The sequence below is a fragment of the Flavobacterium sp. TS_SC_5 genome (assembly GCF_056156265.1).
In genome coordinates this window covers 3,263,384-3,321,054 of record NZ_CM149588.1, presented here as the reverse complement: position 1 = coordinate 3,321,054, position 57,671 = coordinate 3,263,384, and the positions used below count along the sequence as shown (strand labels likewise).

The 57,671-nt window shown below is 33.7% G+C and carries 59 protein-coding genes (1 of these 59 cut by a window edge); 23 read left to right on the top strand and 36 right to left on the bottom strand.

Features of this window, described 5'->3' with window-relative positions; all coding sequences use genetic code 11:
* Positions 1-59: 59 nt before the first annotated feature.
* From AC0J6S_RS14290 to AC0J6S_RS14275, 4 genes are all read right to left on the bottom strand, one after another.
* The gene (locus AC0J6S_RS14290; RefSeq protein WP_474954422.1) at positions 60-722 is read right to left on the bottom strand and encodes a YggS family pyridoxal phosphate-dependent enzyme; all 663 of its coding nucleotides are present in this window, start codon (positions 720-722) and stop codon (positions 60-62) included.
* Between the two features lie 23 nt (positions 723-745).
* Positions 746-1,966 carry a DUF1015 domain-containing protein gene (locus tag AC0J6S_RS14285; RefSeq protein ID WP_474954421.1) on the bottom strand — a complete coding sequence of 407 codons (1,221 nt, stop codon included), beginning with the start codon at positions 1,964-1,966 and terminating at the stop codon, positions 746-748.
* 79 nt (positions 1,967-2,045) lie between these two features.
* Positions 2,046-2,933: a 3-hydroxyacyl-CoA dehydrogenase family protein gene (locus AC0J6S_RS14280; protein WP_165151058.1), complete on the bottom strand. Its 888-nt coding sequence runs from the start codon at positions 2,931-2,933 to the stop codon at positions 2,046-2,048.
* An 82-nt stretch (positions 2,934-3,015) separates the two neighbouring features.
* On the bottom strand, positions 3,016-3,981 hold the full coding sequence (locus AC0J6S_RS14275; protein WP_474954420.1) for a Gfo/Idh/MocA family protein: 966 nt from the start codon (positions 3,979-3,981) through the stop codon (positions 3,016-3,018).
* A 144-nt stretch (positions 3,982-4,125) separates the two neighbouring features.
* Between AC0J6S_RS14275 and AC0J6S_RS14270 the strand changes: the two genes are divergently transcribed.
* Positions 4,126-4,767 carry a protein-L-isoaspartate(D-aspartate) O-methyltransferase gene (locus AC0J6S_RS14270; RefSeq protein ID WP_474954419.1) on the top strand — a complete coding sequence of 214 codons (642 nt, stop codon included), beginning with the start codon at positions 4,126-4,128 and terminating at the stop codon, positions 4,765-4,767.
* Between the two features lie 39 nt (positions 4,768-4,806).
* Here the strand turns inward: AC0J6S_RS14270 and AC0J6S_RS14265 are convergent, their stop codons facing one another.
* Positions 4,807-5,856: a Fic family protein gene (locus AC0J6S_RS14265; RefSeq protein WP_474954418.1), complete on the bottom strand. Its 1,050-nt coding sequence runs from the start codon at positions 5,854-5,856 to the stop codon at positions 4,807-4,809.
* Between the two features lie 80 nt (positions 5,857-5,936).
* A complete protein-coding gene (smpB, locus tag AC0J6S_RS14260) occupies positions 5,937-6,389 on the bottom strand; it encodes an SsrA-binding protein SmpB (protein WP_474954417.1) in 453 nt (150 codons plus the stop codon).
* 145 nt (positions 6,390-6,534) lie between these two features.
* Between smpB and AC0J6S_RS14255 the strand changes: the two genes are divergently transcribed.
* Entirely contained in the window at positions 6,535-7,218 is a 684-nt protein-coding gene (locus AC0J6S_RS14255; RefSeq protein WP_474954416.1) for an OmpW/AlkL family protein, read from the top strand.
* 83 nt (positions 7,219-7,301) lie between these two features.
* Here the strand turns inward: AC0J6S_RS14255 and AC0J6S_RS14250 are convergent, their stop codons facing one another.
* Positions 7,302-7,787, bottom strand: a complete 486-nt coding sequence (locus AC0J6S_RS14250) for a SixA phosphatase family protein (protein WP_474954415.1) — start codon at positions 7,785-7,787, stop codon at positions 7,302-7,304.
* Positions 7,788-7,836: 49 nt separating this feature from the next.
* Between AC0J6S_RS14250 and AC0J6S_RS14245 the strand changes: the two genes are divergently transcribed.
* Entirely contained in the window at positions 7,837-8,067 is a 231-nt protein-coding gene (locus tag AC0J6S_RS14245; protein WP_474954414.1) for a VF530 family protein, read from the top strand.
* Positions 8,068-8,069: 2 nt separating this feature from the next.
* Here the strand turns inward: AC0J6S_RS14245 and AC0J6S_RS14240 are convergent, their stop codons facing one another.
* From AC0J6S_RS14240 to AC0J6S_RS14230, 3 genes are all read right to left on the bottom strand, one after another.
* Positions 8,070-8,621, bottom strand: a complete 552-nt coding sequence (locus AC0J6S_RS14240; RefSeq protein WP_474954413.1) for a DUF3575 domain-containing protein — start codon at positions 8,619-8,621, stop codon at positions 8,070-8,072.
* A 146-nt stretch (positions 8,622-8,767) separates the two neighbouring features.
* Positions 8,768-9,316: a GNAT family N-acetyltransferase gene (locus AC0J6S_RS14235; protein ID WP_474954412.1), complete on the bottom strand. Its 549-nt coding sequence runs from the start codon at positions 9,314-9,316 to the stop codon at positions 8,768-8,770.
* Between the two features lie 10 nt (positions 9,317-9,326).
* Positions 9,327-10,178: an aldose 1-epimerase family protein gene (locus AC0J6S_RS14230; protein WP_474954411.1), complete on the bottom strand. Its 852-nt coding sequence runs from the start codon at positions 10,176-10,178 to the stop codon at positions 9,327-9,329.
* A gap of 171 nt (positions 10,179-10,349) precedes the next feature.
* On the opposite strand from AC0J6S_RS14230, the gene AC0J6S_RS14225 reads away from it, so the two are divergent.
* A complete protein-coding gene (locus AC0J6S_RS14225) occupies positions 10,350-12,617 on the top strand; it encodes a M1 family metallopeptidase (RefSeq protein ID WP_474954410.1) in 2,268 nt (755 codons plus the stop codon).
* Between the two features lie 84 nt (positions 12,618-12,701).
* On the opposite strand, the gene AC0J6S_RS14220 is transcribed toward AC0J6S_RS14225, so the two are convergent.
* From AC0J6S_RS14220 to AC0J6S_RS14210, 3 genes are all read right to left on the bottom strand, one after another.
* Complete coding sequence (locus AC0J6S_RS14220; RefSeq protein ID WP_474954409.1) at positions 12,702-13,742, bottom strand: agmatine deiminase family protein; 1,041 nt, start codon at positions 13,740-13,742, stop codon at positions 12,702-12,704.
* A gap of 2 nt (positions 13,743-13,744) precedes the next feature.
* Complete coding sequence (locus AC0J6S_RS14215) at positions 13,745-14,632, bottom strand: carbon-nitrogen hydrolase (protein WP_474954408.1); 888 nt, start codon at positions 14,630-14,632, stop codon at positions 13,745-13,747.
* Between the two features lie 211 nt (positions 14,633-14,843).
* Complete coding sequence (locus AC0J6S_RS14210; RefSeq protein WP_474954407.1) at positions 14,844-15,584, bottom strand: helix-turn-helix domain-containing protein; 741 nt, start codon at positions 15,582-15,584, stop codon at positions 14,844-14,846.
* 725 nt (positions 15,585-16,309) lie between these two features.
* On the opposite strand from AC0J6S_RS14210, the gene AC0J6S_RS14205 reads away from it, so the two are divergent.
* Genes AC0J6S_RS14205 through AC0J6S_RS14190 form a run of 4 tightly spaced genes read left to right on the top strand, consistent with a single transcriptional unit; the run spans position 16,310 to position 22,126 of the window.
* Entirely contained in the window at positions 16,310-16,780 is a 471-nt protein-coding gene (locus tag AC0J6S_RS14205) for a T9SS type A sorting domain-containing protein (protein WP_474954406.1), read from the top strand.
* Positions 16,777-17,400 carry a hypothetical protein gene (locus AC0J6S_RS14200; protein ID WP_474954405.1) on the top strand — a complete coding sequence of 208 codons (624 nt, stop codon included), beginning with the start codon at positions 16,777-16,779 and terminating at the stop codon, positions 17,398-17,400. Before AC0J6S_RS14205 ends, AC0J6S_RS14200 begins: the two co-directional genes overlap by 4 nt.
* A gap of 9 nt (positions 17,401-17,409) precedes the next feature.
* Complete coding sequence (locus AC0J6S_RS14195) at positions 17,410-19,893, top strand: hypothetical protein (RefSeq protein ID WP_474954404.1); 2,484 nt, start codon at positions 17,410-17,412, stop codon at positions 19,891-19,893.
* A 25-nt stretch (positions 19,894-19,918) separates the two neighbouring features.
* On the top strand, positions 19,919-22,126 hold the full coding sequence (locus AC0J6S_RS14190; RefSeq protein WP_474954403.1) for a glycine-rich protein: 2,208 nt from the start codon (positions 19,919-19,921) through the stop codon (positions 22,124-22,126).
* A 75-nt stretch (positions 22,127-22,201) separates the two neighbouring features.
* Here the strand turns inward: AC0J6S_RS14190 and AC0J6S_RS14185 are convergent, their stop codons facing one another.
* Both AC0J6S_RS14185 and AC0J6S_RS14180 read right to left on the bottom strand, forming a co-directional pair.
* Positions 22,202-22,987, bottom strand: a complete 786-nt coding sequence (locus AC0J6S_RS14185; RefSeq protein ID WP_474954402.1) for an anti-sigma factor — start codon at positions 22,985-22,987, stop codon at positions 22,202-22,204.
* Positions 22,987-23,517, bottom strand: coding sequence for an RNA polymerase sigma factor (locus AC0J6S_RS14180; protein WP_474954401.1), 531 nt, complete (start codon positions 23,515-23,517; stop codon positions 22,987-22,989). Before AC0J6S_RS14180 ends, AC0J6S_RS14185 begins: the two co-directional genes overlap by 1 nt.
* Positions 23,518-23,736: 219 nt before the next feature.
* Here AC0J6S_RS14180 and AC0J6S_RS14175 point away from each other — a divergent pair, with 219 nt between their 5' ends.
* The 5 genes from AC0J6S_RS14175 to AC0J6S_RS14155 all read left to right on the top strand — a co-directional run bounded on the left by AC0J6S_RS14175 (position 23,737) and on the right by AC0J6S_RS14155 (position 29,470).
* The gene (locus AC0J6S_RS14175) at positions 23,737-24,390 is read left to right on the top strand and encodes a DUF4331 family protein (RefSeq protein ID WP_474954400.1); all 654 of its coding nucleotides are present in this window, start codon (positions 23,737-23,739) and stop codon (positions 24,388-24,390) included.
* Positions 24,391-24,464: 74 nt separating this feature from the next.
* A complete protein-coding gene (locus AC0J6S_RS14170; protein WP_474954399.1) occupies positions 24,465-25,019 on the top strand; it encodes a DUF4331 family protein in 555 nt (184 codons plus the stop codon).
* Positions 25,020-25,136: 117 nt separating this feature from the next.
* Positions 25,137-26,432 (top strand): tetratricopeptide repeat protein, encoded by a 1,296-nt coding sequence (locus AC0J6S_RS14165; protein ID WP_474954398.1) that lies wholly within the window; start codon positions 25,137-25,139, stop codon positions 26,430-26,432.
* Between the two features lie 92 nt (positions 26,433-26,524).
* Positions 26,525-28,738 (top strand): TonB-dependent receptor, encoded by a 2,214-nt coding sequence (locus tag AC0J6S_RS14160; protein WP_474954397.1) that lies wholly within the window; start codon positions 26,525-26,527, stop codon positions 28,736-28,738.
* Positions 28,739-28,882: 144 nt separating this feature from the next.
* The gene (locus AC0J6S_RS14155; RefSeq protein WP_474954396.1) at positions 28,883-29,470 is read left to right on the top strand and encodes a glutathione peroxidase; all 588 of its coding nucleotides are present in this window, start codon (positions 28,883-28,885) and stop codon (positions 29,468-29,470) included.
* 187 nt (positions 29,471-29,657) lie between these two features.
* On the opposite strand, the gene AC0J6S_RS14150 is transcribed toward AC0J6S_RS14155, so the two are convergent.
* Together AC0J6S_RS14150 and AC0J6S_RS14145 are read right to left on the bottom strand one after the other, a co-directional pair.
* Positions 29,658-30,608, bottom strand: coding sequence for a tRNA dihydrouridine synthase (locus AC0J6S_RS14150; RefSeq protein WP_474954395.1), 951 nt, complete (start codon positions 30,606-30,608; stop codon positions 29,658-29,660).
* A 108-nt stretch (positions 30,609-30,716) separates the two neighbouring features.
* Entirely contained in the window at positions 30,717-31,214 is a 498-nt protein-coding gene (locus tag AC0J6S_RS14145) for an N-acetyltransferase family protein (protein ID WP_474954394.1), read from the bottom strand.
* A gap of 95 nt (positions 31,215-31,309) precedes the next feature.
* Here AC0J6S_RS14145 and menD point away from each other — a divergent pair, with 95 nt between their 5' ends.
* On the top strand, positions 31,310-32,983 hold the full coding sequence (gene menD / locus AC0J6S_RS14140) for a 2-succinyl-5-enolpyruvyl-6-hydroxy-3-cyclohexene-1-carboxylic-acid synthase (protein WP_474954393.1): 1,674 nt from the start codon (positions 31,310-31,312) through the stop codon (positions 32,981-32,983).
* 87 nt (positions 32,984-33,070) lie between these two features.
* Positions 33,071-33,412, top strand: a complete 342-nt coding sequence (locus AC0J6S_RS14135) for a DUF2853 family protein (protein ID WP_474954392.1) — start codon at positions 33,071-33,073, stop codon at positions 33,410-33,412.
* An 80-nt stretch (positions 33,413-33,492) separates the two neighbouring features.
* On the opposite strand, the gene AC0J6S_RS14130 is transcribed toward AC0J6S_RS14135, so the two are convergent.
* Positions 33,493-34,845, bottom strand: coding sequence for a M28 family metallopeptidase (locus tag AC0J6S_RS14130; protein WP_474954391.1), 1,353 nt, complete (start codon positions 34,843-34,845; stop codon positions 33,493-33,495).
* A gap of 324 nt (positions 34,846-35,169) precedes the next feature.
* Between AC0J6S_RS14130 and AC0J6S_RS14125 the strand changes: the two genes are divergently transcribed.
* From AC0J6S_RS14125 to AC0J6S_RS14090, 8 genes are all read left to right on the top strand, one after another.
* Positions 35,170-36,024: a CvfB family protein gene (locus AC0J6S_RS14125; protein ID WP_474954390.1), complete on the top strand. Its 855-nt coding sequence runs from the start codon at positions 35,170-35,172 to the stop codon at positions 36,022-36,024.
* 737 nt (positions 36,025-36,761) lie between these two features.
* The gene (locus AC0J6S_RS14120) at positions 36,762-37,592 is read left to right on the top strand and encodes a 1,4-dihydroxy-2-naphthoyl-CoA synthase (RefSeq protein WP_121365212.1); all 831 of its coding nucleotides are present in this window, start codon (positions 36,762-36,764) and stop codon (positions 37,590-37,592) included.
* A gap of 123 nt (positions 37,593-37,715) precedes the next feature.
* Complete coding sequence (locus AC0J6S_RS14115) at positions 37,716-38,237, top strand: PH domain-containing protein (protein ID WP_474954389.1); 522 nt, start codon at positions 37,716-37,718, stop codon at positions 38,235-38,237.
* Positions 38,237-39,751: a PH domain-containing protein gene (locus tag AC0J6S_RS14110; RefSeq protein ID WP_474954388.1), complete on the top strand. Its 1,515-nt coding sequence runs from the start codon at positions 38,237-38,239 to the stop codon at positions 39,749-39,751. Before AC0J6S_RS14115 ends, AC0J6S_RS14110 begins: the two co-directional genes overlap by 1 nt.
* A gap of 85 nt (positions 39,752-39,836) precedes the next feature.
* Positions 39,837-40,799 (top strand): 1,4-dihydroxy-2-naphthoate octaprenyltransferase, encoded by a 963-nt coding sequence (gene menA, locus AC0J6S_RS14105; RefSeq protein ID WP_474954387.1) that lies wholly within the window; start codon positions 39,837-39,839, stop codon positions 40,797-40,799.
* 44 nt (positions 40,800-40,843) lie between these two features.
* Positions 40,844-41,521 carry a metal-dependent hydrolase gene (locus AC0J6S_RS14100; protein WP_474954386.1) on the top strand — a complete coding sequence of 226 codons (678 nt, stop codon included), beginning with the start codon at positions 40,844-40,846 and terminating at the stop codon, positions 41,519-41,521.
* 184 nt (positions 41,522-41,705) lie between these two features.
* Positions 41,706-42,914 carry a tetratricopeptide repeat protein gene (locus AC0J6S_RS14095; RefSeq protein ID WP_474954385.1) on the top strand — a complete coding sequence of 403 codons (1,209 nt, stop codon included), beginning with the start codon at positions 41,706-41,708 and terminating at the stop codon, positions 42,912-42,914.
* Positions 42,915-43,046: 132 nt separating this feature from the next.
* Positions 43,047-44,093, top strand: coding sequence for an o-succinylbenzoate synthase (locus tag AC0J6S_RS14090; protein ID WP_474954384.1), 1,047 nt, complete (start codon positions 43,047-43,049; stop codon positions 44,091-44,093).
* A gap of 1 nt (position 44,094) precedes the next feature.
* Here AC0J6S_RS14090 and AC0J6S_RS14085 read toward each other — a convergent pair whose 3' ends face one another.
* The 18 genes from AC0J6S_RS14085 to AC0J6S_RS14000 form a co-directional block, all read right to left on the bottom strand.
* Positions 44,095-45,183 carry an AI-2E family transporter gene (locus AC0J6S_RS14085; RefSeq protein WP_474954383.1) on the bottom strand — a complete coding sequence of 363 codons (1,089 nt, stop codon included), beginning with the start codon at positions 45,181-45,183 and terminating at the stop codon, positions 44,095-44,097.
* 108 nt (positions 45,184-45,291) lie between these two features.
* A complete protein-coding gene (locus AC0J6S_RS14080) occupies positions 45,292-45,744 on the bottom strand; it encodes a DinB family protein (protein WP_474954382.1) in 453 nt (150 codons plus the stop codon).
* A complete protein-coding gene (locus tag AC0J6S_RS14075; protein ID WP_474954381.1) occupies positions 45,734-46,213 on the bottom strand; it encodes a nuclear transport factor 2 family protein in 480 nt (159 codons plus the stop codon). Before AC0J6S_RS14075 ends, AC0J6S_RS14080 begins: the two co-directional genes overlap by 11 nt.
* Before the next feature lie 243 nt (positions 46,214-46,456).
* Entirely contained in the window at positions 46,457-48,490 is a 2,034-nt protein-coding gene (locus AC0J6S_RS14070) for an OmpA family protein (protein WP_474954380.1), read from the bottom strand.
* A gap of 77 nt (positions 48,491-48,567) precedes the next feature.
* Complete coding sequence (locus AC0J6S_RS14065; protein WP_474954379.1) at positions 48,568-50,355, bottom strand: Ig-like domain-containing protein; 1,788 nt, start codon at positions 50,353-50,355, stop codon at positions 48,568-48,570.
* Positions 50,356-51,159: 804 nt separating this feature from the next.
* Complete coding sequence (locus tag AC0J6S_RS14060) at positions 51,160-51,516, bottom strand: hypothetical protein (RefSeq protein WP_474954378.1); 357 nt, start codon at positions 51,514-51,516, stop codon at positions 51,160-51,162.
* 1 nt (position 51,517) lies between these two features.
* Complete coding sequence (locus AC0J6S_RS14055; protein ID WP_474954377.1) at positions 51,518-51,865, bottom strand: hypothetical protein; 348 nt, start codon at positions 51,863-51,865, stop codon at positions 51,518-51,520.
* A gap of 52 nt (positions 51,866-51,917) precedes the next feature.
* Positions 51,918-52,196, bottom strand: a complete 279-nt coding sequence (locus AC0J6S_RS14050) for a YtxH domain-containing protein (protein WP_474954376.1) — start codon at positions 52,194-52,196, stop codon at positions 51,918-51,920.
* 33 nt (positions 52,197-52,229) lie between these two features.
* Positions 52,230-52,382 (bottom strand): lmo0937 family membrane protein, encoded by a 153-nt coding sequence (locus AC0J6S_RS14045; protein ID WP_113633709.1) that lies wholly within the window; start codon positions 52,380-52,382, stop codon positions 52,230-52,232.
* Positions 52,383-52,433: 51 nt separating this feature from the next.
* Positions 52,434-52,586, bottom strand: a complete 153-nt coding sequence (locus AC0J6S_RS14040) for a lmo0937 family membrane protein (protein WP_474954375.1) — start codon at positions 52,584-52,586, stop codon at positions 52,434-52,436.
* A 34-nt stretch (positions 52,587-52,620) separates the two neighbouring features.
* A complete protein-coding gene (locus AC0J6S_RS14035; RefSeq protein WP_474954374.1) occupies positions 52,621-53,238 on the bottom strand; it encodes a porin family protein in 618 nt (205 codons plus the stop codon).
* 193 nt (positions 53,239-53,431) lie between these two features.
* Positions 53,432-53,893: a sll1863 family stress response protein gene (locus AC0J6S_RS14030; RefSeq protein WP_474954373.1), complete on the bottom strand. Its 462-nt coding sequence runs from the start codon at positions 53,891-53,893 to the stop codon at positions 53,432-53,434.
* A gap of 144 nt (positions 53,894-54,037) precedes the next feature.
* Positions 54,038-54,223, bottom strand: a complete 186-nt coding sequence (locus AC0J6S_RS14025) for a CsbD family protein (RefSeq protein WP_474954372.1) — start codon at positions 54,221-54,223, stop codon at positions 54,038-54,040.
* Between the two features lie 210 nt (positions 54,224-54,433).
* Positions 54,434-54,640: a hypothetical protein gene (locus tag AC0J6S_RS14020; RefSeq protein WP_165151098.1), complete on the bottom strand. Its 207-nt coding sequence runs from the start codon at positions 54,638-54,640 to the stop codon at positions 54,434-54,436.
* Positions 54,641-54,750: 110 nt separating this feature from the next.
* Positions 54,751-55,635: an MlaD family protein gene (locus AC0J6S_RS14015; RefSeq protein ID WP_474954371.1), complete on the bottom strand. Its 885-nt coding sequence runs from the start codon at positions 55,633-55,635 to the stop codon at positions 54,751-54,753.
* A gap of 18 nt (positions 55,636-55,653) precedes the next feature.
* Positions 55,654-56,430: an ABC transporter ATP-binding protein gene (locus tag AC0J6S_RS14010; RefSeq protein WP_474954370.1), complete on the bottom strand. Its 777-nt coding sequence runs from the start codon at positions 56,428-56,430 to the stop codon at positions 55,654-55,656.
* A 1-nt stretch (position 56,431) separates the two neighbouring features.
* Positions 56,432-57,190, bottom strand: a complete 759-nt coding sequence (locus AC0J6S_RS14005; protein ID WP_474956372.1) for an MlaE family ABC transporter permease — start codon at positions 57,188-57,190, stop codon at positions 56,432-56,434.
* Between the two features lie 266 nt (positions 57,191-57,456).
* A protein-coding gene (locus tag AC0J6S_RS14000; protein WP_474954369.1) for a PA2169 family four-helix-bundle protein crosses the window boundary here: on the bottom strand, positions 57,457-57,671 show its 3' end. Its footprint extends 244 nt past the window's final position; the window shows 215 of its 459 coding nt (coding positions 245-459); its start codon lies off the right edge, out of view; the stop codon is at positions 57,457-57,459.

Genomic DNA, 57,671 nt, shown 5'->3' with positions numbered 1-57,671 from the left:
AAACATCTAAAATGCTTCGCCAGTCCGCTATCGGTAGGTTAAAAAGCGTTAATCGAAAATCAATTTCTTCCCCCAAAGATACTACTTCCTATTCGAACCATAGTGCTTCCGCATTCAATTGCGAGTTGATAATCGCCGGACATTCCGATTGAGATAGTTTCCAGCTGGCAGTTTTCAGTTTTCAGTTCTTTTGTTTTGTCGAAAATTGTTTTCAAATGAGTGAATTCTTTTTTGACTTGTTCTTTGTCATCTGTGAAAGTGGCCATTCCCATTAATCCAACGATTCTAATGTTTTTCAGTTCCTGAAATTCGTTTGAGGATAGGAGTAAAGCGAGTTCTTCCTCGTCAAGACCAAATTTAGTTTCCTCTTCCGCAATATAAATTTGTAGTAAGCAATCGATAATTCTATTATTTTTTAATGCTTGTTTATTGATTTCGTGTAGTAATTTTAAACTGTCTACTCCGTGGATTAAGCTCACAAACGGCGCCATAAATTTGACTTTATTAGTCTGAACATGACCTATCATGTGCCATTGAATGTCTTTGGGCATTTGTTCCCATTTCTCAGCCATTTCTTGGATTTTGTTCTCTCCAAAAATGCGTTGACCAGCTTCATAGGCTTCCATTAAATCCGAAACAGGTTTGGTTTTTGAAACCGCAACTAAGGTTACATGTTCCGGTAAAGTAGATTTTATTTGGAGTAAATTATTTGCTACTCCCATTTTGATGTTTTGATTTTAAGGTGTTAAAGTTCATAAACGACTAATCCGCTTCTAAACTTTGGTTCAATGTACGTACTTTTTGGAGGCATTATTAGATTAGCATCTGCTAAGGCTTTTATTTCTCGAATGTTTGATGGGAATAGTATAAAACCGATTTCAAATTCTCCTTGATCAATTTTATTTTTTACTTCTAAAACGGATTGTTTTCCTGATAGATATTCTATTCGTTCGTCATTTCGTAAATCTTCAATGGCAAGAATAGGTAACAATACTTTTTTGTATAAAATTTGTGTATCTAAGCATTCCAAAACGGTATCGAAAACTTCACTTTCTTTGCTTAAAATTAAGCTATAAAAGGAATTGTCAAGATACATTCCGAATTCATGTTTTTTGGAAGGCTGAAAAGGTTGCTGATATTTATTTGTAATAATAAAATTCTTTTCTAATTCCTTTAAAAAATCTTCTTTGGTAAAACCATTTAAATCTTTTACCAAGCGATTAAATTCATATATTTTTACGTTGTTTTCAGAAATTAAATAGCTCAAAATATGGTTTTTAGCTGTATTTTCTGAATCATTATTTTCCTCAGATAACAATTTTAATGCTTCAGTACGATGATGACCATCCGCAATATAAAGACTATCCGTTTTTTCGAAAATGTTTTGAAGCCAATTTATTTCTAAAGGATCTTCAATTTTCCACAAATAATGAATCTCTTTTTTTGTTGTTGAAAATTCAAAATCAGCTAGTTTTTGGGTACAATTAAAAATCCAGTTTTCAATTGTTTTATTGTCTGGATAAGTCATCAAAACTGGTTCGGTATTAAACTCAGAATATTTCATGTAGTCTTTGAGTAATCGAACACGGAATGCGATAATATCTTCGTGTTTTTTGATGATATTATTGCAATAATCAGCTACACTTGTTCCTGCAATAATCCCTGTAAAAGATTGTGTTTTGGTAACAATTTTGTGAATATAAATAGCCGGTTTTTTGTCTTTTACCAAAATGATTTCATTTTTGAAATCCTCATATTTTTGATGAACCTGGCGGTATCTTTTTTCAAAAGAAACAGTTTCCTGATTGGTGTAAGCAGGTTTTAGAATATGTAGAAAAGACAACGGATTGAAATCTAATTGTGCCGCTAATTCAGCATTTACATATTCTTCATAGGAACGGCAGGTGACAAGACATACCTTATCACGAGTAGGACGAACTGCTTTGAAAGGAACTATTTTAGCCATAATTAAGTCAAAAGTCAAAAGCCCAAAGCCGAGCATTTAAAGTAATTAACTTCAAACTCCCGAATTTTAAACATAGAGACTATATAAATTGTTTGGAAATTTTCTCTGCTTTTTTACTTTCAGAATAATCGTAGAAACCTTCACCGGATTTTACCCCCATTTTTCCTGCACGAACCATATTTACCAATAACGGGCAAGGAGCATATTTTGGGTTTTTGAAACCGTCGTACATAACATTTAAGATGGCTAAACATACATCTAGACCGATAAAATCAGCCAATTGCAAAGGCCCCATTGGGTGTCCCATTCCAAGCTTCATAACCGTGTCAATTTCATAAACACCGGCCACTTTGTTATATAAGGTTTCGATTGCTTCATTGATCATTGGCATCAAAATTCTATTGGCAACAAAACCAGGATAATCATTTACTTCAACAGGTGTTTTTCCTAATTTCTCCGAAAGATTCATGATGATTTTAGTCACTTCGTCACTTGTGTTATACCCACGAATGATTTCTACCAATTTCATAATTGGCACCGGATTCATAAAATGCATTCCAATAACGCGTTCTGGATGCGCCACAACAGCTCCAATTTGAGTAATTGAAATCGAAGAAGTGTTGGTTGCTAAAATCGTATCGTGAGAACAAGCTTCATTCAATTGCTTGAAAATATTTAGTTTTAGTTCTACATTTTCGGTGGCAGCTTCTACTACTAAATCAACACCTACAACACCATCTTTAATATCTGTATAGGTTATAATATTGGTGATTGTTTTGGCTTTATCTTCTTGGGTAATGCTCCCTTTTGCAATCATTCGGTCTAAATTTGCGGCGATTGTTGCCATTCCTTTATCCAAAGATTTCTCTGAGACATCTATTAATTTTACGGTGAAACCACTTTGTGCAAAGGTATGGGCGATTCCATTCCCCATTGTTCCTGCTCCGATTACGGCTATTGTTTTCATATTTTTATTTTAAAGTTTATAAGTTTAAAGTTTAAAGTTCTCGAGAGCTACTTTAAACCTTAAACTTTATGCAAATTTTTATTTATTTTTTAAAACAATCGATAATTTGGTAGGCGACACGAAGTGCTTCAGTGGCTTGTTCCAATGTCACAATAGGTTCTGTATCATTGATTATGGCATCTGCAAACGATTCAAGTTCATCAAGAATTGCATTGTTTTGTTCCACATCTGGATTCGAGAAATAGATTTGTTTTTTTACGCCTTCCGCATTTTGTAAAATCATATCAAAATCGCCGGGAACTTCCGGAGCATCTTTCATTTTGACTACTTCACATTTCTTTTCCAAGAAATCTACTGAAATGTAAGCGTCTTTCTGGAAAAAACGAGATTTACGCATATTTTTCATCGAAATTCGGCTTGCCGTTAAATTAGCTACGCAACCATTTTCAAATTCGATTCTCGCATTAGCAATATCTGGTGTATCGCTGATAACTGAAACACCACTTGCACTAATATTTTTTACTTTTGATTTTACCACGCTCAAAATAGCGTCAATATCGTGAATCATCAAATCTAAAACTACAGGAACATCAGTTCCACGAGGGTTGAATTCAGCTAGACGATGCGCTTCGATAAACATAGGATTTTCAATCATGTTTTTTGTAGCTATGAATGCAGGATTGAAACGCTCTACATGACCAACTTGGCCTTTAACATTATATTCTTTTGCTAAAGCAATAATTTCTTCGGCTTCTTCTACCGTATTTGAAATAGGTTTTTCGATAAAAACATGCTTACCGGATTTGATGGCTACTTTGGCACATTTGTAGTGAGAAAGGGTAGGTGTTACAATATCAATTACATCAACGGCATGAATTAGCGTGGCAATTGTAGTGAAATGCTTGTATCCAAATTCTTTAGAAACCTTTTCGGCATTCTCTTGATTTGGATCATAAAAACCGACTAATTCATATTTATCAGATTGTTGTAATAAACGCAAATGTATTTTTCCCAGATGACCAGCACCTAATACTCCAATTTTCAGCATAACGATGTAATTTTTACAAAAATAGCAATAAAATGATTAATCTATTATTGATATGGGACAATTATTACGTTAATTTAAAATTTAAAATCCAACATTTGAATTGAGAAATTCTTTGTTATTTTTACCAAAATAAAATAGTAAATTTTGAAAGACACAGCCAAACATCAAGGACTTCGGAATCAATTAGTAAGCGTTTTAGAGCAAAAAGGAATTACTGATAAAAATGTTTTGGAGGCGATAAAAAAGATTCCAAGGCACTTATTTTTGGATTCCAGTTTTGAAGATTATGCGTATCAAGACAAAGCATTTCCTATCGGTGCAGGACAAACCATTTCTCAACCATATACTGTGGCTTTTCAGTCTCAATTGTTAGAAGTAAAAAAAGAGGACAAAATTTTAGAAATAGGAACAGGTTCTGGATATCAAACGGCAGTTTTGTGTACGATGGGTGCCAAAGTATTTAGTGTAGAAAGACAAAATGAATTGTTCAAAAAAACTTCGGGTTTATTTCCAAAGTTGGGAATTCGTCCCAAACATATTTCTTTTGGAGACGGATACAAAGGATTACCAGGTTATGCTCCTTTTGATAGTATTATTGTAACTGCTGGTGCTCCATTTATTCCTCAGCCTCTGATGGCGCAGCTTAAAATAGGTGGAAGGCTGGTTATTCCTTTAGGAGAAGAGGTGCAGATTATGACTTTATTAATCAGAAAAAATGAAACACAATTCGAAAAACATGAATTCGGCGAGTTTCGATTCGTTCCTTTATTAGAAGATAAAAATTAAATTAGAAACCCCTCTCGCTTAAATAACGAGACGGGTTTTTTATTGACCAATAATATTTAGATACCGTTCTAAACTTTCTTTTTCTATCTGTGCAATGAACAACAAAAAATCGTCTTTATTATTTTTAGTTTGTGCTGTTTCCAGAGATTGATAATAGCGCATTCTATTTTCGTAATCTCCTTTGATATTTGCAATAATGTATCCGTGTTGTAGCAAAACTAGGTTCATTACCAAACGTGAAGTTCTGCCGTTACCATCAATAAATGGATGGATAGTTACCAAACGTTCGTGCATTTCAGCAGCTAAAACTATCGGGTGAAGACTTGATTTATTGGTTTCGTACCAAATAAAAAAATCTTCCATTTCTTTAGCGACCAAAAAGGGTTGCGGAGGCATTTGACTGCTCCCTTGAATCATTACTTGAACTTTTCTATAGCGGCCGGCATCTTCAGGTTGAATTCCTCTCAAAATAAGATTGTGTATAGACAGTACTTCGCTTTCATTTAGGGAACTATTTCTTTGCATTAAATCTTTGATGTAAGCAATTGCCTCTTGATGATTAATGACTTCCAGATGTTCCCGCATACTTTTTCCGGAAATCGTTAAACCTTCATTGATAACCAAATCAGTTTCACGTAAAGTCATTGTATTGCCTTCAATACGGTTACTTTCAAAAGTATATTCCAGTTCTAGAGCCTGAGCAATGCGGTAACTATCAAACTGACGAAAACTATCCAGTTTTGTTTTTAAAATATCTATTTCATCTAAAATTTTTTGAAGTGTAGTAGATAGTTTTTTCTTGGAAGGTTTGCTATGATATCTTAATTCTTGCTCCGCAACTAATAATGCTTTTAAAGCAAATTCATCCTGACCAATTTCATAAAGAATTTTTTCTTTAAGCCATGCGACCATAATCGTTTCTAAATCTATTTCTAGGAGAGATGCTAATTTTATAACTTGGTCTCTAGTGGGTTTTCTGGTTCCGCTTTCAAATTTGCTTATTAAGGCTTGATCAATTCCTAAAAGTTGAGCCACTTCTCTGGTTTTGAGTCCTTTTTGTTCTCTTGCGTTTTTGAGTAGTGTTTTCATTTTTAAAAGTGTTTTTATTTGTCTTGACAAATTTAGTCATTTTTTTAAAATAAAAATATTTTTTCCTAATTTCTTTTAATTTAAAATGATTTTTTGATTCGGTCTAAATCGCGTTTTGTATCTTGTTCTTTAAGAGATTCGCGCTTATCATAGGTTTTTTTACCTTTACAAAGGCCTATTTGGAGTTTAGCCAATCCTTTTTCATTGGTAAACAATTTCAAAGGAACTATTGTCAATCCTTTCGCTTGAACGCTTCTTGCTAAGCTTTTTAGCTCTCTTTTATTTAAAAGTAATTTACGTTCGCTTCTGGCTTTGTGGTTGAATTGATTGCCAAAAGTATATTCTTCGATATACGTATTTATAGCAAAAAGTTCATTATTACTGAATTCGCAAAAGCTCTCAGTGATATTTGCTTTTCCTAATCGAATGGATTTGATTTCGGTTCCAGCTAAAACAATTCCAGCATTAAATGTTTCGATTATTTCATAATCAAATTTGGCTCTCTTATTGAAGATATTTATTGTTTTTAGCATAGTTTGCAAAGGTATAATAAAATTGAAAATTTATGCAATAATAGGTCCTAAAATAAGTATAAATAATTTTCAAACTATGATTTATATCAGTTAATAATGAAAGCCTCAAGCTTAAATTTGTTCAACAATTTAAACCAAAGTTAAAATGAAAAAAATTATCTTAGCCTTTATGGCAGTGTCCTTTTTGACATTAAATGCGCAAACCAAAGAGCAAAGTAACACACAAGATTTCAAAAAATGGCAGGCTCGTATCAGAGGTATTGCTGTTGTTCCTTATGAAAGTGCAAAAATTGGCATTATTGGTGGTGATATATCTCTTTCAAATACATTTGTTCCAGAATTAGATTTTACATATTTTTTTACAAAGCATTTCGCAGCCGAATTAATTTTGGCTACTACCAAGCACGACGTTAATACCGTAGGCTCTGATATATCAGCAATCGGAGGACCAACTAATGTCAATATAGATTTGGGAAATGTTTGGTTGTTGCCTCCAACCTTGACTATGCAATATCATTTTACACCTTTCGAAGAAAAAGTGTTCAAACCTTATGTTGGTGCTGGTGTCAATTATACTATTTTTTACAATGTAGAGGATGGAAATACAGTAAAAAATGTTAGCTATAAAAATAATGTCGGTTATGCTTTCCAAGTTGGTTTTGATTTAATGTTAAACGACACGTTTTTTATCAATGTTGATGCTAAAAAATTATTTCTGAAAACCGATGTAACTGTAGATGCTTCAAACTTAGCAGCAGGACTAAGTATGCCTGCGGATGTTACAATAAATCCATTAATTTTAGGAATGGGATTCGGAATGAAATTTTAAAATAGTTATCAAATCTGCATTAAAGCAAAAAGTCACTACCATTGGATAGTGACTTTTTTATGGTTTTTTAGTACCATAAGCTTTCATTCTAATTTCAACAATTGGTATGAAATCGTATTGTTAACGATAGTAACTATGCAAAGATTCCCAAAATTTTCATCCTCAATATCAGAAAATAAGTTCTGATTGATAATATCATTGACAAATTTTGGTGTGGTATTACTATGTCCCACAATTAAAACTTTTTTTCCTAATGTTTCTTTCTTAAAAGAGTCAATGTTTATTGTTTTGGGATTATACAATTTAATCTCAATTTTCTTTGTTGTCGCGGTTGGACTTGCAGTTTGAATGGTTCTTTTATAATCTGTTGAATAGATTTCATCAAAATCAACTTTTGAAAATATAGTGTTCCAAAGTTCCGCTCTTTTCAAACCCTTTTCTGATAAATCTGGATTTTGGGAACTATCCACTTTTTCAGCATGACGAATGAAATAATAAGTAGTTATATTTTGTTGTCCAAAGCTGATGTTTAAAAATAAAAGCGCAAGTATTAATAGAATTTTTTTCATTTGAATGAATTTAAAAAATTAGTATTTATCGATTTTATATATTTGCCAAATGGAAAATTTAAAATCGAAAGATCCGCTTCACGGAATCACACTTCAAAAAATCGTTGAACAATTAGTGGCTCATTACGGATTTGATACTTTAGGAGAACTGATTAAAGTAAAGTGTTTTACAGATAATCCCAGTGTAAAATCCAGTTTGACTTTCTTACGAAAAACGGATTGGGCAAGAAAGCAAGTGGAAGATTTATATTTAAAATCAGCGTCTAAATTAGTTAAGTAAGTCTAATTTAACTTGTAAGAAACCATAACTCCGCCTCTGTAAGGTAACCATTCACCACTTTTGTTATAGTCTTTAGCTCCTTCATAACGTTCTCCAGTACTAATTAAAAAGCCTTTGTAAAAACCTTGATGCCAGCCTCCACCTAAAAAACAATCTAGCATAAATTTTTCATTGATTTTTATTTGATACCCAATGGTTGAACCTATAAAATAACCGACTCCTTTTTCATATTTATCACTGTTTAAGTAGTTCCATTTTTGAAAATTATATGCACTAGCACCTAAATGTGCACCCGCATAAAATCCATTGTGTTTTTCTTTAAAATGATATCTGTATTCAGAGGTAAAAGTATAAAATTCTCTAGGTTTGCCATTTATTGATTTCCAAAAAGAACTCAAAACATCAAATTGTAAGGTAGATTTTTCTCCAATACTGGTTTCAATACCAACATTTGGAATGGTAAATAATGTAGTAAAAACATTCGCTTTTATATAAGTTTGGCTATGTAATAAAAAGGAGAGTAATAGGAAAAAAACAATAAATAATTTTTTCATAAAAGGAGGTGTGTACTTTATTTTTGGTAAAAACGGATTAAAACAGTCACAAATATAGCTGTTATTGTTTGATTCCCTTTTAAATTTATAGTCAATATTGTCAGTTTAAACGTATTTAACAAGATAAAGGAAGATAGAAATAAAGACTAGTTGTTTAAAATAGAATATATCACGCTATCTAAAAATCGCCCTTCAAAAAATTCATAATCTTTAAAATGCGCTTCTTTGACAAATCCATTTTTTTCTAAAACTTTTGCAGAAGCATAGTTTTCAGGGTCAATTACTGCTTCTAACGAATGTAAGTTCATCACCTGAAATCCATATTTTACAACTTCTCTCACCGCTTCGGAAACAATTCCTTTTCCATGATATTCAGGTAATAACATATAACCTAGTTCGGCGCGATAATGTTCTGCTTTTATTCTGTAATGGCCAATTATTCCAATAAGTTTTGGGTTATCTTTCAACGTAATTGCCCAATTAATGCCTTCATTACTTTCTATTTTAGAGTCAATCATTGCAATATGTTCCAGAGCATCTTCTTCCGTTTTCAATAAAGGTCTGGGAATATATTTCATGGTTTCCGGATTGGATCGCAAAGCCAAAATCTCCTTTATATCATTAGAATTAACTCTTCTTAAAAGTAAACGTTCAGTTTCTAAATTCGGAAATGGACTAAAGTTTAAAGTTACCATCGTTTAGGAATTAAAGGATTTCAATTCTAAATTTGGACTGGAAAGTTGCATCTGGTTCTAAAATTTGAATGCCTTCTTTTTCGAATAGATTTCCGGAAATTTCATTGGTATCCGAATAACCAAACCAAGGCTCAATGCAAATAAAAGGCGCATTCATTTTAGTCCAAATTCCTAAACTAGGAAAATCTTCAAAATGGACTCTTAGGATTGGATTTTCATTTTCTAAAATAGTCAACGAATTGGATTGTAGTGTTTTAAAAATCAATGCGTCGTTCTCAAACAATTCATAAGTCAGAGGAATTTGTTTATTTGTAACCTCTAATTTATTTGTTTTATTAGAAATTAAATCATTCTCCAAAAGATAGTATTCTAAAGGTTCCTCTTTTTCGAAAGTAATAGCGTAATTTTCAAATAGATTGGGCAAAGCAAAAGCGGGATGTGCTCCAATAGAAAATGGCATCGTAGATTTTCCTTTGTTAAATACCTTGTATTCAATCGATAAATTGTTTTCCATTAACTTATAAATCAGATGCAATTCAAATTCAAAAGGATAGAATTTTAAAGTTTCTTCAGAAGATTTTATGGAGAAAGTAGCACTGTTTTCTGTCGAATCAATTAAATTAAATTCCATGTCTCTGGCAAAACCATGTCGAGATAAATGATATTCATTTCCGTTATAATGAAAGGAGTTATTTTTTAAAGTACCTACAATTGGAAACAAAATAGGAGAGTGCTTTCCCCAAAATTCTGGATTTCCATTCCAAATGTATTCTTTATTCTGTTTCGATTTTAACGAAATTAATTCAGCACCAAAATGTTTTATTTCAGCCGTTAGAATTGAATTTTTTATTACAGTTGTCAAAATGATTCGTCTTTTAATTTAAAACTTGGTTTTCTATTGTAAATGTATTTTTTAATTTCAAATCTATTTCAATTTTAGCTGCATATTATTTATTTGTAATGGAATCAATTCTGCTACCATAGCTCAAAATTCTCTTTTTTTTCATTAATTTGTGATATAAATCATAACAAAATGAAAAATATTCGTTTCGGAGTCATATTACATCTGACTTTATTATTGGGATTTACGTCCGTTTGGGCGCAACAAAACCCAGCAAATGCACCTGCTAATGCAGTTTCAAAGTACGATTACCATGATGCTTTTGCTCCGTTTTTTTACTCAAAAAATGGAACAAGTACCCGTTCTGCAAGTGGACAACCAGGAGCGGAGTATTGGCAAAACAGTGCTGATTATAAATTGACGGCCAAACTGGATGAAAAAAACAACGAGATTTCAGGGACAGGAATCATCACTTATACGAATAACAGTCCGGATAAAATGGCATTTGTTTGGATGAACTTAGACCAGAATTTATTCAAAGCGGATTCTCGTGGAAATGCAATTGTTCCCTTGACAGGAAGCCGAAATGGGGCTCAAGGCCAAGTTTTTGATGGCGGTCATAAAATTAAATCGGTGAAAGTGATTACTACTGTAAAAGGAGTCGCTACTGAAACTATTGCTAAGTATGTAATCACGGATACGAGAATGCAGGTTTTTCTTCCGCAAGGATTGAATGCTAAAGGCGGTTCTGTTAAAATCAAAATCGACTTTTCTTTTATAGCTCCTTTTGAAGGTTCGGACAGAATGGGAGTTTTAGAAACTAAAAATGGTAAAATTTTCACGATAGCGCAATGGTATCCGCGTATGTGTGTGTATGACGATGTACGTGGTTGGAATACAAATCCGTATTTGGGAGCTTCTGAATTTTACTTGGAATATGGTGAATTTGATGTGAGTATTACAGCCCCATCAAATCATATTGTGGTTGCTTCTGGTGAGTTATTGAATCCTACAGCGGTGTATACTTCTGTAGAGCAAAGTAGATTAGCACAAGCAAAGCAAAGTGATAAAACTGTTTTTATTCGTACTGCTGCAGAAGTTGAAAGTTCATCAAAAATTGTTGCGACAACTACAAAAACTTGGAACTATAAAATCAAAAATTCCCGTGATTTTTCTTGGTCATCTTCAGCAGCATTTATTTTAGACGCAGCAAAAATCAATTTGCCAAGCGGAAAGAAATCATTGGCTGTTTCAGTTTATCCTATGGAAAGTGCAGGAGATGCAGCTTGGGGACGTTCAACAGAATATACAAAAGCTTCTATTGAGCATTATTCAAAAAAATGGTTAGAATATCCGTATCCAGCGGCTACAAATGTTGCAGGAAATGAAGGTGGAATGGAATATCCTGGAATTGTTTTTTGTAGCTGGGAGTCAAAAGGTGCTGATTTATGGGGCGTTACAGACCACGAATTTGGACATATCTGGTTTCCGATGATTGTTGGGTCAAACGAAAGAATGTTTGCTTGGATGGATGAAGGTTTTAATACTTTTATCAATTCATTGAGCTCATTTGAATTTAATAATGGCGAATACAAAGATATGCCGGTTGATATGCATCAAAGAGCTGAAGTGTATACAAGTCCAACTCTTGAAACTATAATGAGTTCTCCCGATAACATGAAAGAAACCAATATTGGTCTTTTGGCGTATTCAAAACCAAGTTCTGGATTAATTATTTTACGTGAACAAGTTCTCGGACCGGAACGTTTTGATTTGGCTTTGAAAACGTATATCGAGCGTTGGGCATACAAACATCCACAACCGGACGATTTCTTTAGAACAATAGAAAATGTTGCTGGTGAAGATTTGAGTTGGTTTTGGAGAGGTTGGTTCCAATACAATTGGCGTTTAGACCAAGGAATCAATTCGATAAAATACGTGAAAAACGACCCGAAACAAGGAGTTGTAATTGCGATTGAAAATTTTGAAAAAATGGCAATGCCAGTAAGTGTAGACATAAAAACGAAAAGTGGAAAAATAACGCGTGTTAAATTACCGGTTGAAGTTTGGCAAAGAAACAAAGCGTGGTCTTTCAAACACAATTCAACAGAGGAAATTGAAAGCATTACATTAGATCCTGATCATGTTTTACCAGACAGTAATACAGCAAATAACAGTTGGACCGCAGATAAAGGTTTGATTGAAAAAGATGTAATTCTGGATGGTTATTTAGGTGTTTTTTCAACAAAAATGGCGCCATTAAAAATTACTTTTTCAGAGAAAAATGGTGCGCTAAATGTTTTGATAACAAATTATCCAAGTTTTACAGTGGAACCAACAGGAAAAAACAGTTTCGAGTCGAAACAAGCGGGCCTTAAATTCCAATTTAACGACAATCTAAACGGATTTGACATGACAGTTCCTGAAGGACAACAAATACCGTTTACGAGAGATAAATAGTATTTAGTCATATATTTAAAAGAAAAAGACTTGTAGATTTAAATCTGCAAGTCTTTTTTTATGGAATCAATTTTTTTTCTAAATCTATTCTGGAATTTGCTGACTTAAGCAATGTAATGTTCCAAAACCCCAAATAAAATCAGTAGCGCTAATCCCGATGATTTCTCTATCCGGAAAACATTCTGCAAGGATGTTTAACGCTTTTCTGTCATTACTGTCATTAAAAGTTGGAACTAAAACACAATTGTTCAGAATCAAAAAATTCGCATAACTCGCTGGCAATCGCAAGCCATCAAATTCCAAACGTTTTGGCATTGGTAAAACCACAATTACAGGTGATTTTCCATTTTCAAGTTTGGCGTTTTGCAAACGTTTTAAGTTGTCTTGCAACGGTTTGTAGTTATTATCCGTTGGGTCTGTTTCTACAATAGTTACAATTGTATCTTCATTTACAAAGCGGCATAAATCGTCAATATGACCGTGTGTATCGTCTCCTTCAATTCCGTCGCCTAGCCAAATCACATTCGTAATTCCTAGGTACTCCTTGAAAACGGCTTCATAATCAGCTTTAGTAAAATTTGGATTCCGAACCTGAATATCCGGATGCATCAAACATTCTTCCGATGTTAGTAAAGTCCCGCGTCCGTTAGTATCAATTGCTCCACCTTCTACAATTACCGGTTTTCCTTTGTATTGGACTTGCGTAACAGGAATATTCAGAAATTCACCCACTTTTGCAGGAACAAATTTGTCTAATTGAATGTTTTTATATTTAGCCCAACCATTAAAATTAAAGTTCAAAGCCTCTCTTTCGGTTCTGTTTTTAACTATAATCGGACCCGAATCACGCATCCAACTTCTATTGGTTTTATGAATGATATAGGAAATATTCGTTAACTTTACATGAGCTGTTTCCAGCATTGTATTGACTTTTTCTTTTTGGTTTTCATCGGCAACCACTAAAAAAACAGTTTCGAAAGTGGCAACTTTTTTAATGAACTCTACAAAAGCCCATTGAACCGCTTCATATTTTCCTGGCCAGTCTTTTCCATTGTGCGGAAAGCACAGTAAAATCCCTTGTTGTTTTTCCCATTCGGCAGGAAATATTCTATTATTTGTAGTCATAATTAGTCGATTGCTCTTTTTGTAATATCACCAAAAGCGTCTATTCTTCGGTCTCTGAAAAATGGCCAGTTCTGACGCACATTTTCCTGTAAGTCTAAATCTACTTCTGCAATTAGGATTTCCTCTTTGTCGTGTGAGGCTTGCGCCAAAATTTCGCCTTGTGGTCCCGCAATAAATGAAGATCCCCAAAACTGAATTCCAGCCGTATCAGGTAAGTATTGCTCTAAACCGATTCTGTTTGCTGCAGCAACATAAACGCCATTTGCAACCGCATGTCCCTTCATAACACTCATCCAAGCGCCATGTTGGTTTACACCATATTCGTCTTTTTCTGCTGGGTGCCATCCAATTGCTGTTGGGTAAAATAACACTTCAGCACCTTGTAAAGCTGTCAAACGAGCCGCTTCAGGATACCATTGATCCCAACAAATTAAGGTTCCTACTTTTCCTTTTTTGGTTGGAATTGTTTTGAAACCCAAATCACCAGGCGTGAAATAGAATTTTTCATAAAAATGTGGATCGTCCGGAATGTGCATTTTACGATACAATCCTGCCTCTGAACCGTCTGTGTCAATGATGTAGGCGCTATTGTGGTAAATTCCAGCCATTCTTTTTTCGAAGAAAGGAACAATAATCACCACGCCTAACTCTTTTGCCAAAGCGCTAAAAGCAATAAACGAAGTACTGTATAATGGTTCAGCCAAAGCAAAATTATCGACATCTTCGCTTTGACAAAAATAATGACTGCTGTATAGTTCAGGCAACGAAATCACTTCGGCACCAAGGTTGGCGGCATCACGAACCCAACTGATACATTTCTTCAAGTTGTTTTCGGCAATATCATTAAGATTCAATTGAATGACCGCTATTTTATATTTCTTGTTTGGCATGACTTAAATTTTAGACTGCAAAAATAGTAATTTCCAAAGAGATTTATAAATCGTGATGAATAAATAATATTTAAAATGTGATAGATTTATGATACATAATAAAAAATCTTCGTTTTATAAGAAAATTTGTTCGTTGTAATTTTATTATTCTTTTTTAGAGATATAAAATTCACATAAAACTAACATCTTATTGATTTATGAAAGTGCTTTTTTATTGCTCAAAATCAACCTTATTCATTTTAAAATATTCTAATGGAGATACGCCTGCAATTTCTTTAAAGCTTGTGAAAAAAGGGTTGTAGGAGGTAAATCCAACCTTTTTTGATAATGAATCTAGAGTGTTATTTTTTAGGTAGTTTTGTTCAATTTGATTAATGGCGTCATGGATTCGAATCACTTTTTTATATTCAGAAAATGAGATTCTTGAGTGGTATTTAAATAAATACGAAAGATGACTTTTTGGAATTTTTAGACTATTTGCTAAGTCTGAGATTGTAAGTTTTGAATTTCTAAATAATTCATATTTCAGTGAAATGGACTCAATTTCCTTGATATAATCAATAATATTTGAATCTATTTTTTCTTTAAGAACCAAATGCTGTTCGTTATTCAATTCAATATTAGTACTCTTCTTCCAAATATCATTCAAGACTAAAGTATTATTCTTATTCTCATTAATCTTCTGGTGCAGCACATTATAACCATAAAGAATTTCTGGAGAACGTAGTATTTTAAATAAAATGGTTAACCAAATCAGCGCCGATATCCATTGATAACTGTGTCCTTTAATGCTTTCACCAAAATAAATTTCCGTTGAAATTGATATGAAGAGCCTGAATATGGTAAGTATTAGTCCAATAAATAAAAAAAGTGTCCAGTTATTTATTAATTTATTTTGTTGCTGAATCACTTTTATGTCTCCTTTTCTAATCCAAATGGTAGTCCTTAACATTTGAAAACATAAAATAATATACGTTATAGCAAAAATAAAAAAGAGTCCATATAATATTATTTCTATTTGTTTTGAATCAAAATCTAAATGCTCTCGATAAATCATAGCTAAAAATAGTGCTACAGGAAATATAAAATGTAAGAGGTCCTTTGAATTTAGTTTCCCGTAATTTTCAGATAAGTTCTTAAAGTACAGATAGCAAATAGGGATTACTACCAGTGAGAAGTTTGAATATTTGAAATAAGTTATTCTGAAATTGGAATCAAAAATGAAATTTGTCAAACCGGATAAGAAAAAACGCAAAGAAATAATAAGTATAAATAGAATGATGTATAAGTTCATTATTCTATTGGATTTATAATTAGTAAAAATTAAAAATGTAGTTATTAATCCAATTAATCCAGTGATAATGAAAAGTAAATTTGAAAGCATTTTTGTTAATTTTTTCTGGATTTAAAATTACATTTTTTTTTTAGTGTTGAATTACTAAGTTACTATAAATTGAAAAATAACTCACAGATAATTTTGAATGCTTTTTTTTAAGTTTAGAACTCGTATTTAATACTTCGAATAACAATTATTTCGCCATTTCTGCTCTTGATATCATAGTTTTAGAGTTACTAAAAACTGAAAAGTTCTTACTAATCAACTGTATTATCGTTTAAATGCATTTTTTATCGATGAAATACATTTATTTTAGATTAATATTGTTAAAAATAAATTTTATGAGGTACTTACTTATACTTTTTACTGTGACTTTTCAAGGTCAAGTTATGCACCATCAAATGCTTTCTTCCCAGGGGCAGTCAACAAGAATGCCAGATGGTTTGATGATTAAACAAACTATTGGGCAGCAAAGCGTCACTGGCAATTCAATTGGTAATGCTATCGTCATACAGGGGTTTCAGCAAAGTCTTTGGAGTAATTACATTGTTTCCAATGATAAAATTGAAATTACGACATTAACCTATCCCAATCCTTTTACTGAAACGGTCAATTTTCAATTCTCGGAGCCGGTTATTGATCTTATTACTATTACTGTTTTTGATATTTTGGGACGTTTGATATTTGAACAAAAAAAAGCATCAGTCAACAATATTGTAACTATTAATTTGGCACAGTTGTCAAGATCAGAATATCTCGTACGATTAAATGCCCCTAAATTCACTTCTTACACTAAAATTATTAAAAAATGATGAAAAACTACCTACTGTTTGTAATGTTAATTGCGTCCTGTCAATTATTTTCCCAAGAAATTTATTTAAATATGGGAAAGAATTTTACAAAGTATAATTATAAAAATGGCTTTGGGCAAGCAGATCCTGACCTTCAAAGCGGAACTGGTAATTTTTATGAAATTGGGTTTAATAAACCGTTACCAAATAAGCATATGCTTTATTCTTATGGACTTTCTTTGAATGAATATAATGCCTTAGGCGGCAATGTTGCGAATTCCTATAGTTGGGAAACTAAATATCTGGGTCTTAAAGCAGGATTGGGATTTTCTTTTTTTCCTATGAATGATCTTCATAAACTAAATTTTTTAGTGCAAGCTGGTATTTTGGGCGAAACCATAATTTACGGAAAACAAAAAATGGATGGCGCGTTTTATGATTTAGTACACCAAAAAGAATTTTCGGGAGTAGTAGTGGAACCATCGATGGGTTTTCAAGTCAAGTATCGCGTTCCTTCCTTCGGGTCTTTAAGTGTTGGTTATAATTTAGGTCAAACTTATAATGTTTCCAATTCGACCACTGAAAAAACATCATTTATGACCCATCAGTTACAATTGGGTGTTCATTTTCCAATCAATTAAAATTTAATTATGAAAAAAATAATTCTACTTATTTTCCTTTTTATTGGTGCCAAAAATTTTGCGCAAAGTAATGGGATAACTTATCAGGCCGTAATTTTGAATCCAAAAGGAGAACAAATACCTGGAGTAAATAATCCAAATGCTTTTTTAGTCAGTAAAGACATTTGTATGTTGTTTAAATTTGTTGACGAATTTTCTAATGTAGAATATCAGGAAGTGATTCAAACAAAAACAGATGAATTTGGAATGGTCAATTTGATCATTGGATCGGGATTGCAAACAGCTGGGTATGCATCTTCTTTTGATGAAATCGTATGGAATGCTGTCAGCAAAAAATTGATAGTGGCTGTTAATACTAATGGAAGTTGCAGCTCATTTACTGAAATAAGTAATCAGCCCTTTAACTCAGTTCCTACCGCCTTTTTTGCTAAAAATGCCGAAAGTGTTACCGGAGTGGTCCCTATAGAAAATGGAGGTACAAATGCCGTTACAGTTCTTGGTGCTAAAACTAATTTGGGACTTGAAAATGTAGATAACACTACTGATTTGAATAAACCAATGAGCACTGCTTCAAAATTGGCATTGAATTTAAAAGAAGATACGATAAATAAAAGTACTAATATGACTACAGATGGAAATTCAGATATTAAATATCCAACTGTAAAATCTGTTAAAAACTTTGTTGATTCAAGTGTTTCTTTCAATTTATCAGGTTTGAACAATGAGATTTCAAGAGCAACTTTAGCGGAAAATGCTATTGCAAACAATTTGGTTTCTGAAACGGAAAGAGCAACTTTAGCGGAAACGACCATTGCAACAGCTATCACTTCCGAAACAAACCGTGCTACTTTAACAGAAGCTACTTTATTAACCAACTTGACTACTGAAGTAAATCGTGCAACTTTAGCAGAAAGTACTTTAACAGCGAATTTAACTGCTGAAGTAAACCGCGCCACAACAGCCGAAGCAACTAAAGAAGATGCTGAAAATAAAAGTACCGATGGAACATTTACTTCGAATTCAGATGTGAAATTCCCAACAGAAAAAGCGACTAAAATGTATGTTGACGCGAGCGCTTTATCCAATTCTTTGGCTTTGAACAATGAGATTTCAAGAGCAACTTTAGCGGAAGCCACAAACGTAAGTGCTATCACTGCTGAAACAAACCGTGCAACTTTAACAGGAGCTACTTTAGCAACGAACTTATCTGATGAAACAAATCGTGCAACTTTGGCAGAAACTACTTTATCAACGAACTTGACTACAGAAGTTTTACGCGCCACAACCGCCGAAGCAACTAAAGAAGATGCTGAAAATAAAAGTACCGATGGAAGTTTTATTTCAAATTCAGATGTGAAATTCCCTACCGAGAAAGCAATTAAGACTTATGTGGACGCGAGTGCTTTATCCAATTCTTTGGCCTTGAACAATGAGATTTCGAGAGCAACTACTGCCGAAAATACAGTCGTAGCGAATTTGGCTACAGAAACAAACCGTGCAACTTTAACAGAAGCTACTTTAGCAACGAACTTAACTGATGAAACAAACCGTGCAACTTTGGCGGAAGCTACTTTATCAACGAACTTGACTACAGAAGTATTACGCGCCACAACCGTTGAAGCAACTAAAGAAGATGCTGGAAATAAAAGTACCGATGGAAGTTTTATTTCAAATTCAGATTTGAAATTCCCCACCGAGAAAGCTACTAAAACGTATGTAGATGTAAATATTGCAACTTCAAATTCCATAACGCAAACATTATTAGATTCAAAAGCACCTTTGGAATCGCCAATATTCACGGGAACACCTTTCGCTCCAACTCCTGCAGCTGGAACTGCTACAACACAAATCGCTACAACGAATTTTGTTACAAGTGCTATTGCTGATTTTAGTACAAATACAAGTGCAAATTTTGTTGATTTAACAACGAATCAAACCATTGCAGGAACTAAAATTTTTACTTCAGATGCAACTATTAATGGAGTTACGGTAGGAAGAGGAAAATTTAACGAAAATTCAAATGCTGTTATTGGTAATCGTGCAGATATGAGTTTTGACGGTATTACAAATTCGGTTGCCATTGGAGCAAATGCCATAGTAACGGCTTCTAATACTATTCAATTAGGTTCTGACGGAAGTGGTTCTCACACTGCTGTAACCAATGTAAATACAAGTGCGGTAATTACGGCTTCTGGATACAAAATAGCAAGTGGTACCGCTTTACAGTATTTGATGGCGAATGGAAGTGTTTCAACAGGAGCAGCTGTAGTAATTGAAATTGCAGATGAATTTAATTTAACTGAATCTGTAGTGACTTTTTCTTTATCTCAAACTCCATCACCTAATAGTAAAGTGAAAATGTATGTGAACGGGGTTAGAATTAGTAATTCATCCTATTCTTCAGCTGGAACAATATTAACATATGATCCAGCAAATAATGGTAACTATGCATTATCTGTAGGAGATAGAATTCAATTTGATTACTCATTTTAATAAATTTTTTACATAAACTAAAAGCATGATGATAAAAAAAATATTAATTTTTTTAGGGTTATTTCTTAATGGTTATCTAACTTGTGCACAGGGTCCCTGCGTTGTAGGAAATATTTATGCAAATAGCACTTCAATTTGTAAAGGAAATAGCTCCTCATTTTCACTGTCAATTCCTAATGGTACAATTCAATGGCAACAATCTAATGATGGAGTAAATTGGACAAATGTTACCAGCGGCAATAGTTCCACAAGTGCTACATCAGGTAGTACGGCTACTGTAAGTTTTTCTTATACAAGAACCCAGCAAAATTACACAATACCAAGTGGTGTAACAACTATAGTAGCTGCTGGTATAGGCGCAGCTGGAGGTCATGGATCTTCTGACTTTAATGGAAGAGGGGGTTTAGGTGGACGATTAGTTTCAAGCCTTACAGTTACACCAGGTGAAATATTAAGTATTTTTGTTGGCCAAATTGGAGGCAATACAGTAGTTGCCCCTGGAACTGGGAAACAAGCAGATAACCTATGGGTAACGGGTGATGCCAAAGGCGGATTTAATGGCGGTGGAAATTCAAATACTGGCGGTGCTGGCGGTGGTGGTGGTGCTACTGATATTAGGCGTGGCGGTAATACTTTAGCTGATAGAGTTTTTGTAGTTGGCAGCGGCGGTGGCGGTGGCAATCAAAGAAGGATAGGTGAATCAGGCGGAAATGGCGGAAATGGAGGAGGAGCGACAGGAGCAAATGGTGTCGCAGGCAGCGGCGGCGGCGGCGGCGGAAATGGAGGGACTAACTCAACTGGAGGGAACGGAGGCGCTGGAGCGACCAATGGAACCTTAGGACAAGGTGGAGACGGTGCAACTGTTAGCAGGAATGGCGGCGGTGGTGGCGCTGGATATTATGGCGGCGGCGGCGGCGGTTTTGTAAATGATAAAGCTGGCGGCGGCGGCGGCGGCGGTTCTTCTTTTAGTTCAGGTTCTATAACAACTAATACACAGGGGTATAGCACTGCAACTGGAAATGGTTCATTAACTATAAGTTATAGTGCACCAGCACAAACAACTTCTATTTATAGTACTCCAAATTTGTTTTCTAATATATACTATAGAGCAGAAGTTTCAGATATTTCTTGTAGCACAGCTTATACTACGCCAGTATACATTTCAGTAATTGATGCTCCTTCTTTAACCTCTTCGGCAGGAACAGATTCACAAACAGCTGCTATCAACAATCCAATTTCAAATATTACCTATTCAGCTACTAATGGTATTAGTATTAGTAATGATGGTGTGGCAGGTGCAAATGGATTACCTCTTGGGGTTTCAGCTTCATTTGTCTCAAATGCGATTACAATATTAGGAACTCCAACAAGCAGTGGTGTATACAATTACTCAATACCATTAACTAGTAATTGTGGAATAACTAATGTTTCAGGTACAATTACTGTTGCTAATTTATCTGCTACACTTAATAATTTCAATGATGTTACAAAAATTTATTTTGATGGTTCATTTACAATTACCCCTCCTAATACCGATAGTACCGGAGCTTTTTCTTACGTAAGTAGTGATACCAATGTTGCCACAATTAGTGGTACAACAGTTACGATAGTTGCTGCGGGTGTATCAAAAATAACAGCCACTCAGGATGCAGATGCTACTCATTTATCCACTACGATAAGCGCTGATTTAAATGTAAAAGCCGTTACAGTAGTAACCAAAAATGGTGAAATAACAAATATAAAACCTAATTATGTTAATAAAAATGGGGCTATTGGTACCAGTAGTGGAGTAGGTGTAAATGGAGAAATAAAATTAACAAAAACATCCAGTATCACTCTTTTTACACAAGTAACTATACCATTTGAGGAATATTTTGACTTGGAAGCAGGTTCTCTTTGTGGTGGATCTTGTTTTGATATTGTAACTTCAAATTACGATCTTGTATTTGCGGCAGGAGGGGGAACAATACGTGCAAGAATGTGGTGGAATAATCAATATACAGATATGGCAATGGTCTATGATAAGTCTTTTGATAATCTTTCATCAGCAGATATAGCTAATTATTATTATTGTGATTATATTGGTGATCCAAATTTGAGTTGTATTAATGTTGACACACCTCCAACAGATTTTGTTGGAATATACCATACAAATAGTGGAAATTATTATGCCGTTCAATATCTAAGCGAAGATACTAGTGGAGTGACTTTTAAATATAAAAGACTTAATTAATATAAGAGACTTTTAAACTAAAAAAGGTTCAACTTTGCAGTTGAACCTTTTTGGTATTACAGAAGAAGAGTTTTATTACACTTTTCCTAATGTATATAATTGCTCCATTGTAGGAGTTAAACTTCCACCTGCAGGTTCTAATGTAATTCCAAAAGCTTCTGCTTCATTAGCATTATTTACTGCAAATAATTTTTGTTCATTTACATCAAAGTTTTCCAGTAAACCAATACTGGTAGGAGTAAGCGGGCTTAATTTTAATGCCCAAACCTGATACACCATTCCTTCAGGTGGTTCTGGTAAACCGGCAGCATCAATATAAACAACCTTGGTGTCTTGATTCCAATATACTTTTGCAAAAGATTCTGGAGCAACCGCTTGTCCTCCTAATGCTACAACAGTATTTTTAGTGTCTCTTACAACTGCCAAACTGGTTTCATTAGCCGTATTTTTCAATTTTAAGACATTAAACTCTTTTTCTAATTTGGCTTTTTCAATTTCAGTATTCGCAACCTGAGTTGACGTCTGATTCAGCTCATTATATTGGTAACCAATACCAACCAATAATAGGATAGCTGCTGCCCATCCAATGTATTGAGATCTATTTTTAGTAGGCTCTAATTGAATGACTTCGGCATGTTTCAGTTCTAGTTTCTCTTTGATTTTTTCGAAATTTGCTACAGAATGAAATGGTGAAAAGCTAGATGATAGTGCAACAATCGCTTTTTCAATAGCTATAATTTCAGCATTTATTTCCGGGCTACTTTTTGCCATGGCTGCAACTTCTTCGTTTTCAGTTTCACTTAATAAACCGTAAACATATAGCTCCAGAATTCCTGATTCAATATATTCTTTTGTTTCCATTATACTTTCAAATAATTTCTAAGATCATTAATACAGTTTCGATTGTGAGTTTTAACGGTTCCTAAAGGAATCTCCAGTTCGTCCGAAGCTTCCTGCTGGGTGTAGCCTTTAAAAAACAGTAAATCTATTATTTGAATACACTTTGGTTTCAGTCTTTTTACAAATTCCTGTAAACCTATCGTATCCACTTTGTCTGATAGTTTAGAACTGTCTTCAAAGTGATTTACGAAATTATCAGTAGAAAGGTTTTTTTGACTGTTATTAAAATTTTTAGAACGCAACTTATCAATAGAAGTGTTTCTGGCAATATTCAGGATCCAAGTGTAGAATCTTCCTTTGCTCTCATGGTAAGAATCAATATTCCTCCAAATTTTTACAAATACTTCCTGAAGCACATCTTCTGCTTCTTCTCTGTTTTTTACCAGAACATTAATGACTGAAAATAAACTTTTGGAATACATATCATATAGATGTGTAAATGCCTTTTCGTCCTTCTTATAAATTAATAATAATAATTCTTCTTGACTCATATTTTACTATTTAACGAATACAAACTTATACAATCTTAATTAAAAATAACATAATATATAGTTACCAACATCAAAATAAAAACAGTTTCACTTTTTTTAAGTATTTAAAAAGTTTAAAATCAAATAGTTAAATATTATTTTAATTTTTTTTTAGGATTTTTAAAACCAAATCGGAAACAATCCCGTAAATGCATTTATAACCTTTTAATTAAAAATAAAATGAAAAAAACAAAAATGATTTTAGGTCTATCGCTGGTGGCGGTCTCAGGCTTAATTTTAGTAGCTGCGGATCACATTGATGCACCGGCTACAATGTCAGGAGACGCAGGAGATATTACGGATGTTTATGCTTTTCAAGGGCAAAACACAAGTAATTTAGTATTTGCAGTAAACACTCAAGGATTGTTAAGTCCTAATGCTACTGGTGCTGCCACATTCAAAGATAATGTGATGGTAGAAATCAACATTGATAACAATGGTGACAATGTTGAAGATTTAGTGATTCAGGCAATTAAGAAAGATGATAAGATGTATTTCTTTGGACCTGTAGCTCCAGGAACAACTGGAACTTCAAGTACCGTTAAAACTGCATCAGCTTCAGGAAGTGTTACTATCTCTAAATATGGAACAGCAGCTTTAACTGCTGAACAAAATGGAATGAAATTTTTTGCAGGACCAAGAGATGATCCTTTCTTTTTTGACTTAGGTCAGTTTAAGGCAATTCTTGGCGGAACTGCTACAGGATTTAACAATCCGGGTACAGACACATTTGCAGGTACCAATGTAATGTCTATAGTTGTTGAGGTTCCAAAATCAATGTTGGGTTCATCAAGTACTGTTGGTGTTTGGGCTGAAACTAAGAAAAAACAATAATTAATTTTATTTAAAAAAAGCAAAAACATGGAATCGAAGATTTTCGATTTCGAAAAACTTAAAATTTAAACATCATGAGTAAAACAAATAAATTCAAAATTATAACAATCGCACTAGTAGCTGCAGTTGTTTCAGTAAATTGTGACAATGACGATTCAAATAATGATCCAGTGGCTAGCTTGGATTTTTCTGGAACTTTCGTTCAGCAAGACCAAATGGCAAGACCGGCAATTAATACGGTATTCGTTGCTTCAGGACAACCTAAAGATGACTTCAATGCTGCAATTCCATCGGCAATGGGAGCAAAATACCAACCTATTTTTCAATCCAGATTATTGGCTTTGAATCCTGCATATACAACAAACGCTTTAGGACAAACGGCAGCGCAGCTTACAGGTCTTTTAGCTACAGATGTATTAGGAGTTTCTAAAACAGCACCCACAACTTTCTTTGACGGAACAAATGTTTTGACAGGAAGAACTTTGGCAGATGACGTTATAGATGTTGAATTATTATTGATTTTTGGTGGACCAACTGGTGCTACTAATCCACAATTGACTAAAGATAATGTGAATGCAAATGACAAAGCATTTGGAACAACTTTCCCTTACCTAGCTTCTGCTTGGTAGTATTTCTATAAAAAACAGAGCGTTTACAGCAATACTATTCGCTCTGTTTTTTTTTAATAAAACAAACAAACAAACAAACAAACAAACAAACAAACAAACAAACAAAATAATTAGAGTATGAAAACTTTAAAAATAACTTTCCTTTTTGTTTTCACAACGCTACTTTTATTAGGTTGTGAAAGTAAATCAGAAGAAATCACCAGCAAAGAAGACTATTCTAAATACTTGAGTTTAAAAGACAATAAATCGTTGTCTTTTGCTCACAAAGAAATTGATTTTTGGCAAAAAAAATATGATGCTGCTCCAAATCAAATTAGTTATTTAAGTCAACTTGCAGCTAATTACAGTACACTTTTTGAATATACCGGTGATATCAAAAACTTATATAAATCAGAAGATTTATTGACTCAGTCAAATGAAGCATACAATTATTCAAGGGTTTCAACTGTTCGATCATTGTCAAGAAATTATATTTCACAACATAGGTTTAAGGAAGCACTTGAACTTGCCAATAAAGCATTAGCAATTGGCGAGGGTAAAAAAGAAACTCAAAAATTATTGTTTGATGTTCAAATGGAATTGGGAAATTATCCCGAAGCGGTTAAAAATCTGAATGCAATCAGAGACATGAATAGTTTTGATTATTTGATTCGCTTGGCAAAATGGAACGATCATAAAGGCGATTTGAATACTGCCATAACATTCATGGAAAAGGCAAGAGATATTGCTGAAAAAGAGGATAATAAAGGACTTAAAATTTGGTCGTATTCCAATTTAGGTGATTTTTATGGACATGCTGGAAGAATTCAGGAATCGTATGACAGTTACCTAAAAACGTTAGAATTAGATCCTAATTATTCCTACGCTTTAAAAGGTATTGCGTGGATTGTTTTTTCTAAAGAAAGAAATGTAAACGAGGCCAATAGAATTATTGATGCTATTGCAGCTTCACACAACACACCTGATTTTTATTTACTGAAATCTCAAATTGCTCAATTTGAAGGCAATAAAAGTGAGGAAATGAAAAATAGAAATGCCTATTTTTCTATGATGGAGAAAAATAATTATGGTGCTATGTATAATAAATACAACGCTTTGATTTATGCTGATGACAAACAAACCGCTCAAAAAGCATTAGAAATTGCTAAAATTGAAGTAGAGCACAGACCCACGGCTGATTCGTATGATTTGTTGGCTTGGGCGTATTTAAATGTAGGAGAAAATAAAAAAGCATTAGAAATTGCTCAAAATCATGTGGTTGGAAAATCCTTTGAACCAAAGGTACAATACCACTTGGCAATGATTTACAAATCAAATAATTTAGCGCTCAAAACGAAACCTATTAAGGAAGAATTACTATCCAGTTTGTATGAATTGGGACCTAATTTCGAGAAAAAGGTAAATCAATTATAGCGTATGAAATGAGCATAACCTGAAATTGGTCTCAAACACCAAATACGGTATGCGAATTCCATATTCCAATAAAAAGCAAATATTATCTTCGTATGAAAAATATTATTTTAGTGTTGATTATCCTTTTTGGAATGTCAACTTATGCCCAAATCCAAAAAGGAAAAGTGTTGGACAGCGATGGAAATCCAGTTGAAAACGCTTATTTGGTGAATACAAATTCTGAAAGCCATGCTCATACTAATGAATTTGGATTGTTCAGTTTAGATAAAACGGTTTTAGGAGATATTATCAAAATAACCGCTTTAGGATATAAAAAGTCAAATTACACGATTGTTTCTTCGGATGATATAATCATTCTTGAAGATGATATATTTAGATTAAATGAGATAGTAATTCAACCAAAACTTTCAGCTATGAATGTCATTTCGAAAATAGATTTAGAAACCACGCCGGTGAATTCTTCACAGGAAATTCTTCGAAAAGTACCTGGATTATTCATCGGGCAACATGCAGGTGGTGGAAAGGCTGAGCAAATATTTTTGAGAGGTTTTGATATTGATCACGGAACAGATATAGCAATTTCTGTCGACGGAATGCCAGTAAATATGGTGTCTCACGCACATGGTCAGGGCTATGCTGATTTGCATTTTGTTATACCTGAAACCGTAGAAAAAATAGATTTTGGAAAAGGGACGTATTATGCCAACAAAGGGGATTTTGCAACGGCAGGATACGTTACCTTCCAAACTAAAGATAAAATTGAAAAAAGCAGCATTGGTGTCGAAGTGGGACAATTCAATACCCTTAGAACGGTAGGATTGTTTAATCTTTTGGGCAACCAAAAAACACAAAGTGCTTACATTGCCACAGAATATATCCTGACGGATGGTCCGTTTGATTCTCCCCAAAATTTTAACAGAATTAATTTGCTAGGGAAATATTCCGCTATTTTAAGTGACAATAGCAAGTTTTCAATCTTGGCTTCTCGCTTTTCCAGCAAATGGGATGCATCGGGACAAATTCCGCAACGTTTGGTTGATAATGGAACGATTTCAAGATTTGGAGCTGTTGATGATACCGAAGGGGGAAATACATCACGAACTAATTTTAATGCGAGTTTGAGTAAACCAATTGATGAAAATACGTTCTTTAAAGCCAATGCTTTTTATTCAAATTATCAATTTGAATTATATTCTAATTTTACTTTCTTTTTAGATGATCCAATAAATGGAGACCAAATTAAACAGAAAGAAAACCGCGATATCTATGGAATGAATGCGGAGTTGAATAAGAAGACGAAAATAAATGATACGGATGTTTTTTTGCAATTTGGAGCCGGTTTTCGTGCCGATGCGACAACTGATACAGAGCTTTCCCATACTTTGAATAGAAGAACAGTTCTTGAGAATATAAAGTTAGGTGATATTGATGAGTCTAGTTTGTTTTCCTATTTGAATTCAGAATTCAATTTTGGGAAATTGATGATAAATCCTGCCATTAGATTGGATTATTTCAAATTTAATTATCAGGATAAACTGACGGAGAATTACAAAACACAATCGGAATCCAAAGTTAAATTTTCTCCAAAACTGAATTTCATTTATTCGCAAAATAACAATTTACAGTTTTTTGTAAAATCAGGAATGGGTTTCCATTCGAATGATGCCCGAGTGGTCGTACAAAACAGTGGAAAACAAATTTTACCAACGGCTATAGGAACCGATGTTGGTACCATTTGGAAGCCATTTCCTAAGTTGATTGTGAATTCAGCATTATGGTATTTGTTTTTAGAACAGGAGTTTGTTTACGTGGGAGATGCCGGAATCATTGAACCAAGCGGAAGATCAAAACGTATGGGAGCTGAATTAGGATTGCGTTATCAGTTAAACGATTGGTTGTATTTTGATGCAGACGCAAATTATACGTATGCCAGAAGTATTGATGAGCCAAAAGGTCAGGATTACATTCCGTTAGCACCAGATTTTACCACCACTGGAGGATTAAGTTTTCAAAAGTTGAATGGTTTTTCAGGAGGAATCCGCTATCGTTATTTAAAAAATCGCCCGGCAAATGAAGATAATTCCATTGTTGCGAAAGGCTATTTTATTTCCGATTTAAATGTTAATTATCAATATAAGAAAATCAATTTCGGAATTGCAGTAGAGAATATCTTTGATACTGCATGGAACGAAACACAATTTGCCACTGAATCCAGGCTTCTAAATGAACCGGAAAGTGTTGAAGAAATTCATTTTACTCCAGGGACGCCTTTCTTCATGAAAGGAAAAATTACCTATACTTTTTAAATACCACATTAAGATTTGTTGTTTATTTGTTTGGAAGCCTGGCATTTTCATAGTGTCAGGTTTCCTTGTTTATTTAACTACTGTTTAACTGAAAAACGCTTTGATAAAACAAATTTTTATCTAATTTTATAAAAAATTTCAAATATGAAAAATGTATTATACATAGCGACTTGCGCTTTGATGTTATTTAGTTGTCAAAACCAGGCACAACCACAAAAATCTGAAAATAAAATGAGTACACCCTTAGTAGCTAAAGAAACCGTTTATCAGTTCAAAGTAGAAGATTTATCAGGTAATAGTTTTGATTTTGCTTCTTTGAAAGGTAAAAAAATCATGATTGTGAATACGGCTTCAAAATGTGGGAATACACCACAATACAAAGACTTAGAAGCAACGTATAAAGAATATAAAGACAAAGGATTAGTAATAGTAGGTTTTCCAGCTAATAATTTTGCTTCACAAGAGCCCGGAACGAATGAAGAAATTGCTACTTTTTGCCAAATGAATTACGGTGTGACTTTCCCAATGATGGATAAAGTTTCGGTAAAAGGCGATGATATGGCGGCAATTTATCAGTTTTTAACTCAGAAATCTAAAAATGGCTTGCAAGATTCGAAAGTAGAATGGAATTTTCAAAAATACCTAATCAACGAAAACGGAGAATTAGAAAAAGTTATTTCTCCGCAAACTTTAGTAACAGATCCAGAAGTATTAAATTGGATAAAGGCATAATTTTCTACCGCTAATTTGCTAATATTTATTAAATAAAAAAAGAGATTTTCAGTCAAATGAAAATCTCTTTTTTTTTGCGGTGTAAGTAAGCATAAAAAACATTAAAAATTTGAACCATTAAGTAATTAAGAAAAATTAAGTTCTAATTCTTAATGAACCTTAATTTCTTAATGGTTTTATTTTCAATTTAAATTTTTTCATTTTTGAAAATTTCAGCTACAGCAGCTTCGTAATTCCGAATACTTTGCGCTTTTTTTATTTTTTTCAAAACCTTATGTGGATTTGAAAAAGTAGCCGAAAAGTATTCCCATAAATGGTACATTTTCAATAAAATGTGTGTTGAACCAGAAAGAGATTCACTATAAATAGCATACAAAGTATCGTGAAACGCGCTGAACAGTTCCATTTTGTTTGCAGGATATTCTACTGTATTATTTTTTATCATACTGGGTAAAAATGGATCAGAAATTAATCCTCGGCCAATCATCCAATGATCAATAGTAGGATAGCGTTCTTGCATTTCATGAAACTTTGCTACAGATGTTATATCTCCGTTATAATACAATTTGTGCTTTGTAGTGTCAATGCATTTTTGAAAGCCATCTAAATCTACACCGCCTTTGTATAATTGTTTTCCTAAACGAGCGTGAATAGCTATATTTTTCAAAGGATATTTGTCAAGAATAGGGAGTACATCTATAATTTCTTGAGGCGTTTCATAACCCAAACGCATTTTCATCGAGACAAGAATATCTGATTCCGTGTGAGCTCTTTCTAGAATATGATTGATTTTTTCGGTGTTACTAATCAAACCAGATCCCATACCAGATTTAGTTACCATCGGGTAAGGGCAGCCTAAGTTCCAGTTGAGTTCTTTATACCCCAATTCTCTAACATATTTCGCCACAAATAAAAATTCATCAGCATCGTTCGTTATAACTTGCGGAATCACCTCTAAATCAAGATTGTTCTCCGGAAGCAGGTCGCGTTCGTAAGACGGTTTGATAACCATTTTTCCGTTTAGCCGAATGTATGGCGAGTAAAATGTATCAATTCCTCCAAAAAGTTTGTTTTGGGCATTTCTAAAACGAAAGTCGGTAAATCCTTGTAAAGGCGAAGAGAGTAAGGTATAATCCATGAAATTTTTAGTTGTGCAAATATACTATAAAGTAGGGGGTCTTAAAGTTATAAAATTCCTAAAGTCAAAACATAGCACAAAATGAACTACATGAGGATAAAATTCGTTTTATTCTAAAATCAATTGCATGAACACAGAGTGCAACCAACGATCAAATTTATAACCGGATTCCTTGATGATTCCCACAGTTTTAAAACCAAATTTCTCATGAAATTCTACACTGCTTTGATTTTCAGCGTCAATTACGGCAATCATGGTATGTAATTTTTGATTCTTAGCAAGACGGATTAATTCCTGCAGCAGAATTTTTCCAATACCTTTTCCATGGTGGTCTTGGTTGACATAAACAGAATGTTCCACCGTAAATTTATAGGCTTCGCGAAAACGAAACTCACTATACATTCCAAAACCAACAACTGTCCCATCTAATTCCGCTACAATCACCGGGAAGTTTTTTCCAATTTTTTCTTCGAGTATGGCTTTTTGTTGCTCAAAGGTTCGGATGTTGTAATCATACAGCGCTGTGGAGTGCAAAATATTGTAATTAATGATATCCAAAATTGCTTGTGTGTCTTCTGTTTTGTAAGCTCGTAATCTAATTTCCATGTGTTGTTTATTTGCTTCAAAATTAAGAAATAACCGTTAAAAATAAAGGAAAAAGGGATGCAAGTTTGTAACTTTGTTTCATTGAAAATAAAACAATGATTTACCCCAAAATACCTTTAGCACAAAGCATTATTGAAATTTGTTCGGCCAAAGGAATCACCACCATAATTATTTCTCCGGGTTCTCGAAATGCACCGCTTACAATTGGTTTTGTAAACAATCCTGCCTTTCAATGTTACAGCATTGCTGACGAGAGATGCGCTGCTTTTTTTGCATTGGGAATCGCACAACAAACGAAACAGCCAGTGGCATTGGTGTGTACCTCCGGTTCTGCGTTATTGAATTATTACCCGGCTTTAGCGGAAGCATTTTACAGCCAGATTCCTATGATTGTGATTTCGGCAGACAGACCGCAAAGCAAAATTGATATAGGCGACGGACAAACCATCCGTCAGGAAAATGTTTTCGAAAACCATTCATTATACAATGCGAATTTGCATGAGGATGTTTCGAGTGAGAATGATTTAAAAATCAATCAAGCCATTAATACGGCGATCACTCAAAAAGGTCCCGTTCACATCAATGCGCCTTTTGAAGAGCCTTTATACGAAACTGTTTCGGAGCTTTCAGTCAAAGTCAATACTGTCGCTTTCGCAAATGCTACTCAGACGATTTCCATTGAAGATGTTTCGGAATATGCAACGATTTGGAACAATTCCACTAAAAAAATGATTCTCGTTGGAGTGAATGAACCGAATGCAATTAATGAAAAAATAATTGAGGCTTTCGCCAAAGACGAGTCGGTGGTCGTGTTGACCGAAACAACATCTAACTTGCATCATGATACTTTTATCAATAATATAGACACGATAATTACACCTTTCACGAATGAAGATTTTGAAAATTTTCGTCCGGAAATATTGGTGACTTTTGGCGGGATGGTCGTTTCAAAACGAATCAAGGCTTTTTTACGAAAATACAAACCAAAACACCATTGGCATATTGATTCTCTGAGAGCATATGATACTTTTGGCGCTTTGACTAAACATTTTGAAATTGACCCAAATGTATTTTTTGAAACTTTTTTGCCGCTTACAGAATCAACACAAAGTAATTATTTCGAGCAATTAGACGCTGTAAAAGCATTGCGAAAGCTAAAAAGTGATATTTACTTGGATAAAATTCCTTTTTCGGATTTTAAAGTTTTCGAAAAAGTGATGCAGAGTTTACCAGCGAATAGCCAATTGCAAATCAGCAATAGTTCAGCTATTCGTTACGCGCAATTAATTGATATTGACCCTAAAATTGAAGTCTATTGCAATCGCGGTACCAGCGGAATCGATGGAAGCACTTCTACTGCAATTGGTGCGGCTGTCTCGTCATATGGACGAGATGAAAAACAAACCGTTTTTATAACGGGAGATATTGGTTTTTTGTATGACAGCAATGCGTTATGGAATAATTATATCCCGAAAAATTTCAAGATTATATTGATTAATAACGGAGGTGGCGGAATTTTCAGGATTTTACCAGGACACGAAGAAAGTCCTATTTTTAATACATTCTTTGAAACTTCGCATTGTTTAACTGCGGAATATTTGGCTAAAATGTATGGTTTTGAATATAGTATTGCCAGCGATGAAGCCAGTTTATCAAGAAGTTTGACCTCTTTATATGCTCTTAATGAAAAACCAAGTATTTTGGAAATTTTCACGCCCACATTAACAAATGATAGCATTTTGCTGCAATATTTTAAAAAATTAGTCTAATATTTTTTTTAAATTCGTAAAAGGAGATGAATTATTGTTTAAATTTGGTTTTATAAAAACCTAATAATCAAAACAAAACTTTATTTTATGAGTGCAAGAGAAGAATTAATTGTAAAATATGCTGCCGATTTGAAAGACAAATGTGGTGTACATCCAGATATGGATTTATTGACAAAAGTAACCATAGGTTGTGGACCTTCTATTTATAATAAGGATTCAGCAACGGTAGCAGGAAGCCAACAATCCGAATTGGATACGGTGAAAAATAATTTCCTAATCAAGAAATTAGGTCTTGCAGACGGTCCTAATTTAGATGCTGGAATTGATGCAGTTATTGAAAAATATGGTCGTTCAAATGCGAATAAATACAGAGCCGTTGTGTATTATTTATTGACTGTTCATTTTGGAAAAGAAAGCGTTTACAATTAATACTTAATTTGTAAATGATACCCATAAAAAAAGCGTTTGCCTAGGCAAACGCTTTTTTTATTTAGTATATAGAACGATTTTTAACGAATTGGTATTGGAAAAACCGGTAAACTGGAATGTCCTAATGCATCTACAGCTTGAACAGCGAAGAAAAAATTGTCTTTAGAATAAGGGATTTCAGCTTTAGTGTCTGTTACAAAAATTGTTTTTTCCCAATGTTGTGATGACGTCTCTCTGATAAGAATGTTATATCCATAAACCGACTTTCCTTCAGGAGCGGTCCAAACTAAAGTAGAGAAATTAGTCAAATCCTTTACTTCAATTCCTACGTTTGTAGGTGCTTTTGGAGACCAAGCTAAATTGCTGAATGTAGCCAAGTTAGAACAGGTCACTTTCTTCATGTATTCAAAGTCCATAAATTCTGCTAAATCACCGTACTGGATGTTGTTTTCTTTTCGCACGTTTTGATGTTGGTGATCGTAGTTTTCGTTCATTTCACAAAAACGAATCGCTGTAAATCCGTTTTGACTGAAAGGAGTGTGATCGCCACCACGCAAGAAACGGTCGTTGCGATACACTAAATTAATATCCAGTTGCTCTACATATTGATTGGTAACTGTTTTGATGTATCGGGCTAATTGTCTGGATGGACTGTCATTATCACGATTGGTTGATTTACGCATTTTTGATTGTGCTTCCGTTTCTAAAAATGGAATTGTTTCACTGAAAACACGAACTCTGGTATTATCTCGCAATAAAGTACCGCTCGATAAACTGTTTCCAATCATGTCATTATTGATCATCGCAATAACATTCCATTTTCCATCTTTGGCTACATCAGCTAAATGTTTGGCTCCATACAATCCTTGCTCTTCACCAACAACAGCGACAAAAATTAAGGTAAAAGGAAATTCTCTTTGGCTCATAATTCGGGCAAGTTCCATCATCGCTGCAACTCCGGAAGCATCGTCATTAGCACCTGGGGCATCTGATTTAGCATCCATAACATCAGAAGCACGAGAATCTAAATGGCCACTTATAATCATTACACGATCATCTGTAGGATCAGTTCCTTTTAAGGTTGCCATCACATTACCCAGCTGACTGTCGGTGGTGATGCGTCTTCCATCAGCTTTGATGGTGAAAAAATCAATAACTGAAGTCAGTCTTCCATTTGAAGCCAAAGCATATTTATCAAATTCCAATTTTACCCAGCGTTGTGCTGCACCAATACCTCGGATGTTGCTTTTGGTGTCACTTAATGTATGTCGGGTTCCAAAAGATACGAGTTTACGAACTGTAGCTTCCATGTTTTCCGATTTTACTTCGGCAACCATTTTTTTTATTTCGGGATCATCGACTGTAGTTTGTGCGTAATTAGTATGAAAAATGAATAGTAGTAGGAACAAACAGAGAATTGAGGTTGGTTTCATTAATAGGATTTTTTAGTTTCTTCAAAGTTAGTAAAAAAGAAAAAGAAAGTGTAAACCAAATTGAGTTTTAGGAATTGTTTATTCTTGTACTATTCGAAATTTTGAAAAACAAAACGTCCTAATCTAGCCCTGATGGGAGCAAGTATCCCACGCTTTTGGGCGTGGATACTGCGGACAGCTGGACAACTCGTCATGAAATAAGCCGAAAGTTCTGCTCCTAAAAAAGAAAATAGCCATCGGATTTGGGCTTTGTTTTTTTGTGGACGGTTTCTTAATTTACTATTTTCAAACTTCGTACCTTTGCACTTTAGAAATTGAAAGAAAATGATTGAAATAGGAAAATACAATACGCTTACCATACTACGTGATACCAAAGTAGGTTTGTTTCTAGGTAATCCAGAGCACGATCCTGAAGGAATTCATGACATTCTGTTGCCTAACAAATACGTACCAAACGAATTTGAAATAGGCGAGGAGTTGATAGTTTTTGTGTATTTAGATCACGAAGAAAGACCCGTTGCCACGACATTAGAGCCGTATATATTATTGAATGAATTTGCACTTTTACGTGTGAATTATACCAATCAGATTGGTGCTTTTATGGATTGGGGAATGGAAAAGGATATTTTGGTTCCGTTTAAAGAGCAGGCACGTCCGATGGAAAAAGGAAAACGCTACTTGGTGTACCTTTATATGGACGAGAAAACCAATCGTTTGGTGGCTTCCAGTAAATTGAATCAGTTTTTAAAAAATGATCACCTGACGGTTGAAAAAGGGGAAGAAGTAGATTTAATCGTTTCTCATATTACTGAATTAGGAATTAACGTTATCATCAACGAAAAGTACAAAGGTTTGATGTACAAAGATGAAGTTTATGATGATGCGATTCGCACGGGAGACCGCATGCGAGGGTATATCAAGACAATTCGTCCGGATAATAAGATTGATGTGGCATTGCAAGTTCAAGGATATCAAAGTATCGAGCCAAATGCAGAAAAAATTCTGGATGAGTTAAGAGCGAGCAGAGGTTTCTTGCGTTTGACTGATAATTCACATCCGGAGGACATTAAAACGGTTTTGAAAATGAGTAAGAAAACCTTCAAGAAAGCGATAGGAGCTTTATACCGAGAGAAATTAATCGAAATCAAGGAAGACGGGATTTACTTGGTTAAGGAATAAAAAAATGAAAGACTAATCGTTACTTACGGTTAGTCTTTCTCTTTTTAATGCTGTTTTAGAATGTTAAATTCCAGCAACATTAAAATAAATTTAATTTTACTTTTAAAGTACATTTATCCACCTGTATGAATAATAGTATACTCGATACTATTTTAACAAGATTAACTTAAGCGTAAGTACTTTAAAGGATGGTTTTGTCTTTAAATGTACAATCACTTGCTTAGGAGTTAAGAAATAATTTCACAATAAAGCCGTTGGTTTTCTATATATTGGAAGATGATTTTCTAAACAATTGTTTATTAATGTCTCACTTTTGCAAGGACAAGAAAATAGTTCTTTAATCAACCGTAGGTGTTACTTTGTATTTTTTACTGCTGGGGCAAATGCTAGTATCATTAGCTCGTTTATCGGGGCTTTGAAAATATTTTTATAAGTTATTACCGTAGAAAAAGGAGCGACAACATTTTTAATTGCATTCAATACATTCTTTTTTTAGGTTAATAAATCAGTGAAGAATCAATAATTAATCAAGATAAAGAATTTGTATTCATCTGATTAGCTTGTCCTAAAATTAAAAATAATTTGAATTGGCAACTGTTAAAATCCTGTTTTTTTATTGTTTTTTAACGTTTTAAAGCCTTTAATCAGAGAAGGATTACCACAAGCTTATGCAAATAGAATAGATAAAATGTAAAAAATGATTTATTTTTACACTGAAATATTTTAAATTAATTACGATGAATTGGATCACTGCAAAAGAATACGAAGATATCACTTATAAGAAATGCAATGGCGTTGCCAGAATTGCTTTCAACAGACCGGATGTACGCAATGCGTTCCGTCCGAAAACGACTGCTGAATTGTATAATGCCTTTTATGATGCACAGGAAGATACATCAATTGGGGTGGTCCTACTTTCTGCAGAAGGACCATCGTCTAAAGATGGCGTGTATTCTTTTTGCAGCGGCGGCGATCAAAACGCACGCGGGCATCAAGGATATGTGGGCGATGACGGACAGCATCGTTTGAACATTTTGGAAGTGCAACGTTTAATCCGATTCATGCCAAAAGTAGTTATCGCTGTAGTTCCAGGTTGGGCTGTAGGTGGTGGACACAGTTTGCATGTGGTGTGCGATTTGACTTTGGCGAGTAAAGAACACGCTATTTTCAAACAAACGGATGCTGACGTAACCAGTTTTGACGGTGGATACGGTTCGGCTTATTTAGCTAAAATGGTGGGACAGAAAAAAGCACGCGAGATTTTCTTCTTGGGACGCAATTATTCCGCTCAGGATGCTATGGATATGGGAATGGTGAATGCTGTGATTCCGCATGCTGAATTAGAAGACACAGCTTACGAATGGGCTCAGGAAATTTTGCAAAAATCTCCAATGGCTATCAAAATGCTAAAATTTGCGATGAATCTTACCGATGATGGAATGGTGGGACAACAGGTTTTTGCCGGTGAAGCCACAAGACTTGCGTATATGACCGAAGAAGCTAAAGAAGGAAGAAACGCATTCCTGGAGAAAAGAAAGCCGAATTTTGAGAAAAAATGGTTGCCGTAAATTAGTAATTAGTGTTCAGTGTTTAGTGGTCAGTCACAAAACAAGGTGGAAAAGTTTATTGTTTTAGTTTTCAAGTATAGAACTTGAAACGTTAAACGTTAAACCTGAAACAAAGTAATAAAAATGGAAAATTTCACAAACGAAACGATTGATACCCGCCAGCTTCCAAAATTTGAGGAAGTCACTTTTACGAATTTGCATCCTAAATACATTTGGGTAGTATTAATTAATTTGGCGTTATTTATTGGCATACTTATTCTTCTTCCAATATTGTTTTCCATGTTTAAACCCGAATTGTTTTCTGGCAGAGTCTGGTTGATTACAGGTGTTGTTATTCCTATATTCTCAGTTTTGTTGGTAGCATTTTCTGTTATTGGATTTAAGAAAAAAGGATTTGCATTCAGAGAACACGATGTGATTTTCAGGTACGGAATCATTGCTACTAACACGATCGTAATTCCTTATAATAGAGTGCAACATGTGGCATTGCATGAAGGATTAATTTCGCGTTATTTTGGTCTCGCTAAAATAGAAATTTTTACTGCCGGTGGAAGTTCCAGTGATATTGAAATCCCCGGGATCGAAAAAGAACAAGCCGAAAATATCAAACAATTGTTGATGGGTAAAATACAAAAGCAATTGTAATGGGAGCTGATTTTAGTCAACCACAAAGGCAATCTTCAATAGGGATTTTGGTAATGTTTTTTTACACGCTTCAGCAATACGCCAGAGCGCTGTGGCCTATGATTGTGATTTGGATTTTTAAGTTTGACGAGGTTAATAAATTGTATTTTTTCCTTGGGATGCTTACCGTTTTTGTAAGTATTGGGGTTGTATCCTATTTGAAATACCTGAATTTTACTTTCTTTTTGGATGCCGAAAACCAGGAATTCATTATAACAGAAGGCGTTTTTAATAAAACCAAAACTGCGATTCAACTGCGCAAAATCCAACAGGTAAATATCAATCAGTCTTTTATCCAAAAGTTGATTGGTGTTTATGAATTAGATGTAGATACAGCCGGTAGCAATAAAAAAGAAGGTACAATCAAAGCGATTTCTCATGAATTGGCTTTGGATTTGAAATTCCGTTTGTTGGAAAATGAAGAATTAAAGACTACAATTGGAACTGAAACAACGTCATTGGAGGAAACCGAGCAAAAACTATTTGAAGCCTCGCATCCTTTTATAAAAATTAGTTTTTTGAGTTTGCTGAAAGTTGGAATAACTTCTAATTATGGAAAAAGTATTGCATTACTGGTGATTTTCTTTAGTACGATTTACGAAAATTTTCAAAATTTTGGAGACGAAAGCAGTATTTACAAAGAAAAAGTTGGGTCTTACATCGATAAAAACTTGGTGTTGCAAACTATTTTAACATCGATACTGTTGTTGTTTGGTGTTGTTTTGGTTGTGAATGTAATCCGTACTGTTTTCAAATATTATGATTACAAAATAACCCGACAAAAAGGGTCTTTGCTATTGTCTTTTGGGTTGTTAAATACGAAAAGTACCATTATCAAACCTGAAAAAGTTCAGATTACGACCGTTAAAAGGAATTATTTCCAAAAGAAAATGGGGATTTTAGAATTGAAAATCAAACAAGCAACCGGAGGCGAAAAAGAAGAACGGAAATCAATAATTGAAATTCCGGGATGTAGTGAAGCAGAGAGAGATTCGATATTGAGATTGTTGTTTCATAAAATTCCTGAAAGGGGATTGATGCTACTACCTAATTTTCGTAAACTTATTTTTTCTGTTTTTATTTCAATAGGGTTACCTTTGTTGGGATTTTTGGGGATTGGATATTGGCTTGAACCTATAATTTTTGAATATAGTTATGTGGTGCCGGTTTATGTAGTAATTATTGGATTAATCCAATATTTTAAATTTAAAAATAACCGATTATTCATTCATAAGAATTTTATAATTAAGCAAAGCGGCGCTTGGGATGTGAGCAATGATATTATTGAACCCAGTAAAATACAAGCGATTACAACGTCGCAGCTTTTGTGGCATAAAAAGTTGGATATTGGTTCCATAACATTGCATACTGCAGGAGGAAATATAGATTTTCAGTTAGGGAATTATTCAATAGTAAAACAACAAGTCAACCTCTGGTTGTACGAGATAGAAACTTCCGATAGTAATTGGATGTAAAATAAACTAGTTTAAAGTTTAAGGTTTAAAGTTGCTTGCGCAACAAATCTTAAGTTATAGACTTTAAATTTTTAAATAAAAAAACATGAAACATTGGATTGAAGCCGCACGATTACGAACCTTACCCTTATCGGTTTCTGGAATAATAGTGGGTAGTATGTATGCTTTAGCAAACCCTACAGATAGTATATTAACGCCAACAGAAGTCTTTAATTGGCGATTGTTTGGCTTTGCTATATTGACAACATTAGGATTGCAAATACTATCTAATTTTGCCAATGATTACGGTGATGGCATGAAAGGAACAGATAATGAGGATCGTGTAGGTCCAAAACGCGCGATACAAAGCGGCGTGATTACTCCACAAGCCATGAAACGCGCCATTATAATGACATCAGCCTTGACATTGCTTTCAGCAATGTTATTGATTTATTATGCGTTTAGAGATACAAATCTATGGTATTCCTTTTTCTATTTAGTGTTGGGAATTCTTTCAATTGTATCTGCCATTCGCTATACGGTTGGGAATACGGCGTATGGTTACCGTGGATTTGGTGACGTATTTGTCTTTGTATTTTTCGGATTGGTGAGTACTTTAGGAGTGAATTTTTTATACTCGAAACAATTAGATGCGTTGTTGGTTTTGCCGGCGGTCGCTATTGGATTATTGAGCGTGGGTGTTTTAAATTTGAATAATATGCGAGACGAAGCATCCGATAGAAAATCGAATAAAAATACGATTGTCGTAAAAATTGGCGGAGCTCAAGCTAAAATATACCATTACATTTTGATTGTAACGGCGATGGTTTTAGTGTTGATTTTTGCAATTATTGATGATTTTCACTTTGATCAGTACTTGTTTTTATTGGCGTACATACCTTTAATTAAACATTTAGTTACCGTCTATAAAAATCAAAATGCCAAGGAATTAGATCCTGAATTAAAAAAACTAGCTTTGAGTACTTTTGCACTTTCAGTGTTGTTGTCGTTAGGTATGATTTACTTTTTTTCGGATATCATTGTGAATACTTTTTTAGGCGGGAGATAAATTAATAATCAAGTAGGGAATCAGTCAATTTTAAATAAAAAAATATGAAAATAACATTTTACGGTCACGCGTCATTAGGTATAGAAGTTGGTGGCAAAAACATTATTGTAGATCCGTATATTTCGGCTAATCCAAATGCAGCTCACATTGATATTGACTCTTTGAAAGCGGATTATATTTTGCTTACTCATGCTCACGGGGACCATATCCTGGATGTCGAGGCAATTGCCAAAAGAACCAATGCGGTAATTGTTTCCAATGCTGAAATCGCAGGTTACTATGGCGCAAAAGGCTTTCAATCGCATCCGATGAATCACGGCGGAAGCTGGAATTTTGATTTTGGGAAATTGAAATATGTAAATGCCATTCATTCCAGTTCCTTTCCAGACGGCAGTTACGGAGGAAATCCGGGCGGTTTTGTCATTGAAGGCGAACATAAAAATATCTACATTGCGGGTGATACAGCGCTGACTATGGATATGAAACTCATTCCTATGCGTACTAAACTTGATTTAGCAATTTTGCCAATCGGCGATAATTTCACCATGGATGTCGAAGATGCGATTATAGCATCTGATTTCTTGGATTGCGATAAAATTCTGGGCTATCATTTCGATACTTTCGGTTATATCGAAATTGACCATGAGGAATCTATTCGTAAATTTTTCAATAAAGGAAAAGATTTGATGTTACTGGAAATAGGAAGTTCCATAGACTTGTAAAGTCATTGCGAGTTTTTCGAAGCAATCTCCTGCTATTCGCTTGTATCTTTACTTGCTTAAAAAAGCAAGTAAAGGATACCGCTGCTATCAGGGCTAGGGCTTGAAAGTACTAAATTGCTTAGTGAACTATGCGAATCCCGACACTTCGGGATTGTGCGCTTAGTGTTTAAATTTTATATCAATCATGCATAAAAAGAATTTTATCGTTTTATTTCTGTTGCTATTTACTGCAAATACCGTTTTCTCTCAAAAAGACGGCTATTGGGATAAAACCCGCGCTACAACTGAAGAAATATCGGTTTCCGCAAGAGACAGAATCATCATAAAAACCCAAGATTTTCCTGAAGGTACCACCGAAGTCGTTTACAGAATAACACTTTTGGATAAAAATCAGCAAATGGCGGGCAGTTTAGTTTCGGTTTTAAAAGCTATTCCGGACCCAACAGGAATTAGTCAAGGTTCAGCAGGAGCAGTTTTTATCTTGTCTAAAATTTCAGGAGATGATAAATGTAAATATGCTGTTTTCTCTAGCGCTGAATTAGCTGTAAAATACAAAGAAAACGGAAAAAAAGATGATGCGTGTTTAGTTCAGGATACACCAGTCAGTAAAGATGCCAAGCGACTTTCTACAGAGAAATCAGCTTGCATGCAATCGAATTCAGGGAATTTATGGTTTGGTTTCGAAAGTAAAAACTGGATTATGAACCAGAAAATAATTCTGGAAGTCGTGCCATGGGTCGATAATAAACTCAGTCGTGGCTGGACGATTGAAAACAGAAAGGTAATCATCGATCAATGCAAAACATCTAATTTGGCTCAAAAAATGACTAATTCAGATGATTTTTGCGTTTGTATTCTCGATAAAATTCAATCCAAATACAAGTTTAAGGAATTCCAGAAATTATTGGCTGTAGAGCGCTCTAAAGCATTCAAGGATTTTGGCGACAGTTGTTTTGGCGAAAGCAGTCTTTCTAAAAGCGTGTATAATGATTTGCGCAAGCAAGCCGCTGCATTAGTAAAACAAGGAAAGCACGGTGAGGCTATTGTGAAACTTACTACAATAATCAATGATGGAAAAGCAACCGCTTTGGATTACAACGCAATAGGAAGTAGTTATCTTTTGACGAAGCAATACGGTAAAGCGATTAAATTCCTAAAAGAAGGCGAGAAGCTTGATAATACGGAGTTATTGATACAACTGAACTTGGCGCACGCCTATTTATTGAATGATAATTATTCGTCTGCAAAAGCCATTTACAAAGAGTATAATTCTCAAAATGTAACGGATAGCTTGAGTTGGACTCAAAAAATAAAACAAGATTTTGCAGCTTTCAAAAAAGCGGGAATAGTTTCCAATGACTTTGAAAGAGTTTTGAAGTTGATGGATAAATAGATTGAAATTTAAATGACTTATATGTTTTAAAGAAGCGATTAATTTGTTTTACCATATAAGGCAATTAAGTTTTAATAAAATTAGTCAGATACAAGTATGTTAGATTAAAAATAACTCATAATTTGAAATTCCTTGAAAGCAACCTACCACAAATACATTCTTAATTTCAAACGCCCTTCAGGAACTTCTCGTGGCGTTATGACCGAAAAGGAAACTTGGTTTATTGTCTTGGAACAAGATGGTAAAAAAGGAATAGGAGAGTGTGGAATCCTTCGCGGATTGAGCATTGATGACCGACCGGATTATGAAGAAAAATTGCAATGGACTTGCGACAATATTCACTTGGGAAAAGATCATCTTTGGGAAGGGTTATTGGAGTTTCCTTCGATACAATTTGGAGTGGAAATGGCGTTCCAATCTTTAGTGAGTGAAACTCCTTTTTTACTCTTTCCTTCGGACTTTACAAATGGTACAAAATCCATCTTGATAAACGGGTTGGTTTGGATGGGCGAGGAGGCTTTTATGAAGCAGCAAATCGAAGAAAAACTAGCGCAGGGTTTTAAATGTATTAAACTCAAAATAGGAGCGATAGATTTCGATAAAGAACTACAATTATTGCGTTTTATTCGGCAACATTTCACTCCGGAACAGATAGAAATTCGGGTAGATGCTAACGGCGCTTTTGATTCAAATTTAGCTTTAAATAAATTAATACAATTATCTGAATTTAAATTACATAGCATAGAACAACCGATACAAAAAAATCATACTGACAGTATGACAGAGCTATGTAAAACTACTCCTTTTCCTATTGCTTTGGATGAAGAGCTGATTGGTGTGTTTACTGTGGCAGAAAAAGAACAATTGCTGGAGAAAATAAAACCACAATACATCATTTTGAAGCCTAGTTTTGTGGGTGGTTTTCGAGGCACGCAAGAATGGATTTCACTGGCTGAAAAGCATAAAATAGGGTGGTGGATTACCTCCGCTTTGGAGAGTAATATTGGACTGAATGCGATTGCGCAATGGACCTTTTTACAACATAATGCAATGCCTCAGGGATTAGGAACCGGAGCACTTTATACCAATAATTTTGACTGTCCGCTGGATGTTTCCGAAGGACAATTGTGGTATAAAAATGAATTGAATTGGGCGTTTGATTTTGATCTTTTGAAATAGATTATTTCGTAGTTTTCTTTTGTTCACCGTCTCCCAATAAAACGGATAACGTCTTTAAGCTTGGTGTGCGGTCCGCAATCAATTTGATGATACTGATGAACGGAATGAACAGAATCATTCCTGCAGCGCCCCAAATAATACCTCCCACAATTACTACAATAATTATAACCAATGTGTTTATTTTCAAGCGACTTCCTACTGCAAATGGAAATATAATATAGGCTTCAAGCAATTGCACGATAGAAAAAACGACAATAACGGCTAGCGGATACCAAATGGAATTATACGTTATCCAGGAAACTGCAATGGGCAAAAGAGCGGATATCATAATTCCGACATAGGGAATGAAAGTTAGGATTGAGGCTATAAAACCAAATAGAAAAGGATTTGGCACCCCAATTATCCAAAGTCCAATGCTGTTTAATAATCCAACTATTAAATAAACGACCAACATTCCTTTGATAAAATTGTAATATTCATGAATGGTTTCAATAAGAATTTCATGAATAGTGTTTTTTCTTTCAGGAGGAAAAAGCTCATATAAGGCATTCGATAACATCTGGCGATGGAAAAGTATTAATGTAGAGAAAACAGGTATCATGATTAGAAAAAATGCTGATTCAGATAAAGAATAAGCGGTGTTTCGAACGATTGAAAGGGCTTGTGAACCGGAGTTGTTGAGTATATTATTAATGAAATCATTTTGTTTTTCCAAACTAATATCAAATCGTTCCGAAATAAAAAGGCTCAATTGATTTACGGTTTCGGTTAATTTTAATCGCAAAGTTTGCCATTCTTGAAGGAATTCTGAAAATTGCGCGATTAGTAAATAGATAATGCCTCCGACCAAAAGAGTCACTCCTAAAATAGAAATGAAAATAGCAATTCCTTTGTTTATTCCTTTTGTTTCCATCCATTTACAAACAGGATATAGAATAAAGCCAATGAGTAAAGAAAAACTTAACGGAATAAATAGTGTTTTGCCAAAATAGAGCAGTAGACAAGCTAAGACTATCAACTGAAGAATTTCTAAAACAGAATATTTTCTGTCTGAGTGAAATATAACGGGTGTTTTAGAAGATTGCAACATACAAATTTGTTTTTAAATCCGTTTTTACGATTCGTATTGTAATATGATTTTTAATAAAAGTACGAATTTTAACGTGCAGAAATGCGGTAAATTGAATGTTTCTTATAATTAGATTTTAGTATCTAATAATCGTCTGTGGTAATTTATTTGTCCTAAATGATAGGCTAAGTGCGTAGTCAAATGGATAAGCATAAATTCAGTTGAAGTTTTATTCTCGAAAACTAAAAGGGGATATTCTGTATTTAAATCTTCTTCAGAAATACCATTAAGCGCATTGTTAACCGCAATTCTCGTTGCTTCGATTTTTGAAAGTAATTCTGTTTTTGGGATGTCTTTCAGTGAAAATTCGAGTGCTCTGTTTCTGATATATCCGGTTTTTCCAAACTGCGCACCAATGTAAGTATTTAAGTTTCCAATTAAATGCAAACACAGATTTCCCGCTGAATTACTAATGTTACTTTCAATTTTCCAAAGATTAGTTTCATTTTGGTACGATTCAATTTCAAATTTTAGCATGTTTAAATCCCTATTGAAAAGTTTTTTTAGAGTTTCAATCAGCATGATGGGTATCTTTATATTTTTTCAGCGATAAGAGTGCTTTTTCGTGAATTTTTTTCTGAAAAAAACCTGTCCATCCAAATAGATGTCCGGTAATTCCAAAAGCTTGTTTCGACCACTTAAACAGGTCAAATTCATCTGTATGTTTAATTATTAGTCCGTCTTTGAACTGAAATTGTGCCTGAATTACGTTGACTACTTTTCTATTGGTTTTGCTGAAGTTGTAAGTGGCAATCCATTGTGCAGCACCTAAATATTCATTGGCTTTTATAGCTGAATACTCGATTTTAATATTTCCGTTACTTTTTTCTATCAACATTTTCCACATTTGGCAAACATCATTTCCTTTCAATAATCCGAAAACAGGATCGCGAAATTGTATCGTTGAATCGTAACATTCACACATTGTTGCCGCATCGGCATTTGAAAAAGCAGAATAGAATTTTACCAGGGTTTTCTCGTTGTCAGTCATATTTTACATAAAGTGAGTAGTAAAATTACTAATTTTTTGCGAAAATTCACACTTTCAAATCTAATTTGGAACTTGTAATATTGAACGAAACGCTTTTAGTATAAAATTATTAAAAAGATAGTGATTCCAATCCATTGGATTATGAAGCATTTATACTTTTAAATTTTGAACAAAAAAAAGGATAGAATTTTAAGTTTCTATCCTTTTTGTGTATTTCTAAAATGTATTCTCGATTAATTTGACTTATTTAACAGCAGGAATTATATCAATAATTACAGTACGATTGTAAAAACGTTCCTCTGGAGTTTTATTGTCAAAAGGAGCATTATTTTCATTTTCACCGTAACCAGAAACTTCAAATTTGACATCATTTCTACCAGTTTTAGCTAAAGCATTTGCAATGATATTTTTTGCATCATTTGCACGTGCAAGAGATAATCCTTGATTATACGCTTCTTCACCAATAATATCTGTATGACCTTTGATAACAACCGTTGCTCCAACCGGAATTTTTGGTGTTACAACTTCAGTAAGGTATTTTTCATACATCATAATTGCTTTAGATGTATTAAATTCATAAATGATACTATAGCGCATGCCATCCTCCATTTTTGCAGGGGTCCAAAGTGTAACATGAATCGGAGTTTCTTTTTCTATGATTTTACCACTTTTAGTTTGACCAATCATTTTTACTTTATAATTACCTTCTGGACGACTTCCTAAAATTGATTTTCCAGGGATTTTAACTTCGTCTTCAGTGTAAGGTCCAAATGATTGTACTTTTCCTTGTTCGTCAGCTATTTGTAATGACCAAGAAGATAAAGCTTCGCCGGCTCCTTTATTATTAAAGGTTACATAACTTTCAACTGGTGCTTCTTGTAACGCAACAATCTGAACTGGTTTCAATGGTGCATCAGGACCACTTTGAAATTCCATCAATAAATCAGAACTATTACTTTCAATAGAAACTCTGCGATCTCCTTCACGTAATAATACTAATTCTTGCGTTCCTCCTGGTTGTTCGGATGGGATATTTGGTTTGTCTTGACCTTTGGTTGTAATTCTAGCTGCATTTATTGCAAATACATTTACTAAATACGTTTTCACTGATTCTGCCATTGCAAGACCATCTGTATTACCATTATTAGATGAACCCACCAAAGTAATTGTCGCTGAAGGATTTTTTTGCATACGATCTCCAAGAATGTTTAACACATTGTAATAAACAGTCATTTGACGTTTAGAACGGTCTGACAAGTTTTTTGGAGCAAAAGTTTCCAATTGATCTTCTTTGAAATCTTTCACTTGATCTTTTGTCAATGAAACATAACGGTTTGGAATTTCAGTTGATCCTTCGTTGAAGAAAACGTAGTTTCTAAGAGGGAAAACTTCAGTCATTCTTTTTTCACCCTGAACATTGCTAGGAGAATTCACAGTGAAATCAACCTCACGGTCTTTAACCATGTCAGTAGCCTGTTGGATATTTTGTCCCTGTCCAAATTTAAGGGCTACACCGGCTCTAATTGTAGTGTTGTTCCATGTTTCTGTAGATCGTGGATTTTGACCAAAATAAGGTTGGAAAGATACAAAAGGAGATAAAACAAACTGTGTCTTGTTACTATCCGAAGAAAGTGGAATATCATATCCAGCGCCAATTTGCATGGACAAAATAGTTTTTTCAATTTCACTAAAGTCACTCGGAACCGCAGGAGAAGCCTCCTGGTCAGGAAATGCCGGATTAATACCTAATTGATACTCAAATGATTTATCCAGATTGAAAGCCAAACGTGGACCTCCATAAAGGTAGAAATTAGATTTAAACGGAGCAAAACGCACGCTAGGTTCTACCGTGATGTAGCTAAGATCAGTAGATAAATCTGCAGGGCAGTCGCAATCGGTAAGCACCTGATCGAAAGATCCTTTACGGCTATCAAAACCAGCTTGCAACATAACTCCCCATCTTGAAGTTGCAGGACGATATTCTAAAAGTGGCGCAATAAAAAGTCCAGCACCATCTCCATCATGAAAAGTAGCAGGAGGTGTGAAAGCAGCATTCAGCTGATTTGTAGAACCACGGTAAAAATTAGCATTTACACCACCGGCAACTCCAAAGAACCAAGAAGGTTTTGCATATTTAACTGCTTGTGCTTCCTGTGCTTGTATAGGTGTTTGAGCACTTAACCATGACAAAGCAATTATCGCAACGCTTTTAATTTTAAGGTGATTCGGAGACCATGCAACACATGGTTTCTCAGTATATTTAGTTTTTGATTTCATTTTTGTGTCTTAATTATTAGGTTTCATTCAAAAAATTCCCGCCCCAAGACGGGAGATTTAAATCTGATAGTTGTTGTTTAGTTAGCAGGGATATTAATAATCGTATTTACCATAGTTACCGAGGAAATTAAAGAAATAGCTCTTCCATTCAATACTGTTTCTTGACCAACAAGCGTTGTGCTGTTAGCTGGAGAAGACAATGTAACTCCTTCTTCTGCAATGATGTTTCCAACCATTACACCACCACCTGCGTAATTAATGACTGCAGTACTACCTACGTACCAATAAACATTTTTAGCCAAAGCTCCACCTATCAATTTAACACTTCTTGAAGCTGCTGGAGAACCAACTGTTAATGAAGACTCTGCTTGGAAATACCAAACTGCATTTGGATTACCTTGGGCATCTAATGTAAGATCACCATTAGTGATTTTATAGGCACCACTAGCTGATTTATAAGTACCAGGTGCCAATGTTAAGGCTCCTAATTCACCAGATCCTTGATCACTTCCTCCTGGTTTTGAAGCCGGGGAAATACTATTATATAATGCTCTTGCCTCATTCAGTCCTTCTAATGCTTTTTGTGCTTTTGTAGCATTTCCTGGTGCAGGTGCAGCAGTAAAAATTCCACCAAAAACAAGTCCGTTGTTAAGCGGAGTAATATCATAAAATTCATTTGGAGAAGCTAATTTATCAGTAAATCCAGTTACTAATGTAGAAGCTGCAGTTGTTCCGATGCCTCCGTTATTAATTCTAGTGTTAAGACCTTGATTCGTAATTCCAGCGTTTCCACCAAATATTCCGAAGAATAAACCTGCAGTAGGAGCAGGGGAATTAGTAACCAATGTAGTAAAGCTCCATACATAGTCATTTGCCAATGCAACACCTGCAACATTTTTTGCACCAGTTGAAATTGTAGCTGTATAAAGTGTACCCTCTAATAAATCACTTGTCGGATTAAAAGTGGCTGTAGTTCCAGAATAACTTACGGCTCCAGCAATAGTTGTAGTACCTTGTTTTAAAGTAAAAGTTGTTCCATTAATTGTTAACGCATCCATAATCATACTGAAGTTAGCAGTAATCGATTTACTAAGACTTATTCCCGTTGATAGGTTAATTGGATCTGTAGATGATACAGTAGGGGCAATCAAAGAACCTGTTGTAAATTGCCATACATAATCAGCCATTAAAGCTGTATTGTCTAAATTTGTTACTGCTTTAGAAATAGTAGCAGTATAAACAGTATTAGCTGCCAAAGGCGCAGATGGAATGAAAGTCGCTGTTGAACCACTATACGTTACAGTTCCAGAAACAGCTGTAGTTCCTTGTTTTAAAGTATAAGAAGTTGTTGAAATAGTTGAAGCCCTCATCGGCATATTGAAGGTAACACTTACTAATTTATTTAAAACCACATTATTAGTTTTATCTTCAGGATCAGTAGTTGCAACCATTGGAGTAACTGTTAAACCAGTACTGAAAGTCCAAATAGTTTCTGTTTGTAAAGCATTACCTGTAAGGTCTTTTACTGTTCTTGCTATTCTTGCAGTATAGGTAGTATTAGGAGCAAGTAAAGCTGATGGGGTAATGGTTGCTGTAGTACCAACGTAAGTAACTACGCCTGGTATTTGTGAAGTACCATTAGACAAAGTAAATGAAGACTCATTTATTGTTTCAGGATTCATTTCTTCATTAAAAGTGGCCGAAATTAATTGATCAAGAGGGATATTTGTAGCTCCGTTTGTTGGAGTAGTAATTGTTATTGCCGGACATACGCCATCGATTTCTTGAAAATCATCTTTTGCACAACCGGTAACTAGTGCAATAAAAAGTATTGCAAAGGTTAATAGTAATTTTTTTGTTTTCATTTTTTTTAATTTAGGGGATTAAGTATTTTGTAAAAACAAAGGTTGTTTTATAAAAGTCAGTGAGTATTATACAATTAGGAAGATAAGTTGCAAGATTCACTGTTTACAAATACTTAGAAGCTGTTATTTTGTTGTAAATAAAGTAGTTGTATTTTTATTATTTGAATAAAAGTTTATTATACCTATTGAAAAAATTAGAAAATAAGACAAGTAAGTGTTCTAAAAATGTCATTTAGAGCACTACTTTAGAAGGGAAGGTGAATTTGAAAAAAATGTAGAGAGCAATTAAAATTGAGTATCAATAGTCAAAACAAAAAGTTGAATACATTGAATTGTATTTTTAGAATTGAAAAAATATTTAAGGTTTTAATTCTTAAATCTCTATATTTTTTTTCCCTTTTTGGTTAGAGCTAAAAATAAAAACAGTGACTTATTTGGTGTAAATATCAAGAGCCAAAGCAGATTGTTTCGTTTAAACTAATGATTTTTTCAATTCTTCGGGTGAATTTGAAGGTTGATTCAGGAATTAAGAAATACGTAAAATAGTAGCAATGGGTAAAGTAAGTGCTTTATTAGCAATGATTAATTCTTCGGCACGCTTTTCATTTTTTTGATTTTGAAAAGCAAGTTTATTATTAATATTCTTCCTTGTTTGCTATTTTAGTCATCTTGCTTCAATTTAAAATTTTTCAAGAAATATTTTCAAGACGATGACAAAAAGCAGTCAATTTATTATCAATAACGAAGTAAAGATAATGATTTAAGAGATATAGAATTTAATAGAAAAAATAGATCGATCAAAAATTAGCCATTTTGCAAGTCGTTTTCCTTTACTTTTTCAGACTGTTTTGTAACAATGTTGGTAATTACAAATTGTAACACTGTTCCCAATATTCTTTTTATTGGATTGTGAGTAGATCCGAGCAAAACTTTTTTAGTTATGTATCCAGTAGTCATTCCTACAACATTGCTGAGGATATTCCCTTTAATTTCTGGGGACGTAGCTATAATGCCAAACGCATTTTTTATGAGATTTAAAGGTTTTAAACTTTCAAGGGTATAATGATACTGATCTTTTAGTTGCACTAATTCGTCAGCTTGTTTCATTTTCATTAATAAGATAGTTTCCTTAAGAATATCTGTTTGGTTGACCTTCTTCATATTAATTTTTTTTAAGCATTTTAACAATCATGAAATTACTGATAGGCATTTTAATCCACTCATCTTTAAAGATGTAAAGAATGATTGCTATAAGTAAATAAAAGCTGGATACGATGAAAAAGCCATAATATATTTTTCCAACTAATTCTCCAATCCATAAGGAAAGACCAATATTGACCAAAAAGGCAAACATCGCAAAAACAATAGAAACAGCTATTCTAGAAATTAGAGAGGATACAACATCAGCAGTTTTATCCACTGCATGTAACTTCGCCAATTCTACTGTTGTTCTTGTATAATCCTCTGCTCTTTCAAAAAGCATTTCTATTGTTGTTGCGTTGTTTTCCATGATATAATGTGTAATGAATTTAATTTTGAAATCTTAAAAATGGAATATCTAATTAGATATTTGTATTTTTAATTTCGTTTTTAGCATCGTAAAATTTAGATTTTCCTTCAGAAACTAAAGATTCTCCTTCTTTCCAGATTTTCTCGTATTTTTGAGTAATTGTACCTAATAAAGTATCTAACTTACCTTTTAATTCGTCAGCATAGTCATTACTTTTGTCCATTATTTTTTTTCTTGTTTTGTCTCCTTTTTCAGGTGCAAACAATACTCCTAATAATGCTCCAATAGCCACTCCGCCTAAAACTCCTAATATTATTTTATCTGCTTTCATAATTATTTATTTTATTATTAATTTAAAATTGAATTAAATACCTCTACCTTGAATAAGTCTGAAAAGTATTGCTATAACTGCAATTACAAGAAGTACGTGGATAATTGATCCTAAGCTGAATGCAAAAAATCCGATGGCCCAAAAAATAACTAGTATTACCGCGATTGTATAAAGAAGATTACCCATTTTGTTTTTTTTTAATGATTTATAATTTTGATTTTTTTTAGTAGTCTTGAATTAAATTCTTCTACCTGATATAAGTCTGAATAAGATTGCAATTACTGCAATAACTAGGAGAATGTGAATAAGTGATCCTGCACTGTAGGCGAAGAATCCAATTGCCCAGAAGATAACTAAGATTACTGCGATGGTGTAAAGAAGATTGCTCATGATTTTTAGTTTTAAATGATTAGTTATTAATTATTTAGTTTAGTCTCAATCCTACATAAACGTTTAACACACTGTTTTTTGCGTCAGATGAAGTAAAGCTATTGTCTTTTCCTATTTTAGTTAAACCGTAGTTGTAACGAACACCAAAATTTACTACATCTAAATCAATTCCTAGACCACCAGAGATACCAGCGTCAAATTTGTTGAAATCATCAGTGTTTAATTCACTTGTAGAAGATCCAAAATTAGTATCAATTGATGTTTTTCCGCTAACCATGTAGGCTGCGTATGGACCAACATGCACATTGAAATTATCAGTTAAATTTGCAACTAATAAAATTGGTACTTCAATATAATTTACATTGAATTTTTCAATTACTTGGCCATTGTTGTATATTTGCTCAGAACCTTTTGTTGTGTAATTAATTTCAGGCTGAATTGCGATACTATTCGTAATTGGGAATTTAGCGTATAAACCAGCATTGAAACCTGTGAGTATGTTACTGTCATCTACATTAGCTGTATAAAAATTAGAAAAGTTTAGTCCACCTTTAAAACCGTAAGAAGGGGTTTTTTCTTGCGCTTGTGCGCTCGTAAAAGTCATGAAACTTAATACTAATGAAGCAAAAATCAGTTTTTTTGAATTTTTCATTTTGTTTGTTTTTTAATGAATTATTATATTACAAATATCCGCATCTTACCTTACCCTATTGTTACATTACTTTTATTTAAAGTTACATTATTCACACTTTAGAGTATTTTAATAAATAGTTAAATTGTTAAAATATTGATAGTTAAATTATTAACAAAAAAAGGCGAGTTCTAAAACTCGCCTTTTACATTTTCTATTTATTATCTACTGTCAAGTTTTTCATTGCAGTACCTAATTCATCCATGTCTCGATTATATTCTTCTTTGAAAGATTGCCAGTCGCTGTTGGTGTCATTTTTGTATTCCTGAACTTTTAGTTTGATGTTTTTGTTTTTTAGCTCTAATGCTTCAATTTGTTTAGCATACGCTTCATCAATAGATTTACCAGTTTTTTTCATTTTGGTTTTCATTTCTGCAATGCGAATTTCATTTTGCGTAATAGTAGCATTCGTACTTTCTTTGAATTCATTCCATTCTTCCTCGGTAGCAGCGGCTCTAGCATCTGATAATTCTTCTTTTGCATCATCTAGTTTATCTCTTGCTTCTTCGACGTTATCTTTGGCAGCTTCTTCTTTTTTTAAAGTGTCCTGGCATCCTACTAAAAGAGTTCCAGCCATGAATGTTGTAATTGCAAGTGTAAAAAATATTTTTTTCATTTTGTGTTTTTTTTAAATTATTGATTTGATTTACAGTTTATTGTGTTTTTTTTGGTAAAATTATTAAAGTATTGAAATTATTTTTTGGACAAAATTTTAATTTTTCAATACAGCAATTTAAGAGTAGTCAAAGAATGATAGAACCTATAAACCTTCAAATATTTCAAGTAATTCTTTTCTGCTTATCCCAAGTTTTGCTTGGTAATTTTTTAGCATTTCGTCTTTTTTTTCCTCTGAAAAAAGTGCTTTATTATTCGTTAAAGCTGCAAACTTTTGTTTTAACCTTTTTTTTTGTTCTTCCCAGTTTCCCTCTCGCTCTATCGAATCCATTGTTTTTTGTGTCTTGTCTGTAAAATAGTTTTCACTTTACAAAGTTCGGCCGTTTACAAAGGGAAGCAGTTATATAACTTTATAGATTAGTTTCATTATTCACTGATTCAATAGATTACAATACAGATTAGTAGAAAATGTAAAGAAATAAAATAATGTTTTTTTTACTATTAAGAATTCAGATGCGAATTATGTAGTTGCATTTTATGTTTATTTATGGCTTGAAATATATTTCTCTATTATATTCACAAGTGATTCATGATAATCGCTCAATACTTTAATAGTCATTTCGGGATTTTCAACGTCGGGAATTGTCACTGGCATCTCTGATAAATATTTAATTAATTCTGGATATTCAGTACGTATTTTCATAGTAATTTCAAGTATCGCTTGATTTATTTCTTTTTCTGTTTTCATGATAAATTATATGTGATGAATAAATATGTTGGGATTGAAAATAAAAATTTAAAACATCATACTTGTTGAGATGTTCGATGTTTTAAATCAGTAAATATTGAGATTTCTAACTATTTTAAAGAATCATTTTCAGCACCAATTTTTAATTCTCTTTTCATTTCTTCCTCTTCTAAATCAGTTGCTGCTTCCTGTTTTTTTTCTTCTTCTTTTTTCTTTTTATTAAAATAACCTCGCAATAAGAAATTATGTTTGGCAGCTTCAATAACTTCATTCAATCCTTTTGTTGCTGATTTAACATTCGTCAATGAAGAATCTATCACTTTTCCCATTCTTTCATCGCTAACCAGTTTTGATAAGGCTCCTTTTCCGTTATTCATATTTACAGTAAATTTTTTGAATTCAGTAGAACTATTTTCAAGATTAGTAACCATGGTTTTAATGCTGTTTCCAAATTCTTCATCAGAAACTAACCTGGATAATGCACCATTCCCATTGTTCATGCTATAACTAAATTGCGCTAACTGCGCAGTAATAACGCCAGCATTATCAGCACTTTTTTTGACACTCACCATTAAATCATCCATTTCTATCGATCTTTTGGAAGTTATATAGTTATTGTTTTCAACAATTACATTAGAATTTTTACCGGATGAAATGGTTAAAATTTTATCACCCATCAAACCATCGGAATTAATACTCGCAACAGCATCTTTCTTGATGTATTTGCGAACTTCCTCTTTTATGACTAATTTAATCACAACCGCGGTATCATTCAAAAAATCAATTTCTTCAACCGTACCAATATTTATGCCTGATAAACGAACATTATTTCCAACTTCAAGTCCATTAACCGAATTAAACTTTGAATACAATTCAAATGTAGAGCCAAATAAATTTTTTTGTTTTCCAACAAAATAAATGGTTCCTACAAAAAGTACTAATCCTATAATTACAAACATTCCCAATTTCCATTGGTATCCAGCTTCTTTATTCATTTTTTATTTTTTTATTGGTTACATGAAAAAAGAACGAACCCATTCATCGTCGCTTTTTTCTAATTCTTCGTACGATCCTTCAATATGTATTACGCCTTCTTTCAAAATAACGATACGATCGCTAGTATGCTTTGCGCACGGCATATCATGTGTAATTATGATAGAAGATGTTTTATTTTTCTTTTGGATTTCCAGTATAAGTTCACTGATTTCTCTAGAAGTTATCGTGTCTAATCCTGTAGTGGGTTCATCATATAATATAATTTCAGGTTTTAGGATGAGAGTTCTTGCTAATCCAATTCTTTTGCGCATACCACCGGATAGTTCCGAAGGCATCTTGTCAATGGCTTCACTCAAACCAACACTTTCTAAAACTTCAACAATTTGGTTTTCTAATTCCTCCGCAGATAAATCTTTAGCATGCCTTTTTAAAGTAAAGCCAAGATTTTCGCGAACACTCATAGAGTCATATAGAGCTGCGTTTTGGAACAAAAAACCTATTCTGATTCTAATTTTGTTAAGCTCGGTATTGTCTAATTTTGTGATGTCAGTTCCAAAAACATTTATTTCTCCTTTATCAACTCCTATTAAACCAACTAAACATTTTATTGTAATTGATTTTCCTGAACCGGATTTTCCTAATACTACAAGGTTTTCACCTTTGTTTACGATTAAATTAATTCCTTTTAGAACTTCGTTTTTTCCGAAGGATTTATAAAGATCTTTTATTTCTATAACTGGAGCATTTGTTTTAGAAATAGGAGTATGGCCTGTTGTTGTTATTTCTTGCATCATTTTAAAAGAATAAATCAGTTATTTGTACCGCAAGCATATCAATAATAAAGATAGTCAGCGATGCAGTGACAACAGCAGAGTTAGCTGCCTTACCAACACTTTCAGTTCCATTAGCAGCATTAAATCCTTTATAACAACCAATCATCCCAATGAAAAAACCAAAGAAAAAAGTTTTCATGGTTGCCGGAAATATATCCAAAAAAGTTATTGATTCTAAAACTTGAGCCAGATAGCGATACAAACTTACTTCTCCATGAATATTTATGCCTGCATAACCACCAATAATTCCAATACCATCAGCATAAATTACTAATAATGGGATCATAAGCGTAGTAGCCAAAATTCTGGTAACAACTAAATATTTATAAGGATTTATGGCTGAAACTTCCATAGCATCAATTTGTTCAGTCACTTTCATAGAACCTAATTCGGCTCCAATACCTGAAGAAACCTTACCTGCACAAATTAAAGCAGTTATTACCGGAGCTATTTCTCTAATAAGCGATAATGCAACCATACTTGGAAGCCAGGATTCTGCGCCAAACTTAGCTAAAGTAGGTCTTGATTGTAAGGTCAAAACTAATCCCATAATGAAGCCAGTAATAGTCACTAATGGTAATGATTTGTAGCCAATGTTATAACATTGTTTGATGAATTCCTTCATTTCGTATGGAGGTTTTAAGACCTCTTTAAAGAAACGTGTGGCAAACAAGGTAACTTTACCTACATCATTAAAAGTATCTTTTAAATAGCTGATTATACTTTCTTTTTTTTCGGTTACTGTTTTATTCATTTATCATTACTATTTTTTATAATTTTTGGATGTATTTAATCTCTTATTCTAATTGTAACGCAAGAATAGTAAAAAGGAAAAAAGTGGTTGTGAGGAAAGAGTTTGCAATTTTAAAAAAATGGAGAGTTCGTTTTGATGAAATTCTGGAATATAATTTCTGTCTTCAAGTCAATAAATTTAAAATTTTAAATAACGAAATGACAAAAAAGTAAAAATCACATCATATTTATAATTTATGATAACATCAAATCGCCTAGCCTTTTTACTTTATCATGATCCGCTGTCAATAACATTTGTTGCGATTTAATCAAGATATGAAGTTCTGCGGTTAGATGATCGAAATTACCAGACAAGGAATCTTTATAACTTTTTATAGCTACAAATTCGTTGTATTCCATTGTATTCAAAATATCTTCTCTGTCTTTTCCGATAAATTTCGATTTAAAAT

Excerpts from the sequence above, each read along its gene's own strand:
- AC0J6S_RS14290 (WP_474954422.1), bottom strand. The coding sequence starts at position 722 with ATGGGAGTAGCAAATAATTTACTCCAAATAAAATCTACTTTACCGGAA.
- AC0J6S_RS14285 (WP_474954421.1), bottom strand. The coding sequence starts at position 1,966 with ATGGCTAAAATAGTTCCTTTCAAAGCAGTTCGTCCTACTCGTGATAAG.
- AC0J6S_RS14280 (WP_165151058.1), bottom strand. The coding sequence starts at position 2,933 with ATGAAAACAATAGCCGTAATCGGAGCAGGAACAATGGGGAATGGAATC.
- AC0J6S_RS14275 (WP_474954420.1), bottom strand. The coding sequence starts at position 3,981 with ATGCTGAAAATTGGAGTATTAGGTGCTGGTCATCTGGGAAAAATACAT.
- AC0J6S_RS14265 (WP_474954418.1), bottom strand. The coding sequence starts at position 5,856 with ATGAAAACACTACTCAAAAACGCAAGAGAACAAAAAGGACTCAAAACC.
- smpB (WP_474954417.1), bottom strand. The coding sequence starts at position 6,389 with ATGCTAAAAACAATAAATATCTTCAATAAGAGAGCCAAATTTGATTAT.
- AC0J6S_RS14255 (WP_474954416.1), top strand. The coding sequence starts at position 6,535 with ATGAAAAAAATTATCTTAGCCTTTATGGCAGTGTCCTTTTTGACATTA.
- AC0J6S_RS14250 (WP_474954415.1), bottom strand. The coding sequence starts at position 7,787 with ATGAAAAAAATTCTATTAATACTTGCGCTTTTATTTTTAAACATCAGC.
- AC0J6S_RS14245 (WP_474954414.1), top strand. The coding sequence starts at position 7,837 with ATGGAAAATTTAAAATCGAAAGATCCGCTTCACGGAATCACACTTCAA.
- AC0J6S_RS14240 (WP_474954413.1), bottom strand. The coding sequence starts at position 8,621 with ATGAAAAAATTATTTATTGTTTTTTTCCTATTACTCTCCTTTTTATTA.
- AC0J6S_RS14235 (WP_474954412.1), bottom strand. The coding sequence starts at position 9,316 with ATGGTAACTTTAAACTTTAGTCCATTTCCGAATTTAGAAACTGAACGT.
- AC0J6S_RS14225 (WP_474954410.1), top strand. The coding sequence starts at position 10,350 with ATGAAAAATATTCGTTTCGGAGTCATATTACATCTGACTTTATTATTG.
- AC0J6S_RS14220 (WP_474954409.1), bottom strand. The coding sequence starts at position 13,742 with ATGACTACAAATAATAGAATATTTCCTGCCGAATGGGAAAAACAACAA.
- AC0J6S_RS14215 (WP_474954408.1), bottom strand. The coding sequence starts at position 14,632 with ATGCCAAACAAGAAATATAAAATAGCGGTCATTCAATTGAATCTTAAT.
- AC0J6S_RS14210 (WP_474954407.1), bottom strand. The coding sequence starts at position 15,584 with ATGTTAAGGACTACCATTTGGATTAGAAAAGGAGACATAAAAGTGATT.
- AC0J6S_RS14205 (WP_474954406.1), top strand. The coding sequence starts at position 16,310 with ATGAGGTACTTACTTATACTTTTTACTGTGACTTTTCAAGGTCAAGTT.
- AC0J6S_RS14200 (WP_474954405.1), top strand. The coding sequence starts at position 16,777 with ATGATGAAAAACTACCTACTGTTTGTAATGTTAATTGCGTCCTGTCAA.
- AC0J6S_RS14195 (WP_474954404.1), top strand. The coding sequence starts at position 17,410 with ATGAAAAAAATAATTCTACTTATTTTCCTTTTTATTGGTGCCAAAAAT.
- AC0J6S_RS14190 (WP_474954403.1), top strand. The coding sequence starts at position 19,919 with ATGATGATAAAAAAAATATTAATTTTTTTAGGGTTATTTCTTAATGGT.
- AC0J6S_RS14185 (WP_474954402.1), bottom strand. The coding sequence starts at position 22,987 with ATGGAAACAAAAGAATATATTGAATCAGGAATTCTGGAGCTATATGTT.
- AC0J6S_RS14180 (WP_474954401.1), bottom strand. The coding sequence starts at position 23,517 with ATGAGTCAAGAAGAATTATTATTATTAATTTATAAGAAGGACGAAAAG.
- AC0J6S_RS14175 (WP_474954400.1), top strand. The coding sequence starts at position 23,737 with ATGAAAAAAACAAAAATGATTTTAGGTCTATCGCTGGTGGCGGTCTCA.
- AC0J6S_RS14170 (WP_474954399.1), top strand. The coding sequence starts at position 24,465 with ATGAGTAAAACAAATAAATTCAAAATTATAACAATCGCACTAGTAGCT.
- AC0J6S_RS14165 (WP_474954398.1), top strand. The coding sequence starts at position 25,137 with ATGAAAACTTTAAAAATAACTTTCCTTTTTGTTTTCACAACGCTACTT.
- AC0J6S_RS14160 (WP_474954397.1), top strand. The coding sequence starts at position 26,525 with ATGAAAAATATTATTTTAGTGTTGATTATCCTTTTTGGAATGTCAACT.
- AC0J6S_RS14155 (WP_474954396.1), top strand. The coding sequence starts at position 28,883 with ATGAAAAATGTATTATACATAGCGACTTGCGCTTTGATGTTATTTAGT.
- AC0J6S_RS14150 (WP_474954395.1), bottom strand. The coding sequence starts at position 30,608 with ATGGATTATACCTTACTCTCTTCGCCTTTACAAGGATTTACCGACTTT.
- AC0J6S_RS14145 (WP_474954394.1), bottom strand. The coding sequence starts at position 31,214 with ATGGAAATTAGATTACGAGCTTACAAAACAGAAGACACACAAGCAATT.
- menD (WP_474954393.1), top strand. The coding sequence starts at position 31,310 with ATGATTTACCCCAAAATACCTTTAGCACAAAGCATTATTGAAATTTGT.
- AC0J6S_RS14135 (WP_474954392.1), top strand. The coding sequence starts at position 33,071 with ATGAGTGCAAGAGAAGAATTAATTGTAAAATATGCTGCCGATTTGAAA.
- AC0J6S_RS14130 (WP_474954391.1), bottom strand. The coding sequence starts at position 34,845 with ATGAAACCAACCTCAATTCTCTGTTTGTTCCTACTACTATTCATTTTT.
- AC0J6S_RS14125 (WP_474954390.1), top strand. The coding sequence starts at position 35,170 with ATGATTGAAATAGGAAAATACAATACGCTTACCATACTACGTGATACC.
- AC0J6S_RS14120 (WP_121365212.1), top strand. The coding sequence starts at position 36,762 with ATGAATTGGATCACTGCAAAAGAATACGAAGATATCACTTATAAGAAA.
- AC0J6S_RS14115 (WP_474954389.1), top strand. The coding sequence starts at position 37,716 with ATGGAAAATTTCACAAACGAAACGATTGATACCCGCCAGCTTCCAAAA.
- AC0J6S_RS14110 (WP_474954388.1), top strand. The coding sequence starts at position 38,237 with ATGGGAGCTGATTTTAGTCAACCACAAAGGCAATCTTCAATAGGGATT.
- menA (WP_474954387.1), top strand. The coding sequence starts at position 39,837 with ATGAAACATTGGATTGAAGCCGCACGATTACGAACCTTACCCTTATCG.
- AC0J6S_RS14100 (WP_474954386.1), top strand. The coding sequence starts at position 40,844 with ATGAAAATAACATTTTACGGTCACGCGTCATTAGGTATAGAAGTTGGT.
- AC0J6S_RS14095 (WP_474954385.1), top strand. The coding sequence starts at position 41,706 with ATGCATAAAAAGAATTTTATCGTTTTATTTCTGTTGCTATTTACTGCA.
- AC0J6S_RS14085 (WP_474954383.1), bottom strand. The coding sequence starts at position 45,183 with ATGTTGCAATCTTCTAAAACACCCGTTATATTTCACTCAGACAGAAAA.
- AC0J6S_RS14080 (WP_474954382.1), bottom strand. The coding sequence starts at position 45,744 with ATGCTGATTGAAACTCTAAAAAAACTTTTCAATAGGGATTTAAACATG.
- AC0J6S_RS14075 (WP_474954381.1), bottom strand. The coding sequence starts at position 46,213 with ATGACTGACAACGAGAAAACCCTGGTAAAATTCTATTCTGCTTTTTCA.
- AC0J6S_RS14070 (WP_474954380.1), bottom strand. The coding sequence starts at position 48,490 with ATGAAATCAAAAACTAAATATACTGAGAAACCATGTGTTGCATGGTCT.
- AC0J6S_RS14065 (WP_474954379.1), bottom strand. The coding sequence starts at position 50,355 with ATGAAAACAAAAAAATTACTATTAACCTTTGCAATACTTTTTATTGCA.
- AC0J6S_RS14060 (WP_474954378.1), bottom strand. The coding sequence starts at position 51,516 with ATGAAGAAGGTCAACCAAACAGATATTCTTAAGGAAACTATCTTATTA.
- AC0J6S_RS14055 (WP_474954377.1), bottom strand. The coding sequence starts at position 51,865 with ATGGAAAACAACGCAACAACAATAGAAATGCTTTTTGAAAGAGCAGAG.
- AC0J6S_RS14050 (WP_474954376.1), bottom strand. The coding sequence starts at position 52,196 with ATGAAAGCAGATAAAATAATATTAGGAGTTTTAGGCGGAGTGGCTATT.
- AC0J6S_RS14045 (WP_113633709.1), bottom strand. The coding sequence starts at position 52,382 with ATGGGTAATCTTCTTTATACAATCGCGGTAATACTAGTTATTTTTTGG.
- AC0J6S_RS14040 (WP_474954375.1), bottom strand. The coding sequence starts at position 52,586 with ATGAGCAATCTTCTTTACACCATCGCAGTAATCTTAGTTATCTTCTGG.
- AC0J6S_RS14035 (WP_474954374.1), bottom strand. The coding sequence starts at position 53,238 with ATGAAAAATTCAAAAAAACTGATTTTTGCTTCATTAGTATTAAGTTTC.
- AC0J6S_RS14030 (WP_474954373.1), bottom strand. The coding sequence starts at position 53,893 with ATGAAAAAAATATTTTTTACACTTGCAATTACAACATTCATGGCTGGA.
- AC0J6S_RS14025 (WP_474954372.1), bottom strand. The coding sequence starts at position 54,223 with ATGGATTCGATAGAGCGAGAGGGAAACTGGGAAGAACAAAAAAAAAGG.
- AC0J6S_RS14020 (WP_165151098.1), bottom strand. The coding sequence starts at position 54,640 with ATGAAAACAGAAAAAGAAATAAATCAAGCGATACTTGAAATTACTATG.
- AC0J6S_RS14015 (WP_474954371.1), bottom strand. The coding sequence starts at position 55,635 with ATGAATAAAGAAGCTGGATACCAATGGAAATTGGGAATGTTTGTAATT.
- AC0J6S_RS14010 (WP_474954370.1), bottom strand. The coding sequence starts at position 56,430 with ATGATGCAAGAAATAACAACAACAGGCCATACTCCTATTTCTAAAACA.